The following is a 57,671-nucleotide window of genomic DNA, read 5'->3' on the forward strand; positions in this document are numbered from 1 at the left end:
ATAAGTTGACGTTGGAAGTTATTGCTTCTTTGACGGGATGGGAATTTATTTTAGATGCTCTATCTGTAGCATGACTTTAGGAAATTGGTATAAGTCACAAAAAAAAGCGATCGCGCTTCCTCACAGAAGAAGTGCGATCGCTTTTTTTAACTTACGTGGTGACGAGATTAGAAGCCGATCGGCAGGAGGGGATAGCTATCCTGGAACTATACACCTGCGTTTTTTCTCTGTTTGCGTTTATTGGTGACTCCCCAAGCAGCAAAAGCCAGGGTACCTAATATAGTGCAGGGTTCGGGAACCGGTTCAGCGGCTGATTGAAGCTCAAAATTAGCTACTAGGGAACCAGTGTTGTCATTGTAATATCCAGGTAATCCTTGAACATTGAATCCATCTGCGAAACCCAGAAAGAGCCGAGTTGCTTGCTCAGGTACTAAAAAACGCTGTATATTTCCCAAACCACTACCTGTTAAACCATCACCAATAAAGAAAGTTTGGTTGAGCAGGGGCGATAATTCCGCAAAGCTGGTATTATTTGTGAAATTAAGAGGTGATGGTCCTGAACCTGTGGGTTCAGAATCATTGAGAAATACGCCAACTAAAAAAGCAATCGCGTTGTCGTTCCGTAGCCCAGAAATTCCGCCATAAGACGAGATATTTGTACCCGACAAAAAAGCACGCCCATCTCCACTCACATTAGAAACTAGGGGAGAACCCGAATAACTAACATTTCCACTAAAGTTTGAGAAGGTAAGCACTTGACCTGCGGCAGCAGCAAAATTATACAGGGGTGGAAGTTGTCCCCCAGTACCACCGCCGGGAGCTGGTGAAGATGTCTTACCTGCGCCAAATATGTTAGAACCTCCTGAGATATTAAGCTGGGCAGCTTTGACTGGATTGACATTGGTTACTGCTAATCCTAAACCGATAGCAGCCAAAGTATTAACGATTTTTTTTGCAACGTTCGTCATCTAATGTTTTCCCTGGTACTTGAGATCCTATCTGACAGCTAGCAATAAGCTGCTAGCTGATTTTCTAAACTTGTTTGTTAGCTTTCGCTGGTACTTAAGTTATGTTTAACATAACCGTAAATGCTTTGATCTAAGTGTGATCTCGATCGTCAGGGAAGGTGATAAAGTAATCCCCAGCCAGATGTGAGAACTTAGAAAAGTGATAAATCAGGCGTCAGACCCGACCTATGCTAAATCCGTTGAATGAGTTTATCGAGTCGAATCCCGATACCCGTGAGTTGAAACCAGCGGTTGCTGTAAAGATGTTTCTGCAAGGTTATAAACACGCCTGAGATGCAAGGAGTTTTCGGTGTAAGTTGTGGATTTATTAGCAAATGGACACACTGTTATCAACAAATGGGATATCCGCGCGAAGACTGGCCTATAGAACCCATTTGAGATCTATTGCTATTGCTGTAAGCCTTATTCCAGATGGATTTCAACTTTTTTGCCACGATCGCCACATGGTTTCTCGTCTTGTGGCTATTGAGTTATGTGAGACGGCTTGTTTATCCGCCTTATTTTTTAAGAAAAGATCTCAAAAGGGTTCTATAAGGGTTCTGTGGGATATTTAAAACCTGATGAACGGGCTGTTATCATTGGTTGGCTACAAAAAAAAATTATTAGAATTTAGAAGAACTAAAAGCTTATATAGAGTCGCGGTATGAGATTGTTTTTAGTTCTCAGCAGAGTTACTATGAGATTTTTAACTCTGCTGGCTCAACAAAAGAAAAAACATCAGGAACGTAATCCCAAAACTGATCCTGAACTGTTCAAAAAAAAAAAGAAGAATTGAGCCAATGGCTAGAAGCTCATCGCAATGAAATCGAATTAGGTGAATTGGTAGCTTTGTTTCAGGATGAATGTCATATTCTTTGGGGAGATATCTTTGGCTATATTTGGAGCAAGAAAAATGAAAGACTGGAAGTCCCAATTGTGAATGAGAAAGAGCGACAGACTTATTTTGGCTAGCGTAAATATTGCGACGGGTCAATGTCTGATCCAGGCATACTCAAAGGGAAATGGAGAACATACTATTCAATATTTAAAGTATCTGATGAGCCAATATAACGACCAGCGGATAGCATTAATTTGGGATGGCGCTAAATATCATTCTTCTTTGCTAGGTTAAAGACTTTTTATCATTGTGAATAATCGTGCAAGAATAATCTGATTGGAAAATCACTTTTTTGAGATTTGCACTCCTAAGATCCGACTCATAATCCAATTGAAGATATTTGGTTACAAGCACTCACAATGGATTAGTAAGTGCTATCATATGTGTCAGACCTTGGCTGCAGTCAAATATATATTTAAGTTAGTTACTCATTATCAGATATTTGATTTCGCCAAGCTTCATACTTATGGTAAATTCTCACAAATCCTATTATAGGATTGCTATAGTATGAAACTAGCTTCTAGAGCAGTGTGAGGTTTTACGCTCAATATCAGATTGTTGCTTTTGTAAGGCAGTTTGGGTTCAACAGGAGGTAATGACGATCGCAGCGATATCAGATTGTTGTCCTTGTAAGGCAGTTTGGGATCGAGCAAAAGGTAAGGACGATCGCCCCGATCGCCCAACCAACCCAGAAATCCTGTTTCAGCTTCATCGGCATTCATCCAAATACACCACATAAATTGCTGTTAGGCCTACAACAGAGTGAACCGTCTCCTGTAGACTAAAACCGTAGTTACTCTGTCAATCTCTTTGAGGAAAACCAGTTTATGAGAGGAGTATCGGTGATGGAGTCGATTGTAGCGCAAGCACCTCCCTTGGGCAGCAATCCTGCTACAAATAGCCAAGCGGCAGGAGTTATTCCTGAATTGGTCATCATCTTGATCATTCTGCTGCTGATTGCAACTTTTGTTGCACTCGTAACCCAACGGTTGCGAATTCCTTATGTGACGGGCTTAGTGTTAGCAGGCTTGCCCATTACGGAGGTCTTGTCGCGTCGAATTGGTTTAGACCCCTCTTTAGTATTAAATCTTTTCCTACCAATTCTGATTTTTGAAGCAGCTATCAATACTGATATCAGCCGTCTCCGCAGCACCTTTAAGCCGATCGCCCTGCTGGCGGGTCCAGGCTCTATCTTTTCTTCAGCAATTATCGCTGTTCTGGTTAAATTTGGGCTGGGGCTAGACTGGATTCCAGCGTTGCTGATCGGAGTCATTCTGGCAAACACTGATACAGTCTCGATGATCGCGGTTTTTAAAGAGATCCGCGTGCCTTCTCGATTGTCCACCATTGTTGAGGGAGAAACTCTGTTCAATGATGCGGCTGCTCTAATTTCATTTAATTTGGTTTTGGTAATTTATGCGACAGGCTCTCTCACCGCTATACAAGGCGTGAAGGAACTGCTCGTGGTTGCCTTAGGTGGGGCAGTGGTCGGGGGTGTTTTAGGTTACTTGAGCGTGCCGATATTTGTTCGCTTAAACGATCCGTTGAGTAGCCTTTTGCTAACCGTCGCTCTCGCATTGGGAACCTTCCAAATCGGACAATTTTTAGGCGTATCGGGCGCAGTGGCGGTGGTCATCACCGGACTTGTTTTTGGCAACCTTGGGCTGCCTCGCAGTTCGTCTGCCTCGGATCGGATTACCTTGCTGAGTTTCTGGGAATACGCTGGTTTTGGCGTCAATACGTTTATTTTCCTGCTGATTGGAATTGAAATTAACCCGCTGACGCTGTGGAGAATTTTGCCATCCATTTTATTGGTCATTCTGGCCTATCAACTGGGACGGATTCTCTCGGTCTATTTGTTATTAGCGGGTCTGCGTTGGTTCGATCGCCCCATTCCGCTACGCTGGCAGCACATTTTGGTTTTAGGGAATATTAAAGGGTCTCTTTCAATGGCCTTAGCTGTTGCGATTCCCTTGACCCTACCAGGACGGGATAACATCATTGCCCTGGTTTTCGGTGCAGTTTTATTCTCCTTGGTCGGACAGGGATTAAGTTTACCGTGGATAGTAAAACGACTAAAAATTAGCCGTGTTTCTGATGTAATGCAGGAAGCTGGGCAGTTACAGATTCAGTTGATCGCTTCCAAAGCGGCTCAAGATGAGCTAGATAGTTTGCTGAAATCTGGCGTGTTGCCGAAGGCAGTTTACGAGGAGTTATGGGCATCGTATCAAGCACGAGTAGCACACTCTGAGCGAGTGCTGCGCGATCTCTACAATAAACATCGGGCCGGTCAAATAGAGGGCGATCGCAGCGGGCTAGATACGATTCGACGGCGATTGCTTTTAGCAGAAAAAGGAGCCGTTAGCGATGCGCTCCGCAAGCGAATTGTTCCAGAGGATCTGGTTCATCCTTACATCAAAGATTTGGATGAGAAACTTCTAACGTTGGCAGATGACTAGCGCGAATGCCGAGGTAATCAATCATGGGGTGAACTAGCTCTGGACGGGTGACGACGAGAATGGTAGAGCCTGCTTCAAGAACAGTATTGCCGTTCGGAATCTCCAGATTGGCGCAGGCATGGCATTGATAACCAATAATCAGCGAACCTGTGGGAAAGCGGGGGTCTTGAGCAATTTGAGCAACGGTGCGACCTGCCACATTGCAATCGCCTGGAACTGGCAGCTTTAGCACCTCGACTTGTCCTTGTTCAAAGTGCATCATCGACTCGATTTGAGGGTATTCAATCGCATTTGCCATTGTTGCGACTGCCAAATCAATCGTGCTGATGATGTGACTGGCTCCGGCAAGTCGATAGGCTTCCATGAATTCGCGATCGCGCATTCGCACCACAATATGAGAAATGCCATAGCTCCTAGATAGGGTAATCAGCGCTAAATTCAGTGCATCATTCCTCAGTGATGCAACGACTGCGCTTGCTTGTTTAATTCCGGCTTCCAGAAGAACCGTTGTGCTAACTGCACTGCCTTCAAATGCCATCACTCCGATTTTTTCACGAGCAAAGCGACAGGCAAGCGGGTCAACATCAATGATGGCAACCGTATGACCGACTTTTAATAACTGCTGGGCTAAATCCAGCCCCATCATTCCTGCTCCACCAATTAATACGTACATGACTATTTGTCACCCCAAAAATGAACTTTACAGATCGCTCGTAGCGATCGATCTTGTGTTGAGTTTCTATCAGTTTAATCGGCTTGTGGGGTGGCTTATACCGGGCTTACTTATTACCTGTTCCACAGTTAATTTAATCTGCTTTTGGGGTAGGCATTGCTAGCCCGCCCCTCAAGGGATGTTCCTCAGTTACGTGCGTAGCGGGAACCCTACATAATCTTAGGAACTTTAAAAAACTCCCCATCGCGATCGGGAGCTCCCTCCAAAATATTTTCTCCGTTAGCAAAAGGTTGCAAATCGTCCGATCGCATTACATTGCTAACATCGATCGCCCGCGTTGTCGGCTGCACCTTACTCGTATCCAGTTCGCTCAACTGCTCGAAATAATCCAAAATACCGTTCAGTTGACCCGTAAACTGCTCTTCTTCTTCAGGCGTTAATTCCAATCTAGCTAAATTCGCTACTTTCCGCACTTCTTCTCTGTCAATCATAAAAATTGGGAATTGGGAATTCGTTGGTTGGTTGTTATTGGTTATTGGTTATTGGTTACTTGTTGGCTATAATAACGAATAACCAATAACCCAGGAGAGCATATTGTTAATAAAAACTCGCCTTAAAAATACACATCAATCTGCGATCGGCCACTCGTCTTCAGCCAATTTTGCACCTCAATGTAATTGTTCGGGGCCAAGCGAATAGCCTCCTTCCAATAATCCGCAGCTTTATCAAACAGCCCTTCCGCAACTTCAAAATTGCCAGCTTCCTTTTCCTTTTCCCCTTGATAGTGGTAAATCACAGCAATATTATTCAGCGCTTGCGGCATTCTCGGATTGAGCTCTAGGGCCTCGTCGTAATACTCCAAAGCTTTATCGTGTTCGCCGTTGCTAGTATGGATCAGGCCCATATTGTACAAGACATAACTGCGATCGTAAGGATCTTCCTCCAACTTCAGCGCTTCATGATAATTGTCCAGCGCTTCAGCATATTCGCCATCTGCTTGAGCTGACATACCATCCCGATAATAAGCAAAAGCTTCCTTCGCCTGCTTTTTCGCCGGCATAATCTTCAGGATGATATCAGCCATTACCGTGAAACTTTTGTCAATAAAGTTATCGTTGCGTTGAGTTCTTGGCATATGCGATTCTTTGGTTAGCGGCTAATCAGAAAAATTAGCCTGTAAAGTTTTCCTATTAATAATTGCGCAACTGTTTTAGTTGGCAGTTGTGTTGAGAGCGCTAAAAAGCCTACTCGATCGCAAGTGCGAACCTTAAAACACGCCCTTGGGTTTAACTCGCACAAGCTCTATCTATTTTATAGAACTCTTGCAAGACTTGCAAAAAAACTAGATTTCTTTAACATATCTCTGGCACTCTACACAAAACTTACAAAAACCGCGCTGAAGGGAAAAGTTCTGCTGTAGCGTGCAGGGGCGATCCTCTTCGAGAGCTTTCCTTCGGCTCGCTTCGCTAACGCCAACGGGCGATCGTCGCGCACCGTACCTTACTAACTTTACCCACAATCCCCCGCCGTTAGCCCTTTTGAGAAACCAGCAAATAGCCTGCCGAGGAGAAATTAGATCGCAAAGTTTTATTAAGCTATGCGGGTTTAGCCAACACTTAAAAGTTATTCGGCAAAACACTAGCAATATTTTGCCCCAAAGTCAAGGGCATCTTCAAAAAAAATCAGAAACCAGTACACCAAAACCAGCTCGAATTCCCGCAATATATAATAAAAATAACCGGGTAATTTTCACAGAGAGAAACCTATGGCTCCGAATCCCACCATTATGCAAGCCGTCGAACAACTTGGCTACCGCGTTACGGTTGGAGACGTGGCGGCAAAAGCTGGATTAGATGTCAATTTTGCGCAGCGAGAACTGTTAACCCTCGCCTCCGAAGCAGGCGGCAACCTGCAAGTAGCAGAATCCGGCGACATTGCCTACCTATTTCCCAAAAACTTTCGAGATATTTTGCGAAACAAATTCTTGCGCTTGCAGTTGCAGGAATGGTGGCAAAAAATCTGGCGCATTCTATTTTATCTGATTCGGATATCTTTCGGTGTAGTGCTGGTAGCTTCTATCCTCTTAATTTTTGTTGCTATCACGCTTTTACTCTCCAGCAGCAGCGACAATAACGGAGGAGGAGGAGGAGATGGTGGGGGCGGCAACAGAGGCGGTGGCTTTTTCTTTTTTCCCTACTTCTGGAACGACTTACTCTGGATATTTTACTGGAACCATGACGAACCTTACTACCAGCGATCGCGCTTAACTGGCCAAAAACCCCAGATGAGTTTTCTGGAAGCAGTTTTCTCCTTTCTCTTTGGAGACGGCAATCCCAATCACAATCTAGAAGAGCGCAAATGGAGCGATATTGCCACGGCAATTCGCAACAACCGAGGCGCCGTCGCCGCCGAACAAATTGCCCCGTATCTCGACAATCTCGGACAGGGATACAGCCGAGAATACGAAGAATATATGTTACCTGCTCTCGCCCGTTTTGACGGCCGCCCCGAAGTCAGTCCCGAAGGGCAAATAGTCTACCATTTCCCGCAATTGCAAACCACAGCCGTCCAGAAAAATCCTCAACCAGTAGCAGCTTATTTGCGAGAAATGCTGTGGCGTTTCAGCAACGCCAGTTCTGGACAAATCATGCTCGCAGCAGGGTTAGGAGCCGTCAATCTTGTCGGTGCGTTAGTTTTAGGAAATTTATTAGCTAAAAGTGCGATCGCAGGCGGATTTATCGGTTTCGTCAGCGCAATTTATCCAATGCTCCTGATTTACGGCGTCGGATTTCTCGCAATTCCTTTAATTCGCTACTTCTGGATTCAGTGGAAAAATAGCCGGATAGAATCCCGCAATCAAGAGCGTCAGCAGCGAGCGAGGTTATTAAACGAACCCGATGCCAATTTGCTCCAAAAACTGGCTTACGCTCGGGAATTTGCAGGAGAAAACCTTCTGACTGAAGAAGACTTAGCTTATACAACAGAAACCGAGTTAACCCAACAAGAACTAGAACAGTCAGCAAAAATAGATGCCGAATGGCAGCGCAGAATCGAACGCTCGGAAAACTTGTAATACTAATGACAAAAAATAGTTGTTTGTTGTTAAGTTAGGTTGAACTAAAATCGGGGAGATTTTTCAATAATAGACAGGAAGCCTGTTCCACAATAAAATATATTGGTTGCGGAACGGGCTTTTATCTCGTTGCTAAGAAGAGTGGAAAATGTCAATCTTTATTGATGTCATAATTTTTTATACTCCAATTTTTTTTAAATAATCTTAGGGCGTTTAAAAATTAAACAATTTTGGTCATACTTCGAGTCGTGATACAAACTCACAAGTTCCCACCCCTCCTCCCCCAACTGGTTGACAAATAGATGCAGCGAGCCTTGTTTCCAATCTCGCTGTTCTTCACCGTTTACATATAAACTAATAAGCTTGTTTCCAAAAGGATACATATTCGCATCCACAAATAAATACTCCCACTTTTGCATAGCAATCCTTAATGTAGTTAGCCATCAGTCATTAGTCATCAGTCAGTCGATTTTAGATTTGAGATTTTAGACTTCGGTGCGATCGCTCAGTCGAAAGATTTGACATTTACTCAACAGATGAATCTGGGATGTTGAACAAGAGTCTAAAATTTTCATCTATCCAGGACAGGAGTTGGGGGCTTGTATCCGTTTTTGGGCGGGGTCATTAGTCATTAGTGATTAGTGATTCCCAATTCCCCCTTCCCAATTCCCTGTATTCACGACACGGAAGTCACGGATACAGAAATAGCTGTTTTTCCCTTCTTCCTTCCCCCTTCTTCCTTCTTCCTTCTTCCTTCTTCCTTCTTCCTTCTTCCTTGCCCCTTCCCAGCAGTTACTGCACTGCAATTCTAGCCAAAGTAGCACCCCGGTAATAGTGCAACAAAATCTGCTGGTAGCCGTATCCCTGCCTGGCCAAATTATAGGCCCCCCACTGACTCATTCCTACAGCGTGACCGAAACCTTTGCCAGCAACTTGAAAACCAGTAGGAGCTTGGTTGCTATTCCTTGGTTTCCCACCGCCGGCATACTGAGGAATCACGGTAAAGCGGGTACTCCTCAAACTTAAAACCCGGCGTAAATCTGCGCCGGTCATGACCCTAGAACCCCCATCTCCAACTACTTTCATCCTCAAAACGCTCCCGTAAGCCGTAGTCCGTTCTGGCTTTATCGAGATCACATTGCCCACGCCAGAAATCTTGCTGCTGATTTGGGCGCGAGAAAAATTTTCTTTCCACTGGTAAACCGGCGCCCCTTGGTCGAAGTCAGGAACAGCACGGAGGTAAGGCAGCGGTTCCGTCCAAACATCCTCGACATTTTCAGTATGTCCCCCAGAGGCAGAGTGGAAAACGGCTAAAATAATCTGACCGTTGTAAGCCAGAACTTGACCGGCGGTTGCATCGACTGCGGAATAAGTGCCAGAAGATTCTGTTTGCAGTCCTTTGTAAACCTGCGAAGACTGAGTATTGTCCACGTCGTAAAGCTCGGTGTCGCTTTTGAGGCGCTGGTGGATAGCGTAGGAACGGGCGGCGACAGCTTGGGCTTTCAAAGCTTCAATAGGCCAATTGCCACTCATTTCGGCGCCGAGAACGCTGTAGAGATACTGTTCGATATCGACGTAGTTAACGGCAGTCAAGCCTCCTTTTTCGGGAACTAGAAGCGTGCGTCCCCGATACCAACGATCGCCAATCCAGACATAACCGTTCCCCGTCGGCTCGATCCAAACTTGGTTGGCGGCCCAGCGACCGATCGCCACTTTTCCCGATCGAAATTGAGCCGACTGAGAACTGTTTCCCGACAGTTCGCCCAAATTGCGCCCGCTGCCGTCGCGGATTGCAGCCTTAGTAGAACTGCCGACTTTTATCTGACTTGCCCCGTCTTGTACCGCAACTCGCAAAATCAGCGCGGCCTGGGCTGGGGCTACCATTACCAGCCAAAACAACAACGAAATCCAAAAGTAGCGTTTTTTTAATGTCGAAAGAACGGAAGCAAAAAATACTCCTGACTGCATTTGAAAATTTTCCTTTTATGCTGTATATGTTTGACAAGTTTTAAGGGGAAGCTGGAGTTCGGGAAAAAGGAAGAGGAACGAAAGAAAGAAAACGTTAGAATTGGGTTTGGCACTCTGTGCCGTTGTCGAAAATGATTTTAGCAACTAGATGTTCGCAGGAACAGCGATTTATCCCGGTTCCTGGCTGCGACTATTTCCTGTATGTCGGATTTGCCGCACTCTGGATATATGTAACATATTTTTAAAGACTTAATTGAGGTGATTTGACTCTTGCAGATTACATTTCTCGGAACTAGCTCCGGCGTCCCCACGCGATCGCGCAACGTTTCCAGCATTGCCCTCCGGTTGCCCCAGCGAGCGGAACTGTGGCTGTTTGACTGCGGCGAAGGAACTCAGCACCAGTTTCTCCGCAGCGACCTAAAAGTCAGCCAACTAAGCCGCATTTTCATCACTCACCTGCACGGCGACCATATTTTCGGCTTAATGGGTTTGCTGGCTAGCTGCGGTTTGGCGGGGAATGTCAAGCGCATCGATCTTTACGGGCCTCCGGGACTTGAAGAATATTTGCAAGCTGGCGTTCGCTATTCTCAAACTCATTTTTCTTACCCGGTTAAGGTACACAAAATTCACGAGGGAGTCATCTATGAAGATGACGAATATATTGTTAGCTGCGGCCCTTTGAAGCACCGAGTTACTGCTTTTGGTTATCGAGTAACTGAGAAAGACCGTCCGGGACATTTTGATGTAGAAAAAGCCAAGGCTGTGGGTATTCCTTCGGGGCCGCTTTACGGTCAATTAAAACAAGGAAAGACCGTAAAGTTATCGGACGGGCGACAGTTTAAAGGTACGGATTTTTGCGGCCCGGATCAAATCGGGCGCAAGTTTGTGTATTGTACTGACACGGTTTTTTGTGACGGGGCGGTGGAATTGGCGAAGGATGCTGATTTGTTGGTGCATGAAGCTACTTTTGCTCATCAAGATGCTCAAATGGCCTTCGATCGCCTGCATTCAACTTCGACTATGGCGGCTCAAGTGGCTGCGATCGCTGGGGCGAAACAGTTAATTATGACGCATTTTAGCCCGCGTTACGCTCCGGGGAATGCGATCGTCCTAGATGATTTGCTCAAGGAAGCGCAGGCTATTTTTCCGAATACGAAAATGGCCTATGACTTTTTGACTTACGAAGTGCCCAGACCTGTTTAAAACTAGGGTTAATCTGGCGTGAGATGTGACAGCTTTTTCAATCAGGGCGATCGGGGCGGGCAAGATGCCCACCCCACAAAAACATTAGTCACTTGTGGAACAGGCATCTTGCCTGTTGCTTAAATTAGTGCCACAAAAACATTAATCTCTTGTGAAACACGCATCTTGCCTGTTGCTTAAATTAGTGTACCTACAACATTTAGGACTTACGCACTGTCAGGGAATTATGTCCTCCTGAGCGTAGCGAAGGATCTGTTAGAGGGTTCAGATTCCCACCACACAATAAAATTTTAAATATCAATGACATTGATAATAATACCAGTGTAAACTATATTAAACACAAATATTGATTAAATTTACCATGACTGAATTGGCATTCGCCTTAAAACTAGCATCAGGACTCGGCGCAAAACTTGCAGAAATAGGATTTAAAGAAGTTATTAAAAAATTTAATCCTAGCGATTTTGAAAAAGCTTGTATTTGGGGCATCGAAGCTGCCCAAAAAACTAATGAATTATTCTATGCTTGCGAACAGGGTGTAGTCGAAGATTTTCTTAAAAGTTTCTTGACGAACGCAGCACTTCCAGAACTCCTAAAACCTTTCAACGACCAAGAAAAGCCTCAAGTTAATTTTTTAGTTGCAGCTTTTAATGCGACAGTCCCAGAACACAAGAAAATTCAAGGCAGATTCGATCCCGAAAGACTACATGATTGGTTGGATGTTTTTGCTGAAACCTATTTCCAGAAAACAAGTAGTTATTTAAGGTTTAAAGTTGCCAAAGCAGACTATTTTAAGCAACTGGCTAACTGGTTTGACGATGTTAAGTTTGCTGGCATTGCTGTCGAAGGTCAGGAAATTGAAAAATCGGAAAAATTGGCTCAGATTTTTGTAATGCCGGATGTCTTGGAAGAGGTAAATATTCATGTTCGATTGGGTCTCCCAGAATTGGGGGAAGGCAAAAATCTGCAACAGATGCAGAGAGAAACTCGCTCTGGTAGAAAGTTTTTAGCATCACAATTATTGAATCAAAATCAATCAAATAAATTTGTGTTGTTGGGCGCTCCTGGTTCTGGAAAAACAACTTTACTGAGCTTTTTTGCGGTGATGTTGGCTCAGAATTCTCCAGAAAAACTCGGCTGGCATTCTGGGATAGATTGCTTGCCGATTTTGATTAAGGTTCGGGATTTTGCTAGGCTTTCAGATATCAATCTCCTCGACTATGCCCGCCAGTTTGCTGAGAAAACTATGTCCGTGAAACCGCTGCCCGAAGGCTTTTTTGAGTATTGGCTGGCAGACGGTAGGGCGATGATTTTGTTGGATGGATTGGATGAGGTTGTGGAAGAATCCAAGCGCTATGCGGTGGTGCAGCAGATTGAGAATTTTTTGGGGCAGTATCATCAAAATTTGGCAATTATTACTTCTCGCCCTGCTGGTTACAAACGCGATTTTTTTAATACTTCGGAGTTTGAACACTATCAGCTACAACTGTTTGATGATGCTAAAGTTGATGAGTTTATTAATCACTGGTACGACAGCCGCGTTCCAGATGCGGCGGAAGCTCAACGTCGCAAAGATAGCATTAAAAAAGCTCTGGATGAAAATGACCGAATTAAATTGTTGGCCAGAAATCCGCTATTGCTGACAATCATTGCTTTGATTCACCGCTATCAAGCTGTACTGCCGAGGGCCCGCCACAAGCTTTATGAAAAAGCTGTGGAGACACTGTTAAAGTGTTGGGATGCTAACAAAAAAATGACTGAGCAGCCAGTATTCAAATGTTTAGATGCAGACGACTTACGGCGGCTGATGGAAATTCTCGCCTATTGGATTCACACTCAGGGTAGTACGGATAATCCTGAAGGCGGGACGCTGATTGCTAAGGATGAGTTGTTAGAGCAGTTAACTCAAAATATTAAAACCAAAAAACAGGTTGAACGGTTCCAGGCAAAAGAGGAAGCTAAACGATTTGTTGATTTTATTCAACAGCGGACGGGATTGCTCAACGAACAAGGACAAGATTTGTACGCTTTTGTACACAAGACTTTTCAAGAATATTTGTGCGCTCAGCAAATCGGCTATCAGGCAGATGATGACGGTGATTTTGACATTGTTCTCAATCATATTCGAGAGCATTTGCATGACCCCCATTGGTGGGAAGTGTTGCTGTTGTTGATTGCTCAACAAAAACCGAAGAAAGCGGCGAAAGCGATGCGGGCAATTTGGGAGGCGGATAGCGAGTATGAGGAATGGTTGCACCGCGATTTGTTTTTTGCTGGCAGTTGCCTTGCTGAAAATATTAAAGACTTAAAGGTGGCAGATTCCAGTCTAACTGTGCAGATTTTGGAGAAGTTGGTTGAGTTGGAAGTAAGGGATGAGGCACTGGTTGGTGAGAGAGTTCGCTCTCAGGTTTTGCAAATTCTTTGCAGTATGAGTGAGACTGAGTTTGAGGCGCAAACTTTGCAACTTTTGAAAGCAAGGGGCGTTGATGAAAAGCGGTTGTGGAGATATCAACCAGCTTTAGGGGAAAAAGAAGCCGCCATCAGTTCCCTGTTACTACGCCTCGAAGATGGGAATGAGGATGTGCGTCGTGATGCAGCAGAAGCCTTGGGCGGGTTGAGAAATGCTTCTGAAACCGTCATTAGTGCCCTGTTGTTACGTCTTGAAGATGGGGATAACAGGGTGCGTAGGTCGGCAGCACGAGCCTTGGGCAGGTTTGGAAATGCTTCAGAAGCCATTATCGGTAACCTGCTGCCACGTCTCGAAGATAGCAATAACTCGGTGCGTAGCTCGGCAGCGGAAGCCTTGGGCGACTTGGGAAATGCTTCAGAAGCCGTGATCACTGCCTTGGTGTTACGTCTCGAAGATGGGGGTAACTTGGTGCGTAGGTCGGCAGCCCAAGCCTTGGGCAACTTGGGAAATGCTTCAGAAACTGTCACCAATGCTCTGGTGCTACGTCTGGAAGATGGAGATGACTGGGTGCGTAGCTCGGCAGCCCAAGCCTTGGGCAACTTGGGAAATGCTTCAGAAGCCGTGATCAGTGCCTTGGTGTTACGTCTCGAAGATGGGGATAACTTGGTGCGTGCCTTTACAGCATCAGCCTTGGGCTACTTGGGAAATGCTTTAGAAATTGTCATCAATGCTCTGCTGTTACGTCTGGAAGATGGGAAGGACTCGGTGCGTGGTCTGGCAGCATCAGCCTTGGCTAACTTGGGAAATGCTTCAGAAACTGTCATCAATGCTCTGCTTTTATGTCTGGAAGATGGGGAGGACTGGGTGCGTCGTGAAGCAGTAGAAGCCTTGGGTAAGTTGGGCCTGAAATCTAGTGAGGTTTTGACTGCTGTTGTGCAATGGATCGATCGCCATCAAGATGCAGAATATGTCGGCTCAGGTATTGATGTGTTGTGGGATTTGGTGGCGGGTGAGGGAAATCGATCGCCAGTGGGTTTTTAGAAGTATGTAGCTTTTGCCCCAGTAAAACCCGATCGCCCTTCCGCTTAATAACCCGGAACAGAGGTCAATCAATCGAAAATCCAAAATCGAAAATCTAAAATCGGTCGATCGATTATTCAATCTAAAATCTAAAATCTAAAATCCAAAATCGGTCGCTCGCCCCCAGCGACGGCCTAGGACAGCCAATGGTTGCTACAATCGGGGAGGGTATATGTTGTGGCTAACACTACAGCCCGTAACCCTGAAAGCTAATAGCTAAATTATTAAAAATCTGCCTCTCCTGCCATGTTTAAAAATCTGCTAGGCGATCCCAACGCGCGCAAACTGAGAAAATTTCAGCCTTGGGTAGCTGATATCAATATTTTGGAAGAAGACTTCCGCGCACTCTCAGACGACGGCCTCAGAGGAAAAACGGCCGAGTTTCAACAACGTCTGGCAAAAGCTAGATCTCTCAACGAAGAAAAAGAGATCCTAGACGAAATCTTGCCGGAAGCTTTTGCAGTGGTGCGGGAAGCGGGACAGCGGGTTTTGGGACTGCGCCACTTTGATGTCCAACTCCTCGGCGGCATCATCCTCCACAAAGGCCAAATTGCCGAAATGAAAACCGGTGAGGGCAAAACTTTGGTGGCGACGCTGCCGGCTTACCTCAACGCCCTCAACGGTAAAGGCGTACACATCATCACCGTCAACGATTATCTCGCAAGGCGGGATGCGGAATGGATGGGACAGGTGCACCGCTTCCTGGGATTGACTGTGGGACTGATTCAGCAGGGCATGGATCAGGTGGAACGAAAGAAAAATTATAACTGCGATATTACCTACGCCACTAACAGCGAAGTCGGGTTTGACTATTTGCGGGACAACATGGCTACTGTCATGGAAGATGTAGTGCAGCGTCCTTTTAATTTTTGCGTGATTGACGAAGTTGACTCGGTGCTGATCGATGAAGCACGGACGCCTCTGATTATTTCGGGCCAGGTGGAACGCCCCAGTGAGAAGTACATCCGGGCGGCTGAGGTAGCTGCTGCTCTGAGAAAAGACAATGAAGAACATTACGAGGTTGACGAAAAGGCTCGGAATGTGCTATTGACCGATGAAGGGTTTGGTGAAGCTGAGCGGTTGTTGGGTGTTACGGATTTGTACGACCCGGCTGACCCTTGGGCGCATTACATTTTTAATGCGATTAAGGCCAAGGAATTGTTTCTTAAGGATATCAACTACATCGTCACTCCCGATCGCGAAGTCGTGATTGTGGATGAGTTTACCGGCCGGGTGATGCCGGGACGCCGTTGGAGTGACGGTTTGCACCAGGCGATCGAAGCCAAGGAACACGCGGAAATTCAGCCGGAAACTCAGACCCTGGCGACGATTACCTATCAGAATTTCTTTTTGCTTTATCCGAAGCTGTCGGGGATGACTGGGACGGCAAAGACTGAGGAGACGGAGTTTGAGAAGATTTACAATCTGGAAGTGACCCTGATTCCCACTAACCGGATTACGAGCCGCACTGACCTTTCGGATATGGTTTACAAGGCAGAGGCCGGCAAGTGGAATGCGATCGCCCAAGACTGCGCGGAAATGCACGAAATCGGTCGGCCGGTGCTGGTGGGCACTACGAGCGTGGAAAAGTCGGAGTTGCTGTCGCGGCTGCTGCTGGAACGCAAAATTCCTCACAATTTGCTCAATGCTAAACCGGAAAATGTGGAGCGGGAATCGGAAATTATCGCTCAAGCCGGACGCAAGGGTGCTGTGACGATCGCCACGAACATGGCCGGGCGCGGTACAGACATCATTTTGGGCGGTAATTCTGAGTACATGGGCCGCCTGAAGTTGCGGGAATATCTGATGCCCCGAATTGTGCAACCCGAGGATGACGAAGGGTTTTCGGTGGTGCAAGTGCCTGGTATTAGCGGCCGCCCCGCACCTCAAGGTTTTGATCCGACTAAGAAAAAGGTAAAGTCTTGGAAAGCTTCGGCGCAGATTTTCCCGACGCAGCTATCGAAAAATGCCGAACAAATGCTCGTGGCGGCGGTGGAATTGGCGGTGAAGGAGTACGGCGCGCGATCGCTCACGGAATTGCAAGCCGATGATATCGTGGCTATAGCTTCGGAAAAAGCGCCGACAAAAGACCCGGTAATTCAAAAATTGCGGGAAGCTTACAATCTAACTCGCAGCGAATACGATGCTTTTACCAGCACCGAACACGATGAAGTCGTGCAGTTGGGAGGCTTGCACGTCATCGGTACTGAACGCCACGAATCGCGCCGGATCGACAATCAGTTGCGCGGCCGGGCGGGACGCCAAGGAGACCCGGGTTCAACGCGGTTTTTCTTGAGCTTGGAAGACAATTTGCTCAGGATTTTCGGCGGCGAACGGGTGGCCGGTTTGATGAAGGCTTTCGGTGTTGAGGAAGATATGCCGATCGAATCTGGAATGCTGACTCGTTCCCTCGAAGGTGCTCAGAAAAAAGTCGAAACCTACTATTACGATATCCGCAAGCAGGTATTTGAATACGACGAAGTGATGAACAATCAGCGTCGAGCAATCTATGCGGAACGCCGCCGAGTATTGGAAGGTTTGGACTCCAAAGAACAGGTAATTAAGTATGCCGAACAGACGATGGATGACATCGTGGGAGCATACATCAATCCCGATTTACCTTCCGAAGAATGGGAACTCGACAAACTTGTTAGCAAAGTGAAGGAATTTGTTTATCTGCTCGCTGACATGACACCGGATCAACTAGAAGATTTGTCAGTTGAGGAAATTAAAACATTCCTGCACGAACAAGTCCGCAATGCTTACGACATTAAAGAAGCGGAAGTTAATGCAATCCGAGCTGAATTGATGCGAGATGCGGAACGGTTCTTTATTTTGCAGCAAATTGATACTTTGTGGCGGGAACACTTGCAGCAAATGGATGCTTTGCGCGAGTCTGTAGGGCTGCGCGGTTACGGGCAGAAAGACCCGTTAATCGAGTACAAAACTGAAGGTTACGAGCTGTTTTTGGACATGATGACGGATATCCGCCGCAATGTGGTTTATTCGCTGTTCCAGTTCCAGCCGCAGCCGGCAATGCAAGTTTCGCCAGAGATGGTTTAAAAATAGTTAACAGTTGACTGTTGACTGTTGACTGTTGACTGTTGCTTCCAGGCTCTTCCTGGAAGTTGCAGATTTGAGATTAAAGCCAATCTTCTTGATCGCTTTTTTGTTTCCTGTAAACCTCACCTTTGGCATGAATTTTACGGGTTTGTTCGTAAAGAGTTTCTTCGCTATGATTCCATTTTTGCAGGACTTCTTTTAAGGCGGATTGAATATCTCTAGCACCGGGAAAGCCTCGGTAGCGAATTATTAATCTTGCTAATTCCGATAAATTGTAGTCGGTTGCTTCTCCTGCTAATAAAGTATCGACACTGGCTCGATCGCGCTTGTATTGCGGATGCTGCTGATCTTGAGTTTTTTCTACTGAATCCATACTATTTATATTTCCCAATCATCTGAAAATGTTGCTACAAGCAACCGCCACCCAAAAGCGCGGACATAAATAACCTAATGAATAGAGTCTTAAATCCGCGCTTCATAAACGGTTTGATTCGGATATCATAACTGTCAACTGTCAACTGTTTAAATTGTCGCTTCAGTCATCCCCAGAAATTTTTGTGTTTGTTCCGTAATACCAAATAGTCGATCGCCGTGACAAAAGATTTCCCAGGCGCGAATTCCCATAAAACCAATACCTGCAACCGCCAAGGGCATCGCTGCGGCACCTAAAAGCGCGGCAATGGGGGGAAATATTATGCACAGCGTTAACAGAATGCCAGTAATAACACCGCCAGCAATGCCAGCTTTGGCGGTGGCAGTGGCGACTTCTTCCACTAACTCTGACTGGGTAATTTTGCCTTCAACGCACAATAGCGAATTTTCTAAGATAGAAAATATTAACTCAATTACTGCTGCTGCGATCGCCCCTTTCATTGCAGCCCCAACGATTTCCGCAACTGCTGCTTTAAACGCTGCATCGGCTAAAACTTGCTTAGCGACTGCTAATTCTGTGGCAGTCATGTCTGCACCACCGCGAGCACGATTCACCCAAAAATATTCAAAAATCCCGTTAGCAGCTTCGCTTCCGCCTCCATTGACGTGCGCTTGAATGTGACTCCAATCTTTATCTTGACAGAAGTTGCGAATTGCTTCTGGGCCTTGGGCACGAATTTGGGCGGGTATGGATTCAAATACTTTTGCTGCTTCTTGAACATCTCGCATTCCGTCACGCACCCCAGCCCTCGCAAATTTGATTTGTAGATTTGTTGGCAGGTTCTCAAAACGGATGTTATGTGCTATTTTAAAAGCTTCTTGAGTGGCGATCGCCCCAGCACTAACCATTGAACTTGGCGCTGATTGTACCCACGCCGTTAATACAGTTGCACTTTCCTCAACTTTAGCTGCGATTTCGTTGGCTAAGTTTTGGGTATCGGCAACAGTTTCTCGTACTTTAGCCGTTAGCAATTCGAGCGGATTCTGGTTAATTTCCATTTCGATCCAGCTTGCATCGTTAATGATTGAATTATTCTGACTATAACATTCCTCTTCAGTAAGTGTTATTTTTTACTAAATTGCTTCTACCTTCTAAGTCCGGCTGTAAATTTAGAGCTTTTTTTTGATAAAATAAACCTTCATTTATTCGACCTTGATCTTCCAAACTTTTGCCTAAATTCCAATAAGCGACGGCTAAATCTGGTTGAAGAGCAATAGATTTTTGGTAGTAAGTTATGGCGTCATCGAGCCGGCCTTGTTTGTAAAACATACTGCCCAAATTAACATATGCTTCGACAAAATTAGGGTCGAATTCGATCGCCTTGGAGTATGCACGAATCGCGGCGTCTATTTTGCCTTGGGCTTGCAGGATATTGCCTATAGTTTTGTAGGCGGCGGCGAAATTCGGTTGGTGGCGAAGTGCTTGGTAACAGGAGGCGATCGCCTCTACATATTTCTGTTGCGCGTAATAAATTTCTGCTATCTTGTTGAGTGCAACAGCCTCATCCGTTTTGAGCGCTAGTATTTTTTGATATTGAGCGATCGCCTCCTCAAGTTTTCCTGATTTTTGGAGGGTCTCGCCCGCTGACAAATACTGCTCTGCTAACTCGGAATTTACGGTCATAGATTTTACTTTAACAGCCGATACTACTTTACCACAAGTGTTAGTTAGCAACCGCGATTTCGAGAGATATCCTGACTATTTGAGATTTTAAATTTGTTTTTGTACCGGAATGCGGAAAAAAATAGTATGATTATTTTGAACCAGTATCAACGCTAATTGCAGAGGAAATCTCATGGCATCACTAGCAGGAAAAGTGGCAATTGTGACTGGTGCATCGCGGGGGATTGGACGCGCGATCGCCCTCCGATTATCCGAAGAAGGCGCATCAGTGGTCGTCAACTACGCCAGAGGATCTGAGCAAGCAAAAGAAGTTGTGTCAGCGATTGAAGCAGCAGGCGGCAAAGCATTAGCCGTGCAAGCCGATGTCAGCAAAACCGCAGAAATTCGCGATTTGTTCGATCGCACTCTCGAAACTTACGCACAAGTCGATATTTTAGTCAATAATGCCGGAACAATGATTAACAAACCAGTCGCGGAAGTTACCGAAGCAGAGTTCGATAATCTTTTTGCAATTAACGTCAAAGGCACGTTTTTTGCTTGTCAAGAAGCTGCTAAACGCATGGCGGAGGGAGGAAGAATTGTTAATTTTTCCAGTTCGACAACGGTGATGCTACTGCCAACTTACGGGGCTTACGTGGCGACAAAAGGTGCGGTAGAACAGCTAACTCGATCGCTGGCGAAGGAATTGGGCGATCGCCAAATTACAGTTAATGTGATTTCTCCGGGCCCAACGGATACAGAACTTTTCACTGTCGGCAAAACCGCCGAACAAATACAAAGATTTACTCAAATGGCTGCTTTGGGAAGACTCGGAAAAGTTGAAGATATTGCCGATGTGACGGCTTTTTTGTGCAGCGAACAAGCCCGGTGGATTACCGGACAAAATATCCGCGTTAACGGCGGGACTGCCTAAATATAGACTTTAGTCAGCTTGGAGTAGATAAAAGTTTGTATACCAGCAGCGATTTCAATCGCCGATTATCAGAATCCCCAACCAGAATCTTTGATTTTGGTTGGGAATTCTGATAATTTTATAGCGGACAATCGAACAAATTAAGGAGACAGCCGCCACACCTTAATCGTGTCGTCAAAACTGCCGCTGATCAGAGTTTTGTCCTGAGGATTAAAAGCCAATTCCACCCAAGTAGAATGACCCTTCAGCGTGCCCGTCATTTCGCCGGAACCCATCCGCCACAGCTTGATAGTCCCGCTCAAATCGGCGCTGGCCAGCTTGTCTCCGTCGGGACTGAAAGCCAAGGACTTAACCTTGTCGGAATGGCCGATCAAAGTCCGCAGCAGATAACCGTTGGGCTGCCCGGACTGATTATTGGGGCTGATATCCCACAACTTCACCGTCTTGTCCCAACTGCCGCTGGCGAGAGTTTGACCGTCCGGGCTGATGGCCAGAGACCAGACCCCCTCGGAATGACCCCAAAGAGTTTCTTTCAATTCCCCAGTCTGCCAGTTCCACAGGTTGATTTTACCGTCGCTGCTGCCGATCGCCAAAGTTTGTCGATCGGGACTGAAAGCCACCGACTGCACCTCGTCAAAAACCCGCTTGAGAGTTTCCAACTCGGCCCCGCTTTCGACTTGCCACAGTTTCAAAGTTTTGTCCTTACCGACACTGGCTACGGTTTGGCTGTCGGGACTGAAAACCACCGAGAACACGCCGTCTTGGTGTCCGTCCAAAGTCTGAATTAACCTGCCAGAATAGAAATTCCACAATTTAATCGTACCGTCAACGCCGCCGCTGGCGATCGTCCTGCCGTCGGGACTGACCGCCACCGACCACACGGGGCCCAAATGTCCTGTTAAAACCTTGAGCAGCTTGCCGCGACGCTTGTGCAGCAGGTGAACTGTACCGTCGTTGTTGCCGCTGACTATCACGCGGCCGTTGGGAGCGACTGCTACCGCCCAAACCGGGTTTTTGTCTTGATCCGCTAGAGTGCGCACAGCAGGCCCTGACTGCGATGCCTCACCGCGAAAATTTTGCATCGGGGGCGGATTGAACCGAATTTCGGGAATGCTAGAAGCAGGCTCAGAAGAAGTGAAAGCCTGCGGTACTGGAGATGGCAAGCGAGAACCCAGCACTACGGACAGCAGAGCAACCGTCGCTCCTCCCCACATGGCTAAAGTCCACTTGGGTTTGCTGAGAATAACGTCTACCGGTGCCGGGCCGTATTTCATGTCTTTGAGAATTGCCTCGGTCGATCGATAGCGTTTTGATGGTTCTCGCTGCACCATTTTATCCAGAATGCGGCCGAGTCGCGCCGAGACTGGTACTTTCAAATAATGCCTCCAGGCCCAACTGTCCGCTTTGATGTCAAACAAATCAAAGGGCGACATTCCCGTTAACAAGTGAACGCAAGTGACGCCCAAACTGTAGATGTCGCTGCTCTTAATCGCTTGACCTTTAATTTGTTCCGGGGCCGCGTATTCGGCAGAACCTATCACCGTTTCTGTTTTGAGCGGCCCGCTGTTTGCTGGAATTGCCGCGCCGAAATCGACTAAAACTAGCCCTGAACCACCTTCCCCGGACAGGGAATGCAGATGCTCTTTCCCTGCCAAAGCTGGGGATGCTTGGGGAGATTTGCGGTGAATAATATTGGACGGTTTGATATCTCGGTGAATCAGTTGATTTTCGTGAACAAATTGCAGGACTGGCAACAATTCGCTCAGCAGATACCAAATGTGAATTTCTTTAAGAACACCTTTTTCTGAAAGCCGATCGGCTAAATTGCGGCCTTCGATGTATTCTTGCACTAAATACTGGCAGCCTTCGAGTTCAAAAGATGCCAGTAGTTTCGGTATTTGGGGATGTTTGCCCAACTCGTCGAGAACTGAGGCTGAGCCGAGAAATGTCCGGTTTAGCTGGTTTTGACCGTCCGCGGCTGCCGATCCGCAGAACTGTTGAATAACGCAGCGGGGTTGCGAAGGTTGGTCTTCATCGACTGCTAAGAAGGTGCGGCAAGTGAGACTTTGACCGAGGGTGTGAAAGACTCGGTAGCGGCCTTTTAGCAGCAAATTCGACTCGCAACTTTTGCAGACTGTCGCGCGATCGAGATTTTGGGGGTTCTGGCAATTGGGATTGGTGCAGTAACTCATTTGTCTTTCCGCTGGAGACCCCCCGTCCGACATTATTGCTGGTGGGGGAGGAAAGCGGGGCGGTGCGTGCCGCTTCCTGTGGACAAATTAAATAATTGGAATCTTTGCTTGATCATAATTGTTTCCCAGATTTTCGCCACAATTGCTTCGGTCGATCGCGCGTAAATAATTGCTGACTTTCCTGCGAGCGAGGTTTAATAGGTCGATCGAGCGATCGGCGGGATTCGCTGTGACCGAATTACGTTATACTGTCATTGCGAATACTTTCATTGCGATCGCCAGGCCTTGCCAAATATCATTGCTCCTTTGTTCTATCGAGTCAATCTAAAATCTAAAATCGATTGATTGACTGATTAAAACTCAGGCAAAATTTGCCAAACTAACTACTAACTTTTAACTATTACTTATGCCGTTAATTCGCGTCCCCAAATCTTGGGAAATTCTCGATCCCCAAATTACCCCAGAAACAGCCTTTCTCAACCGCCGCCGCTTCATGACCAATTTAATTGGCGCCGGCGTGACTGCTTCGCTGCTACCGCTGACAGGCTGCCAAAGCAATGCTAGCTCAAAAACTGCTTTGGAGCAAAGCTCAACCCAAGCATATTCGGGATTGAGCCGCAATCCTACCTTTGCGAAAGTCGATCGAGCGATTACCGACGAAGCCTTAGCTACAAAATACAACAATTTTTATGAATACGGCGGCACAAAATCTATTTGGCAAGCCGCTCAAGCTTTGCCAACAGAAAACTGGAAAGTAGAAGTAGGCGGTTTAGTAAAAAATCCCCGCACTTATGATATTGACGACCTCTACAAAAAATTTCCCATCGAAGAACGAGTTTATCGATTTCGCTGCGTCGAAGCCTGGGCGATGGTAGTTCCTTGGGTCGGATTTCCCATGAAATTGCTGATGGCTGATGTCGAACCTAAATCAAACGCTAAATTCGTTCGCTTTACCTCATTTTACGACCCCAAAATTACCAAAGGTGCCAGCGTATTTTCGCAATTTTATCCTTGGCCTTATACCGAGGGAATGCGAATTGATGAAATGGCCAACGATTTAGCATTTTTTGCCACAGGCTTGTACGGGAGACAATTACCTAAGCAAAATGGTGCGCCGCTGCGGCAAGTGATTCCTTGGAAGTACGGTTTTAAGGGCGCAAAGTCGATCGTCAAAATTGAATTTGTCGAAAAACAGCCCGCCACTTTTTGGAATACAATCGGCCCCAACGAATATGCTTTTGAAGCAAATGTCGAACCCGACAAACCGCACCCCAGATGGTCGCAGGCCAGTGAACGGATAGTCGGCCCAGGTAACAGTTGGTCGTGGGAAACTCGCCCGACTTTGCCCTATAACGGTTACGGCGAATATGTAGCTAGTTTGTACAGTTAATTGACGGATTTCCCCTCGTTTCTAGGCTCTGCCTAGTAACGCATATCCGGAGGCTCTGCCTCCTTATTGCCGCGAGGCAGAGCCTGCGATTCAGGCATTTCTAGGCAGAGTCTGGGAACGAGAAAAAACATCCTATTATCCTATATAATAAAAATTGATGAAGCTACCAAGGAATTGTTAAATGGTAACAACAACATCAACTCCCGTAGAGCAGCAAACTACCCCAGAAAACCGAGTTATTTTAAAAGGTGTCAGTTGGTCAACTTTTAAAGCATTGCTGGCAGATGTTGGGGAGGATAGAGCTTGGAGAATTGCTTACGATAGAGGATTATTAGAAATCAGGATGCCGCATCTAGAACATGAAGTTCCCAAAGGACTTATAGAAAGCTTTATTGAAGCTACAGCAGACGAGCTAGAAATCGAAGTGATGAAAGCTGGTTCTCTGACTCTCGAACGGGAAGATTTAACTCGTGCTGTCGAACCTGATACTTGTTTCTACATTCAAAATGAAGCCAGCGTCAGAGGCAAAAGAGATATCAACCTTCCAGAGGATTTGCCACCTGATTTAGCAATAGAGTCGGATTATACGAATTCTTCAGTTAATAAAGATTCCATATATGCTGCTCTTGGCGTTCCCGAACTTTGGAGGTATCGGCGGGAATCTCTGCAAGTTTATCAACTTGTAGAAGGGAAATATGAAGTGTGCGATCGCAGTTTAGCTTTTCCCTTTTTACCTGTTGCAGAAATTCCCGGTTTCATCGAACAAAGCAGAACCGTCGGACAGCGGGCGGCTGTGCGTTTGTTTCGGCAAAGAATTAGAGAGATTTTACCTAATCAAAGTTAACGAAAAAATTAGACTTTCTTTAGTTAAAAAACTCGCCAACCAATTTAAATTACATCAGCGTTAATCAGCATTAATCGGCGGTTAAAAAAATTTATTTCGATATAAAATTAATTGACAAACTGCTGCACTCTCTGCCAAACACTTTCTAGCAAATCTGGTCTGCTAACATCAAACCATTCAATTTCAGGATACGCTCGAAACCAGGTGCGCTGTCTCTTCGCAAATTGCCTCGTGTGCAAAATTGTTAATTCTTTAGCTTCTTCAAGCTTAATGTCGCCCGCCAAATATTGTTTTATTTCCTGATAGCCCAGCGTGTTCAACAAGGGCAAGTCGCAGCCGTATTTTTTACACAAATATTCTACTTCAGCGATCCAACCGCGTTCTAGCATTTGTTCGGTGCGCTGTTTGATACGATCGACTAAAACATCGATCGCGCAATCCAACCCAATTTGTAAAATAGGATAATGGGGAGGATTTTCACCCTGCTGCTCGGAAATAGAGCGACCAGTGACATAAAATACTTCCAGTGCTCTTAAAGTTCTGACGGAATCATTGAGGTGAATTTTCTCAGCGGCAGACCGATCGACCTGCTGCAACATCGCGTAACATTGAGATTGTCCGAGTTCTGCAAGTTGCGATCGCAATTCGGGCATCGGCGCTACCCTCGGAATTTTCAAACCGCGCACGATCGATTTAATATATAAGCCCGTCCCTCCCACCAACAACAGGGGGGGAGAAACAGGAAAATCGACATCAGCAATTAATTTTTGAGCTTGCTGTTGGTAATCTGCTAATGTCAGAGTTTCTGTCGGATCGCAGATGTCAATTAAGTGATGCGGTACACAAGTGCGATCGACCGCCGTCGGTTTTGCGGTTCCAATGTCAAATTCGCGGTACACTTGACGCGAGTCCGCACTCAGGATTGAGGATTGCAGTCGCGAAGCCAAAGCCAAAGCCACTCCCGACTTCCCAGTCGCCGTCGCCCCGCAAATCGTAATTAATCTAGGCATAAGCTGTCGCACATTTCCCTATAAAAACTCTCAAATCCTCTCCTATCAATGCTTTCCTCTCTCTCCCTCCACTGATTCACCGCGATCGGGCTGGGCAGTCCTCAAGCAATCTCAAAACTATTCCCCTCCCTCCCCCCGATAAATTTCCATTCAGAATGCCCTAGCATCGCCTTTAACGGTTTTGTGCTATAATTTTAGGAGTTTTCCTATTTTATAAGCTTTCGGGGCTTTAGGCCTCATTATTGGAGCTATTTTTGTATGACCAGCAGCTACAGCGCCGACCAGATTCAAGTTCTCGAAGGTCTCGAAGCAGTCCGTAAACGACCGGGGATGTACATCGGTACTACCGGCCCGCGAGGACTCCACCATCTAGTTTACGAGGTTGTGGACAATTCCATAGATGAGGCGCTGGCTGGCCACTGCACTCACATCGAGATTGACATCAACGCCGACGGTTCCGTTACCGTGACAGACGACGGCCGGGGTATTCCGACCGGCATCGTTGCCAAGACTGGCAAATCGGGAATAGAAACAGTAATGACTGTACTTCACGCCGGCGGTAAATTTGGCGGTGGTGGCTACAAGGTTTCTGGAGGATTGCACGGTGTAGGTATTTCTGTTGTTAACGCGCTGTCCGAGTGGGTAGAAGTGACAGTTTGGCGCGACCAAAAAGAACATTTACAGCGCTACGAAAGAGGCAATCCAGTTACTGAACTTAATGCCAAGCCCAACAAAGGCACTCGCACCGGCACTTCAGTTTCTTTCTTGCCAGATACTCAAATATTTACCACTGGCATTGAATTTGATTACACTACACTCGCCGGGCGCTTGCGAGAATTGGGTTACTTGAATGCGGGCGTGAGAATTACGTTTAGCGACCACCGTTTGGAACTGCTCAAAAGTAGCGAACCTCGCATCGAAACATACTGTTACGAGGGCGGAATCAAGGAATATATCGCCTACATGAACCGCGAAAAGCAGCCTCTGCACGAAGAAGTGATCTACGTGCAAGGAGAACGCAACAACGTGCAGATAGAAGTGGCTTTGCAGTGGTGCGTCGATGCTTTTAGCGACAACGTTCTAGGTTTTGCTAACAACATTCGGACGATCGACGGAGGCACGCACTTAGAAGGTTTGAAGGCAGTTTTGACGCGGACGATGAATTCGATCGCCCGCAAGCGCAACAAAATCAAAGAAAACGAACCCAATCTAGCCGGCGAAAACGTGCGCGAAGGTTTGACAGCAGTGATTTCTGTCAAAGTCCCAGACCCGGAATTTGAAGGCCAAACTAAAACTAAGCTAGGAAATACCGAAGTTCGGGGAATTGTTGATTCCTTGGTAGGCGAAGTATTGACAGAATATTTAGAGTTTCGCCCCCAAGTAGCTGACGCTATTTTGGAAAAAGCAATTCAGGCATTTAAGGCCGCTGAAGCCGCCCGCCGCGCCCGCGATTTAGTGCGCCGAAAATCAGTCTTAGAATCGTCTCCTTTGCCTGGAAAATTAGCGGACTGTAGTTCCAGAGACCCCGCCCTGTCTGAGATCTACCTGGTGGAGGGGGATTCTGCAGGCGGATCGGCAAAACAAGGGCGCGATCGCCAATTCCAAGCAATCCTGCCTTTGCGCGGTAAAATTCTTAACATTGAAAAAACCGACGATGCCAAAATCTACAAAAATAACGAAATTCAATCGTTAATTACAGCCCTGGGTTTGGGCATCAAAGGCGAAGAATTCGATCCGGGTCAATTGCGGTATCACCACATCGTAATTATGACTGACGCTGACGTTGATGGTGCTCACATCCGCACGCTGTTGCTGACTTTCTTCTACCGCTATCAGCGCGCACTTGTAGAACAAGGTTACATCTACATTGCTTGTCCTCCTCTCTATAAAGTGGAACGCGGACGCAATCATTACTACTGTTACAGCGATCGCGAAATGAACAATCTCATCCGCAATGAATTTCCGGCGAATGCTAACTACACCATTCAGCGGTTCAAAGGTTTGGGTGAAATGATGCCGACACAGTTGTGGGATACGACGATGAACCCAGAAACTCGGACGCTGAAACGGGTGGAAATTGAAGACGCTGCTGAGGCCGATCGCATCTTTACGATCTTAATGGGCGATCGTGTCGCCCCCCGCCGCGAATTCATCGAAACCTACGGCCCCAAACTCAACCTCCTCGACTTGGACATCTAAATTAGCCAGCAGTCAGTAGTCATTAGTCATTAGTCAGTAGTCATTCGCTAACAGCCAATGACTGAGGACTAATGACTAAACTGTTTGTGCCTTCTACCTTCGGATGCCTTCTGCTGAGTCTAGGTTTTGTTATAAAAATTAATACAATCTCTCATCAAATCGATCTAAGGTAAACACTTAGGTAAATTTTAGATTTTTGGCGCATCCATCAACTACCACAAAAATAGAAGGTTGGACAATATAGCATGAGCATCAATTTAGCGACCAAATTGCGTGAGGGAACGAAAAAGTCCCACACAATGGCAGAAAACGTCGGTTTTGTCAAGTGTTTTTTAAAAGGCGTTGTAGAAAAAACTTCTTACCGGAAGTTAGTAGGAAACCTCTACTTTGTCTACTCGGCAATGGAAGAGGAAATGGAACGCCAAAAGCAGCACCCGGTTGTTTCAAAAATTTACTTTTCTGAGTTGAATCGCAAACAAAGCTTAGAGCAAGATTTATTTTACTACTACGGTGCGAATTGGCGCGAACAAGTAGCTCCGTCAGCCGCAGCAAAAGCTTATGTGGAGCGGATTCACGAGATTTCGGCTACCGCACCGGAACTGTTAGTCGCTCACTCTTACACTCGCTACCTTGGCGATTTATCCGGCGGACAAATCCTGAAGGGAATTGCCCAGCGCGGGATGAATCTTACCGAGGGAGAAGGCACTGCTTTCTATGAATTCCAGGATATTCCTGATGAAAAAGAATTCAAGGCTAACTACCGTCAGGCAATGAATGAACTGCCGATTGACGAAGCAACAGCAGAGCGAATTGTTGACGAAGCTAATGCAGCTTTTGGCATGAACATGAAGATGTTCATGGAGTTAGAAGGCAATTTGATTAAAGCAGTCGGTCAGATGCTTTTCAATACTCTGACGCGGAAGCGCGGCGGCGGCAGTACCGAATTGGCTACTGCTGATTGAGCCAACACTCATTGGTAATAATTTGAGCCTCGTTTAAGAGGAAAAATTTAAATCCTGGGGGTTTGATGGCTGCTTTTACAGTCACCAAATCTCCGGGATTTTGCATGGCGGGCGATCGACTTTTTCTAGAAGAAGGAAGAAGGAAGAGGGAAGAAGGAAGAAGGAAGAGGGAAGAGGGAAGAAGGAAGAGGGAAGAAGGAAGAGGGAAGAAGGAATTAAGAACGTCGTAACCGTCAAGACGGTTCCCACAACTTACAACTAAGCTGGTGTGCATTTAAATTTCACAATCCTGTTTATTGAAACTTTTGTGGGGTGGGCATCCTGCCCGCCCAAAAAAATTAATTTAAATGCAGAACAACTATCACCTTCCCATGCCGCGATTAGGAGGCTCCTCGTCCCGGACAGGCAAAGAAGTTGGCCTTACTTGCCGCTCCAAATACTTGCTCAAAGCGTAAGCGATATCTCCGCGATTCATCGGCTTCAAAGGATTAATCTTATTAGTTCCGAGTTCAACATTAACAAACCCTTCATAAAGTGCAGTAGCCATAGACTTTCTAGCCCAATTAGGGATTTCCCCTGCATCTGGATACTTAGCTAAAATCTCCGAAATGCTGGCATCGGGAAACTGAAAAACCCCGTAAGCTTGAGCAAAAATCGCCAAAGCTTCAGCGCGACTCACCCTTTGATTTGGGAAAAACATTCCGTCGCGATATCCACTCATCGTTCCCGTTTTCAAAGCAGTTTGAATCGCACTGTAAGCCCAGTAACTCTTCGGTACGTCCGGCAATTCAATATCCGGTTTTTGAGCGGTTTTCCGCCGTTCCAAACCAAAAGTTTTCACTAAAATCACCGCCAAATCGGCGCGACTGACAAGGCCCTCAGCATTAAAATTGCCACTGGCATCTTTATTCATCAATCCTGCATTCACAACCCGATCGATCGGGTCAATTAATTGTTGAGATTGAACCGCCATTGGGACTCCTTGCACTAGCGCGATCGCCAAAATAATACTCACTAACTTTTTCACGATTTTAATCCTTTCTGTCGCTAAAACAATCATGAAAACAGCAGTAATATTTTTTCTGGTTCCATCGGAATTATTCTGTGGTTTAGGCGGTGCGCGAGATTTGGGGATTATATATTAAAATTAAAGATTTGCTTCCGGCAAAGCGCCCTGCATTTTACCCAGCCAATCAATCAAATTATCCAATTGCTTTTGGGCCGTCAAAACCGCCATACCTCGAATAGTAACCTTCCCTTTGCTGTAGACAAAACGAGAGCGCAAATGTTCCGGCAAATTGGCCTTGAGCAAATTCCAAGCAGGCTCCTCCATAGCCGTTTCTAAAACTATGTGCTGCTTATTCTCCGGTTTGATCCGAGAAAAACCGATTTTTTTAGCGATTTGTTTGAGTTCGACAACACGGATAAGTTGCTGGGCTGGAAGAGGAATTGGCCCATAACGATCGCACCAATCAGCCTGAATCTGCTGTAACTCTTCTGAGGTATTAGCATTCGCCACAGATCGGTAAGCGCTCATCTTTTGATCTAAATCTGCGATGTAATCAGCAGGAATAAACGCCGTCAAAGTCAGGTCGATTTGCGCGTCCTCCACTTTCGGAATTTCCTGACCCTTAATTTCCCGAATAGCCTCCTCTAACATTTCAGCATACAAATCAAAACCGATCGCCTCCATTTGACCCGACTGTTCAGTACCCAAAACATCACCCGAACCGCGAATTTCCATATCTCGGACGGCCAACTGATAGCCTGAACCCAACTGCGCGAACTCTTGAATTGCCCGCAGCCGCTGCCTTGCAGCATCAGACAGCTTGTTCTGCTTCGGATAAAACAGCCAAGCGTGAGCTTGAATCCCCGCACGTCCCACCCGTCCCCGCAACTGGTAAAGCTGACCCAAACCAAAGCGCTGCGAGTCTTCAATTAAAATCGTATTGACACGGGGAATATCCAAACCCGACTCAATAATCGTCGTGCACACCAAAATATCGAACTCCGCCGCACTAAAGGTCAGCATAATCGATTCTAATTCCGAAGCCTCCATTTGACCGTGGGCGATCGCAATTCTGGCAGACGGTACCATCTCCTGCAACTGAGCGGCCAACTCATCAATCCCCTCAATCCGCGGCACCACGTAAAAAACCTGACCGCCCCTGTCCAATTCTTGACGAATGGCCGATCGCACCACTTCCGGGTTATAGGGAGCCAAATGCGTCTGAATCGGGCGCCTGCTGGGAGGCGGAGTCGCAATCAAACTCATCTCGCGAATCCCCGAAAGCGACATATACAAAGTCCGGGGAATCGGCGTTGCTGTCAGAGTCAGAACATCTACCTCTGTTTTGAGAGCTTTAATCGCTTCCTTTTGTTTAACTCCAAACCGCTGTTCTTCATCCACCACCAACAAGCCCAAATCCCGAAATTTAATCGCTTTGCTCAAAACAGCTTGAGTACCGACAATCACATCTAATTCCCCAGTCGCCAAACGCTTGTGAATCTCCCGGCGCTCGGTTTCAGTGCGAAAGCGATTGAGCAAACCAACTTCGATCGGATAAGGGGAAAAACGCTCTGAGAGCGTGTGATAGTGCTGTTGGGTCAAAATCGTCGTCGGCGCGAGCAAAGCCACCTGCTTGCCCGCTGTAACCGCCTTAAAAATCGCTCTCAGAGCAACTTCCGTCTTGCCAAAACCGACATCGCCGCAGACCAAGCGATCCATCGGTCGATCGCCCTCCATATCGCGTTTCACATCCTGAGTTGCCTTCAACTGATCTGGGGTTGGCTGGTAAGGAAAAGAATCCTCTAATTCTTGTTGCCAAGGCATATCGGGAGGAAAAGCGTAACCTGTTTGTTTAGCTCTTTTAGCATAAAGATTCAGCAAATCCACTGCCAATTTTTTAACAGCTTTGCGAACCTTTGTTTTAGTTTTTTCCCAAGTTTGACCTGTCAGCTTGTTTAGATCGGGTACTTTCTCGCCTACAGTCCGAAACCTTGACAAAGCCCCCAACTGATCTGCCGCAACTCTCAGGGTACCGTCAGCGTATTGAATCAGCAAATATTCGCGAGTTTCGCGATCGATCGTCAAACGTTCCAACTTGAGAAATTTGCCCACTCCGTGCTGGCGGTGAACCACATAATCACCCGGGCTTAATTTATTCGGGTCTACTTGCTTAGAAGCAGCGCGGCGGCGCTTGCGGACGTAGCTAAAAGTAGCGAGAGAATGCTGACCGTAAAATTCCCGATCCGTAATTAAAACAATCCGAAAAGTCGGCAGAATAAAACCTTCCAATTCTGCCAGCCCGCTGTATTTCAAAGCAACCGGAACGTGCTGCAATTGCAACTTGTCGATCGCCAAATAATCGCGCGGATTCACCACAAACTGAGCCGGACAGTCGTGTTCCGAGAGCAAAGAAACAGAACGGCTGGGTTGAGCCGAAACCAGGAAAATAGTAAAACCCCGATCGCGCTCTTCCCTGAGCATTTGAGACAACTTAGCAAATTGGTGAGGCATCACCGGCACAGGCCGAGAAGCCAAATTAATCGCCGACGGTAGCTGGTCGCCCTCCGCAGAGCTTTGAAATTTTTTAGCAGTCGAATCTTCTGCCAATTCTGAAAGTTCTAGCCTGTCGAAACCTGCGACATCTGCCATAGATTCCGCAAAAGTGCGATGAATTTTCGGAACTTTCAAATGAGAAATTGGCAACTTTTCTGTTCCCGCATCCGCAACAACAGATTCCCGCTCGCAATTTTTCCACTGTTGCTCTGCATTCTCAAACCAGCGGTCGCTGTGAGCTTCGCAGCCTTGCGGTTCGTCAACAACAACTAAAGTATTTTCTGGCAAATAATCCAACAAAGATGCGGGTTTTTCAAACGCTAAACCCAACAGCCTGCGGACAAATTTTTCGGTTTCATTTTCGGTATCAACAGAGCCTATGTGGTTGATTTCGTCAACCTTTTTTTCAGCTAAAACTGCTTTAATAATTGCGTTAAAATTAGTAGGAGTTAACACCAAGCGCTCGACCTTATCAAGCGATCGCTGCGAAGACGGGTCAAACTCCCGAATTTGCTCCAAATCATCCCCAAACCATTCCAGCCGCACTGGCAACTCAGCCGCCACTGGAAATACATCGACAATATCTCCCCGACGGCTCCACTGGCCCTCCATTTCCACCAGAGCCACCCGATCGTAGCCCATTGAAGCCAGTTGGCGGTCTAAAATCTTCGAGTCTTGAACCATACCTCGCTTCAGCGTCAGACAGTAGGGTTCAAAAGCAGCAGGCGGCGGCAAGTGAGACTGGAGAGCTCTTTCGGTGGATACAATCGCGATCGGCTTAGAATTAGCGTTTGTTTCTCGTTTCTCGACCAAATCCGCCAGCACCTGCATTTGCCCCCAAGTCATTTCGCTTTCATCCGAGTAAGATAGCTCGTAGGGCGAAGCCTCCGAAGTCGGGTAAAAATGCACAGTCTGCCACCCCATAGCCTCCAGCCCGGCCACCCAGCGCCCCGCTTCTTCTAGAGTTGCCGTCACTACCAGTAAACTCCGTCCTTCTTGCTGTGCGAGGGCGGAAGCTACCAAACCTTTGGGCAAGCGGGCTAAGCCATTGAGTTGCACGTAGCGATGGCGCTTGAGCTTGTTGAGGAGTTCTGTTGCTAGGGGCGATCGCCCCAGGGTACGAATTATTGAAGAGAAAGTCATGCGCTTTTAATTTTAATCCCCGATCGGCGAAGGCTCTTTCCCTTTGCCTGTTAAGGAGATTGTACGACAAACATCCACGATCGTGCCGATGTGCTGTTGATGCCTTGGAACTTAACTGGCGATAGATTTTTGCTCTAATATCTCGATCCTGCGATCGCGATCGAGCCAGTTCCGTTAATATAGGGCCAGGTTTAGAAAAAATTTCGATTTTGCGATCGAGATTCGCAGCTTCCAGACCTCTCCTGTGACTGCACCCAAAGACGGATACAAGCCCCCGACTCAAGTTGTGAAGATTGAAAAATTTTAGACATTAGGGAAATCTCCCAGATACTGGCTGCGGAGTCAATCTAAAATCTAAAATCTAAAATCTAAAATCGACTAACCGGGCAGAGCGCTTCGCCGTTACTACCGAAAATTTTAGAAATGTCCCCAAGTACCGATATTCTGATTGTTCTCCTGCTAATTTTCCTCAATGGCTTGTTTGTGATGTCAGAGATGGCCATCATCTCTGTACGGAAGGTGAGACTGCAACAGATGGCCAACCAAGGTTCAGCCAATGCCCGCGTAGCCTTGGATCTGGCTAATGCTCCCAATCAGTTCTTGCCGACAGTTCAAATCGGGATTACTATGCTGGCCATTCTATCGGGCGCTTTCGGAGAAACGACGGTTGCTAGAAGAGTAGAGCCTTTGTTGCGCCTGATTCCTGGCCTCGCGCCCTACTCTCAGACGATCGCCTCAGTAGTAGCAATTTTAACCATCACTTATCTGACCTTAATTATCGGCGAACTCGTGCCGAAGCGGCTAGCGCTCAACAACCCGGAGCCGATCGCCTCAAGCGTAGCAATTCCCATGCGAATGCTCTCCAAAATTGGCGCTCCTGCGGTTTATCTGTTAAGTTATTCCACTGACTTAGTGATGCGGCTGCTGAGGATATCGCCCTCGACAGAACCGCAAGTTACAGAAGAGGAAATTAAAGTTTTAATAGAGCAAGGAACCGAAGCCGGAACCTTTGAAGAAGCCGAACAAGACATGGTAGAAAGAGTCTTTCGTTTGGGCGATCGGCGAGTCAGCGCCTTAATGACCCCGCGTCCCGATCTTACTTGGCTCGACCTCGACGACTCCGTAGAAGAAAACCGCCAAAAAATGCTCGGCAGCGGTCATTCTCGGTTTCCAGTGTGTCAGGGAGGCCTCGACAACGTGCTCGGTTTAGTACACGTTACAGATATGTTGTCGAGGACTTTAACAGGTCAACCTCTCGATTTAAGCGCTTCTTTACGGCGGCCATTATTTGTACCTGAAAGCACGCGGGGGTTAAAAGTATTAGAGCTTTTCAAGCAATCTAGCAATCAAATTGCCTTAGTGGTAGACGAATACGGTGTGATTCAAGGATTGGTTACAGTCAACGACATTTTAGTCGAACTTGTTGGCGACTTTCCCTCGATTGAAGATGCTGACGAGCCGGAAGCCGTCCAGCGCGAAGACGGTTCTTGGCTGTTAGACGGAATGCTACCAGTCGAAGATTTTTTTGAGCTGTTTGGCCTCGACGAATTATCAGCAGAAAACAAAGGAAGTTACCACACAATGGGCGGTTTTGTGATTACACATTTGGGCAAAATTCCTACAGCAGCCGAGCATTTTGAGTGGAACGGTTTGCGCGTGGAAGTAGTCGATATGGACGGCAACCGAGTTGATAAGATATTGGTAATGCCGATCGACTCAGCGGGCGATCGACCTAGAACCGAACCAAAAACCTAAAAACCATTCACCACAGTCAATTGTTCTTATCAGCCCAGATAAAAAGTACATTTCCTTTGTATGGGCGGGTTTGACCAACAATCTCGGCAATAATTCACAATATAAATAAACCCGCCCCACCCCACGGTAAATCGAAATGTACATTCAAATTTAGCATGGCGGGGCGGGTTTTTGAGACTGTTTGTTTGAGTCGTTGATGGTTAGTGGAAGCCACCCCTACTTCTTCTTTTGTATTTCATCCTTCCGCAAAGCTTCCAGAATAGAACGACCCACATAATTGCTGAAAACCACCTCTCCAGCTTGATTGTAGTGGCAACAGCTATCTACATAAACAGCCTCTTTAGTCTTGTCAAAAACATTGACAGCATTCACTATATTGATATTATTTTTTTCCAAATTCGGAAACTTTTTGAAAAGAGCCGGATATCCAATTTGCACAGCTTTAGCATAAGGAGTATCCTTGTTAAAAGCAATCTGCTTTTCCGCTTCGCTAAACACTCTTTTCGTCTGATAATATTGATTAGGCTGAAGAACATGAAAATAAGGCACATTACTAGCAGAGAGAACTTTGTGCATAAAAATTGAACTTTTTGCCCAATTCAACGCCATTTCTTGAAAAGCTACTGAATCCTGTAAAACAGACTTGTTAGTATTTATATAAATAACGCTGCCACTATCATCTTTTTGTTGTTTCGTCCGTGCTTTTTCAAACTTAATGACATCTCTTTTATAATTATTTACTAAATTTTGAACGTAAACAGAAGTCAAAGCATCGCACGCAGCTAAAGAACAGTGTTGCAAACTTTCCAAACTTTGATTAATCCTAGCTTTATTTTCTTTAATTGCGATCGTTGCTTTCATGGCTTTTGTAGAAAGGCTATTATTCGCCAAGTTAGTCAGCGGCAAAATATGCTGAATGCTTGGCATCGCCAAATCGACTTGATTTTTATTGTTTAAATTAGAAAGTGCTATTTCATTAAAACCATCTATATTTACGGCTAGATCCAGTTCTTGCCCCAAAGCCAAAAAATAGTTTAAAATTAATAATTGCTGCGGTTGTTTGTAGCCTCCGGTAGCAAATGACAAAATTACAAATTCTCGATCTTTGAAAGCCGGAATCTGCTTTATATATCGAGGTAAAATTTTATTTTGAACTTCAAATATCCCATAATTTGAAGCCACGGAGCCGCCAAATACTCCGATAATAAATTGATTTTTATTTGTCTTTTTTAAAGGGTAATCATAAGGAGAGATAAATCCGTAGTTGTTAACCTTAAAACCCGGTCGAAAATCAGCGCTGGGTTTTTGAATAAACCCAAAAAAAGGATGAAACCTTTCGACAATCGACTCGTTGAGCCGCACTCCTTCTAAATTAATTCCTAAAGCCGACTTATCTTGCGTCTTTTGTCTAGTATAGAAAAATTGCTTGTGCTTGACAAAATACCATCCCAAGGAACCGAGTTCCACGAAAAAAAGTAAAAGCGCTAAGTTAATTAAAGCAATTTTTAGGATTTCTTGGTTTTTGTTAATAAAGTTAAAATTTTTCATATATATCTATTTTGACTTTCTTACTACTTTAATAATGGAACTGGAAACATAGTTGGCTAATACGTCCTCTCCAACTGAATTATAGTGGCAGCAGGCATCTTTGTAAACAGTTTCTTTTGTATTGTCTAAAATATTCACGGCGTTAAAAATATTAACCCCAGCTTTTTGCAAATCATCGACTTTGGACAAAAGCACCGGATAACCTTTTTTCACCCCTTCAATGTAAGGACTCTTCTTGTCAATCGCGATTTCGTTTTCCTTGGCGGTAAACGCTCGCTTGGTTGGATAATACTGGTTCGGCTGGATAAAGTGAAAATAGTTAATTTTTCTACTTGATAAAATTTGATTCATCCCGATCGACGATTCGTACCACATCAATGCCATTTTGTCAAAAGCAGCGGCATCCTGCAAAACAAAGTCAGCTTTGGGAATGTATACTATACCGCTATTTGCCGTATCTGGGTTGGATTGTGTGACTTGCCGATCGTACTTGACAACTGCTTGCTGGTAATTGTTGACTAATTGTTTCACCTGTAGCGAGGTAACAGCGTGACACAAAGCAAGCTGACAAGTTTGCAATTTGTCAATACCTGCTTTCAACTGTTTTTTGTTTTCGTTAATTTGCAAGATCGAACTCATCGCTTCCGGCGATAAGTTGTTGTTGGCTAAACCCGTCAAAGGCTGTATGTGTTGAACGCTGGGCATTCCTACTTCTACTTGGGCTTTATTGTTTAAATTTGACAGTGCTACTTCGTTAAAACCGTCAATATTGATGACTAAATCTAACTCTTGACCCAAAGCCAGAAAATAATTTAAAATTAATAACTGTTGGGGCTGTTTGTAGCCACCGTTGCCAAAATTTAAAACCACAATTTCGCGACCGGCAAATTCTGGATAACTCTGCAATTTTTTAGACAATCTTTGACTGACATATTCATCTACTGCAAAGTTGTTAGCAACTGAACCGCCAAAAACTCCGATAATAAATTGATTCTTATTTGTTTTAATAAAGGGATATTCGTACAGGGAAAAAAAGCCGTGTTTGTTGACTTTTAACTTAAGTTTTTCATTAGTGAAAGCACCTTGCTTTAGCACGTAGCCAAAAAACGGGTGCAGTCTTTCTACGATAGATTCATCAAGTCTAATTCCGATCCTTTCAATATCTTCTACTATTTTTTCTTTGGTTTTAGTTCTGGTATAAAAAAACTGCTTTTGGTTAATAAAATAAAAAGCAAGCGACAAAGCTTCCAGACAGATAAAGGCGATCGCCAAATTAACCGCGATTATAATTAATATATTTTTGCCTTTTTCGAGTGGCGTTGAATCTTTCATGAAATTTGACTGATTACGGTTGTTTTTTGGGGACTTGAGACTGCTTCAAATTTTGGCACAAATTTCGGTTAATCAGGATACTAGCCAGTCGGTGTCCTAGTTCATTCCAGTGACCCCCACAGGGTACAGAATTCTCAAAACCGTGGGCGCAGACTTGATATTTTTCAGTGTAGCCTTGGATTTGTTCGGATAAATTTAGTACCCGAAAACCCTCGCGAGCGCCCAATTTTTCCAACCGCCTATCGGGATAAAACAAATCCTGAATGTTGTTCTTTCTCATAAAATTTTTTCGCCTCTCGGCCTCCGGTCTAACTTGCATCGGATCGCCGATCGTCACAACCAAGAAATCAGCATTTTTCTGCACAACTTCATTCCGCATCGTCACAATCAAACCCTCTGTCACCCTCCAAGCCTCTTCCCAAGCTGCATTCTGAGGTTCCTTGAGGTTCAGGGTACTTAAAGTGGTAAAATGCCCGGATAACTCCCGCTTTTTCCGATCTAAGTCTACCTTTTTAATGACTTGCAAAATGCGCGAATTGTTGACGATCAAACTCGGCATTCGGTCTACAAATGAAACTGCTCTTTCGTTGCGATCGATCGGCGCCAGATTGCGAAAAGACATATCCGGTACTAACTTGCCACTAGCATCATAAGCAAAAAATGGTCGGTAGCGATCGTATTCCAGTTTGGGAGAATTATTTATCACATCATTGCCAATAAAAAAAGCAAGAATTACAATATCAGGACTATAATCCCACACTTTTTTTCGCAGCATTATCAATTCTTGAGCAGTACCGTAGCCCTGCACGCCAAAATTGATTACCTCAACATTTGTGCGTCCCTTAACGGCTTGGCAGTTGCCTAACTTTCGTTCCAGTTTCGACCAGAAAGTTTGTTCGACAGGTACGTGAATTGCTTCGGTGAAAGAATCGCCCAAAACCGCCACACGCAAAGTATTTGGAGGCTTTGCTTTTGTGTGTTCGCGATCGCGCAAACCCTCGCTATTCACCTGCACAAAACTCGCACCTTCCCCATTCCATTCCCCCGACGCACCCGGTTTCAGCTTCCAGCCCACATTCGGATCGGAAGTGTGAAAACGAGTTGGCGCCGAGTCTACGAAATCTCCTATTTTTGGATAGCCTTCAATCCCCGCCGTCCGCAATCCAACTTCACCAATTATCACCCCCATCAATAAACCGCCGAGTGTCAAACCTAAATTGACACCCAAATTTTTCAACTTGCTCATTATTTCAAAACAGCGTGTAAATAAATGGAGCAATCACAGAACCCTGACTCAATACAATCAAAGCTCCCAAAAATACTAAAGTCACAATTAACGGCAAAAGCCAATACTTTTGGCGTTCTCTCATAAACGCCCACAAATCTTTGATAAAGTCTAAAGTTGCTTCAAACACTTAAAAAGGACGCTCCATACTAACTTTTGTTCTTGTTTTACTTGGGATGCGGTAAGTATCCATTTTCGGATTGAGTTTTCGCCGCATTGCATCTTCGCCGAAAATGTTTTTGATCACTCCCATCGGCCAAATTATCAGGTAAAAAACTATCCCTAGGACGATCGGCGTTTGGATTTTGTGGAGGATCAGTCCAAAGCGCATCCATCCGTGATAAACGGGATTCAGCGATTTCGGCGCCACCAATGCTAGCAGCACTAGCACTCCGCAGATTGCCCAAGGCCACCAAGGTAGAGAATGCCGCCGCAGTAAAGGTACTGCTAAACCGAAGATCACTGCAATCAAGGCGCCAATTAGCAGCCCGAAATCGCGCAAGCCTTTTTTGTCTAGTTTTTTAATTTCGTCGCTCATTAGAAATGGAGGATGGGGAATGGGGAATGGGGAATTAGTTATTAGTTATTCGTACCAACTAATAACTAATAACTAATAACTAATGACTAATCTAGTTCAAATTCATTTTTCCAAGCATCATCTTGTTTCCAAGGAATTTGTTCGGACTTGGGAAGCAAGTAATTTTCCAAAACCAGATAGTCCATTTCGGTTCGCATGAAACAGCGGTAAGCATCTTCTGGAGTGCAAACAATGGGTTCGCCTCGGACGTTGAAAGACGTATTTACCACAATAGAACAGCCCGATCGCTCTTCAAAATGGCTGATTAAGTCATAGTACCGAGGATTGGTTTCTTTGTGAACAGTTTGGATGCGAGCCGAGTAATCGACGTGGGTGACAGCCGGAATTTCCGATCGCGGAATGTTAAGCTTTTCAATGCCAAACAACTGCTCTTGTTCCGCGGTCATCGGAATGCGCAGACTGGCTTTGACAGGTGCTACCAATAGCATATAAGGGCTAGAATGGTCAATCTCGAAATAATCCGCAACTCGTTCGGCTAAGATTGACGGCGCAAAAGGTCGAAATGATTCCCGATATTTAATTTTCAGGTTCATCACGGACTGCATTTTAGCACTGCGGGGATCGCCAACGATCGATCGACCGCCCAGAGCCCGCGGCCCAAATTCCATGCGCCCCTGGAACCATCCCACCACATTTCCCTGTTCCAAAATCTCAGCCAACTGCGGCATTAATTCGGCATCGTCCAATCGGTGATAGCTGGCTTTTACAGCATCCAAATATTCGAGAATTTCTGCGTCAGTAAACCTCGGGCCCAAATAAGAGCCGCGCATTTGGTCGTGACAAGTTAAATGAGCAACAGACTTCGCCACAGTTGCCACCGCTTGGTTTGCAGTGAGAACTTCAGTCCTCTCCTCAACCGCGGCGTTTGTAGTGACAAGTTCAGTTTTGAGGGATTCTATACTATTTGCTGTCGAATTCGCGCTCACAGTGCGAGTTTGTTCGCAATACTGGTACCAAATCGCCAAAGCCGCGCCCAAAGCACCGCCAGCATCTCCCGCCGCCGGCTGAATCCAAATATCTTTGAAAATACCTTCCCGCAAGAGTCTGCCGTTAGCAACGCAGTTGAGAGCAACGCCGCCCGCAAGACAAAGATAATCGACATTCAATTCTTTTTTAACTGTTCTGCAAAGCCGCAAAACAACTTCTTCGGTAACAACTTGAATGGAAGCTGCAATGTCCATTTCCCGCTGAGTCAATTTTCCTTCAGCTTGACGCGGCGGCCCTTCAAACAGTTCGTCAAACTTCTTGTTTGTCATGGTTAAGCCAACAGTATAGTTGAAATAATCCATGTTCAAACGGAAAGTTCCGTCATCTTTGAGGTCGATTAAATAGTTGAGAATTTTGTCTACATACTTGGGTTCGCCGTAAGGAGCTAAACCCATGAGTTTGTATTCGCCAGAGTTGACTTTGAAGCCGGTGTAATAGGTGAAAGCTGAATAAAGCAAACCCAAGGAGTGGGGAAAATCGATTTCCCACTGAGGTGTAAGTTCGTTGCCGTCTCCCAACCAAACCGAGGTTGTTGCCCACTCGCCCACGCCGTCGAGGCACAAAACGGCTGCTTTTTGAAACGGGCTGGGGAAAAATGCCGATGCTGCGTGGGATTGGTGGTGTTCGGTAAATAGCAGAGATGGCAGTTTATTCGTTTTGCAGTTTGCTATTGCTGCCAGATCTCTTTTGAGCATGGTTTTGAGGTAAAGCTTTTCTTTTAGCCATATCGGCATGGCGGCTACGAAAGAGCGAAAACCTTGGGGTGCGTAGGCTAAATAAGTTTCGAGAAGGCGCTCGAATTTGACTAAAGGTTTGTCGTAAAAGACTATGCGATCGAGTTCCCGCAAATCTATGTTCGCTTCTTTCAAGCAATAAGCGATCGCATTCTTGGGAAATCTGGCGTCGTGCTTTTTGCGGGAAAATCTTTCTTCCTGCGCTGCGGCTATAATTTCTCCGTCGCGAATTAAGGCTGCGGCGCTGTCGTGATAGTACGCCGAGATTCCAAGTATGTTCATTCGTCTCCTCACAAATCGCAATGCGTTTGTATCTGACTATTTAGAATAGCTATCGATTATAGCTGCTTAAGTGCTGATTGGGAATTGAGTTTTGCGATCGCCTCTAATTTTACCTGGATCGATCCCGGTGCGCCACCCTCGGCCGATCGGCTTTTTGAGAGCATAAAGCTAGCGCCGACCAATCCTGCGCCCCCAAGCTCTGAAGTAAGTTGCCACCGGGAATTGATAAAATTCACCGATCAACCACAGCACAATGCCTAAATGGGACAAAAAAGCTAACCCTGTCCAAGCTGCGGGCAGCCATGACAACCGGCTGCCAGGAACCGGGGGAAAATAGTAAGCTGAAAGTCCCAGCAAGGTAGTGGGAAGGAAAATTAGACCGATCGCTGCTGCAAAATAGGGCCATCCGAATTCTACGCCTTCGAGGTGGGCTCCTATCCACTGTTTGCCGTTCCAGTGCCATGTTACGGGCGGTTGGCGATCGGCCATTTGGAGCGATTGTCTTTCAACGCTTGCGGTATAAATGTGCTGGCAGAAGTTGCAAGCTAGGGCGTCCATCATCGGCATGGTGGAAATTTGACCGGTGCGGCACACGGGACAGGGATATGTATCTTGAGGGTTGAAAGGTCGGGTTGATTTTTTGAAAGTCAGCATAGATCAGGCTGTTTGTCAAGATATTGAGCGATCTTAACAGAGTACAGAAATTGTGCGTTGGCTGAGGGCGGTTTTTGTATCTAGATTGTTGGTGATTTCAGAGGTTTTTTGACGCTTGCGGGCCCCACTGATTAATGCAGTTTCACGGTGGATGATGCGGATTAATTGCGGTGATTGTTGCTGTACCGAATTCTGGCTCCTGCCCAGTGAAGTTTTTCCCTCAAAGTGCCGTAATAAGAATAGTTTTCCCGCAAAATAATAAACTTGGCTTCGCAGTCTGCCCTGCGCACGTCTACGCGCTGTCCCGGCCAAATTGCAGTCCCCAAAACGCCGTCTGTCCAGAGTTTGGTACTGAGTTCGTAATCTGCTAAAGGCCAAATGCTGACGACTGAACCGGGCGGGAGTACGATCGCCCGACTCGATAAACTCAAAGGGCAAATCGGAGTAACTGCGATCGCCTCCATTCCCGAGTGCATAATCGGCCCGTTGGCAGATGCGGTGTAGCAAGTCGAACCGGTGGGAGTTGCCACAATTAAACCGTCGCCTTGATATTGATCGACTACTTCGCCGTCAACTTCCATTTCTAGAATACAGCTCGGCATTCGATCGGCTGAAGCAGGTTTGATACACATTTCATTGAGTGCCAAAAATCGCTCGCTTTCCGGTTCGAGATTAGTTCTATTTCCTTCAAAAACTGCCGCCTGCAACATCATCCGCTTCTGCACGGCATACTTGTCTTCCGAAAGTCTGTCCCAAATCTCCTCAGTATTTTGGAAATCCTCAAAAGACTCGGTTAAAAAACCCAGATGTCCCCCCACATTCGCTGCCAAAATCGGAATGCCGTCAGCAGCCAAATTCCGGGCCGCAGCTAGCGCCGTACCGTCGCCGCCCAGCACCACAGCTAAATCAATTGGGCTGTTACTAGAAGCTAAAAACACCGGATACGGGTTATCTTTCGGGCCGCTCGGGCCCATTAAAACGTCACACCCGCGACTTTCTAATTGGCGGGCACACTGTTCTGCCCACCGCTGGCTGAGGGTATCTCTGGCTTTGTGGGCAATAATTACTTGTTTTAGTTGCACAACCTATCGATTTTAGATTTTAGATTTTGGATTTTCGATTGTTAGATTTTAGAGTGAGTTCACAATCTATCGATTTTAGATTTTAGATTTTGGATTTTCGATTGTTAGATTTTAGAGTGAGTTCACAATCTATCGATTTTGGATTTTTGATTCTGAGATTTTAGGATCAGTGAAAGATCTTAAAATGTTCGATCGCACAAATTGGTTTTGGACATCAGGTTAGATTTTAAACTATTTTTGAGCATTGCGAGGCAGAGGCTGCGGATCTGCATTACCAAAATCTGCCTGGTAAGGAGAAAGCCGGGAATAAGAAATATGATTGTGACTGCATTTCCACATCTTCCTTCTTCCTTCTTTTTACCCTAACCGAAGCCGAAGGGCTATCTTCCATTTTCGTTCAACCCTCAGCGCGGCTAGATTTGGGCCGCGGCCAGATAATGCTGGAATCTGTCGCAAGTAGGCGAGAAACTGCGATCGCCCCAAAGCGGTTGAGGTGGCTGGGGTCAAAAAAATAGTCGTTGCGGCCAGGCCACCGCTGCGACAAGTCGCGGAAAGCGAAGCCTTTTTGCCGCGAAAGTTGGTCCATTCGCTGCCGGAACTGCTGTTCTGCCCACAGGCGAGTTCCATCTAAGTAGTCGTCGGTGAGGGGCAAATTGACGAAAATCAGGGGAATTTTGCGAGCTTTGGTAAATGCTACAACTGAATTAAAGGCTGTTGCTTGTTTGCCTCCGAGGTTGAAGTTTTCGTAGTCGCGATCGTACTGGCCTGAAACGTAAGCGCGTTCTCGATAATAAGTGTTGGGATTGTAACGGATAGATATAGGCATAAATCCGTTGGAGTCGATCGAATCTGCCAATTCGCTGACTTGCCTCATTGCTACTGTTGTCGGCTGCGAGACTGGAATCAATTGTGCTTTTTGAGTTGCTGCATCGGCTGCGATCGGCTTTAACTCATATCTTGCAGCATTCTCAGCAACAGGCAAGATGCCCGTCCCACGAGATATGAATTTGATTGTGGGGTGGGCATCTTGCCCGCCCCTGAAAGGTCGATCGACAGATGCCTGTGCTCTGCGGAAAGTGTTGTTAGGGCAGGGCTGCGGGAATTTGTAACACTGGGGAATCACATTCGGTTCATCCGACTGCAGTTCGGGGCGAACGCCTGCGGCTAAAAGTTGGCTGCCTTTAGAATCGACGATCGAATTAAAAGTGCGATCGTCCCGGCCGCTGTTAAACCCCCGCACACCATCCGCCCAGACAATCATTTGAGGCAAATGATCCGGCTTCAAAAGCCGCCGCAGTTGAAAGTCAACTACTTGTGCAGTTGCGCCGTTGACTGAAAAGTTAAATACTTTTAAGCCCGGACGGCCATTTTGGGCCAAAGATTGTTTTAGCTGTTTGGGATCGACGCCCTGCAATGCGCGGGAACTGCCGACGATCAAAACGTCTGGCGGACCGACGGCAGCAACGTAGGATAAGTACAGTTCTAGCTTTTCGTCGAGCAAATCGCTGCTGAAGCTGACTGTACTGGCTTGCGATCCGTTTGCGCCCGCTTGCTGTTGGGAATAAACGAGGTTTTTCATGTACTCGATTACTTTTTTCTCCGCAAAAGCCCGTTTGGGACTGCCTGGGGGAACGGCTTGCATCCAGGCGACTGCCTGCACCCACAGGGTGGCTACTTCGTCCCAGTCTTGTTTTGAATTGGCTGATTGAGCTAAATTAGAAGCTTGGGTGGCGAAGTTAACTGACTCCGTGAAGGCATCGTTTTGTGGGCATGAAGCAGCGCTGAGGGATTTTTGGGTTAGGTTGGCGTTTTTAGCTAACAGAGACGTTGGCGACTGCGCTAGGACTGGGGATTCGATCGAACCCGATGTTGCTGCGGTGTTGGGCGGCTTCGTTGACGAACATCCCAAAGTTAAGGCTAGCAAGGCGGTTGCGGCGCAGGTACGTTTGAGGATGCTAGCAATGTAGCGGCGAATCATAAAGCTTACAGCGATCGCGAAACATTACTAGATATTACCGCAAGCCGCCATTCCTAAGCAGCCGCGATCGTGACGTTAATTGCCTATTTATGTATGGGATTCGATGACTGCTTCGGCTTGCAGGGCGATCGATCTCAATTTATCCAATGTATCCTGGTTCGCACTCTGCCACAACCCCCGCTGACGAGCTTCTAGCAATCTTTCCGCCATATCTCGCAGTGCCCAAGGATTGTTTTCTTGAATAAATGTCTGCACTTTCTCATCAAAAATGTAAGCCTCTGCGATTCCTTCATACATAAAATCCTCTACACAATTTGCCGTAGCATCGTAAGCAAACAAAAAATCAACAGTTGCTGCAATTTCAAAAGCACCTTTATAACCGTGTCGCATCGCACCTTCTATCCATTTGGGATTCACAGCCCGGCTGCGATAAACCCGCGCAATTTCTTCTCGCAGTTGCCGCACTTTTGGATTTTCGGGAATTGAATTATCTCCAAAATAAGTTTCAGGATTTTTGCCTTGCAAATTGCGAATTGCGGCAGCCATTCCGCCTTGGAATTGATAATAATCATCGGAATCGAGGATGTCGTGTTCGCGGTTGTCTTGGTTTTGCAGAACTATTTGCATTTGGCCGAGGCGTTTTTCAAATGCTTCGGGTGCAGAACATCCCCATTCACCCCCCCTAACCCCTCCTTGTAAAGGGGGGGGACAAGAGTTGGAATTAGCCCCCCCTTGTAAAGGAGAGGAATTAGATTTAGCCCCACCTTGATAAGGGGGGGTTGGGGGGGTATCCCCTGGTTGTAAAGGAGAGGAATTAGATTTAGCCCCCCCTTGATAAGGGGGGGTTGGGGGGGTACTTGTATAGGCGTAACTGCTCCAATTAATGTAAGCTTTTGCTAAATCGCTGTCGTCTGTCCAGTTTTGAGCTTCAATTATGCCTTGAAGTCCTGCGCCGTAAGCACCCGGTTTTGAGCCAAACACTCGAAATTGCGATCGCCCTTGCGCCTCTTCCTGACTCAAACCTGTAGATTCCCAATACAGAATCTCTGCTTGAACTTGTGCGGCTAAAGGGTTGTTTTCTGCCGGTTCGTCTAAATCTGCCACAGCTTTTACCGCGCTGTCAAACAAATCAATTAAATTAAAAAAAGCATCACGGAAAAAGCCAGAAATTCGCAAAGTAACATCAACGCGCGGCCGCCCCAAAACAGAAACTGGCAAGATTTCAAAATCTACAACCCGGCGCGAAGGGCCATCCCAAACTGGTTGAACTCCTATCAGCGCCAAGGCTTCGGCGATGTCGTCTCCCCCCGTCCGCATGGTGGATGTTCCCCACACTGACAAACCCAAAGTTTTCGGATATTCGCCGTTTTCTTGGGTGTATCTTTCGATTAAAGTTTCAGCAGCAACTCTGCCAACTCTCCAGGCGGTTTCTGTGGGAATGGCGCGGATATCTACTGAGTAAAAATTCCGACCGGTGGGCAATACATCTGGTCGGCCGCGAGTGGGCGCGCCGGATGCGCCGCTTGGTATGTGCCGCCCATCTAGTCCGCGCAAAAGGTTGGTAATTTCTTGGTTTGTTTGAAGGAGTGAAGGTAAAAGATAGTTATTTATCCAGTCTAATTCTTGTTGGGTTGCTTTTCCTATTTCTGGATTGGCAATCGCAGATGAACGCGGATGAACGCGGATGTTTTCGATTAAGTTATCTACTAATTCAGCGGCTTTTTCTTCGAGTTCTGCTGTTAAATCGCCTGCTGTGCGCTGCTGAATTATCGACGTTGGATCGCAGGTTAAGGGGTCGAAATCGTAGCCTGAGTCTTCTGCTAGGGCGCGGGTTAAGCCCGATCGCGCGTTGGTGGGATGGCGGGCGATCGCAATTATCAAATCTCTCAACTGTCTACCTTCGGGACACTGCCCGAAAATGTGCAATCCGTCGCGGATTTGGGATTCTTTGAGTTCGCAAAGATAGCCGTCTGTACGGGTAATAAATTCGGTAAATTCCGATTTATTTAGTTGTATTCCTAAGTCTTTATCTAAGTTCTCTTTGTTGGTGAGGGCGAGAATGCGATCGCGAATCATGGGCAATCTGGACGGATCTAAACTTTGGGCTTCGCAATACTCATCGATTAAGGTCTCCAACTGCTGCAAAGGCCCGTAGAGTTCGGCGCGAGTCATCGGCGGTGTCAGGTGGTCGATAATCACAGCTTGCGATCGTCTTTTTGCTTGGGAACCTTCCCCCGGATCGTTGACAATGAAGGGATAAAAATTCGGCATCGCGCCTAATGCTACTTCTGGATAACATTTGTTAGACAATGCTATACTTTTACCTGGCAACCATTCTAAATTGCCGTGTTTTCCAGCATGAATTATAGCATCAATTCCTAACTTTTTTCGCAGCCAGTAATAGTAAGCTAGATAATTGTGAGTTGGTTCTAAGTCTGGGGCGTGATAATTTAACGCGGGGTCAAGTTCATATCCGCGCGATGGTTGAATTCCTACAAATACATTACCGAACTGAATCCCCGGAATCGGAAAGTAGGGACAGGGCATTGCCGTGTCTCTACCTTGTGTATGACCTTCCGCCGATCCCCATCTTTGACAAATTCCATTCTGTACTTCCTGTGGCAAACTAGCAAAATATTCTTCATATTCTGCCAAATCCAAAGATTGATAAACCGGCCGCAATTCGCGTCCTTCCGGGTCATTTGTCACGCCCAAAGTTAACTGTTCAATTAACTCGTTACCGCTAGCGGGGATGTTTTCAATTTGATAGCCAGCTTGCTGCATAGCTTGAAGGATTTCGACACAGCTAGCGGGCGTATCTAAGCCGACGCCGTTAGCTAAGCGGGCGTTGCGAGTGGGGTAATTTGCTAGAATTATGGCGATGCGTCTGTTAGCGGCTGGGGTTTGTTTCATTTTCACCCAATTCGCGGTTAAATCTGCTACAAATTGAATGCGATCGCCCGCTGCCACATAGCCTACTACATCTGTTTCTAATTCGCTGTTCCAAGTCTGTACCGCTTTAAAAGAAACAGCCCTAGTAATGATTTTTCCGTCTACTTCCGGCAATGCTACATTCATCGCCACATCCCGCGGCGAAAGCCCCTGAAGTTCCGTTTCCCACTGTTCCAAACCGCCACCGCTGAAGATTGCTTGCAATACGGGAACGTCTAAGGATTTTAAGCTATTTTGTTCCGGTTCTTGACTGCTGAAACCGGAGACTGCAAAACTTGTGGTGTTGAGCAATAATTGAATTGGTTCTGATTCTTTGGGCTGGAAATATTCCAGCAATTCTATTTGCAAATCTGGTTCCCGCAGAGACGACACAAAGACAGGAAGCGGTACTAAGTTTCGCTCTGCTAGAGCTTGACAAAGTGCATCAATTGGTGCTAAGTTTCCTGATAAATAATGAGCGCGATAAAATAAAATTCCGACTTTAGATTTAGAAGTAATGTCCCCGTGTCCGCAAGTTGGGGACGAGTCAATTGGCTTTTTCCAATCATAAATTCCGACGCGGGAAACTGTTTGAGGTAGCGGTGGATTATAAGCAGTTTTCAGGCAAGTATCTGCTGCAAATTTGAGTGCGTTAACAAAGTTTTGAACTCCGCCTTCTGTGAAGTAGCGCCACAGTTTATTGACGACTGATAGCGATACATTGGAATGGCTGATTAAATCCGGATCTGGGCTGTCTTCTCCGGGCATTACAATCAGTGATGCGTTAGTTTTCTGCACAGTTTCTCGCAGGATTTCTAACCCGTAAGACCAATAAGAACGCCCTCCTAGAAGTCTTAAGATTATGACCTCTGCGCGTTCTAAAACTTCCTCGGCATAGGTGTCAATTGTTAGTTGTTGCTGCAACTGAAGCAGGTTTACTGCGCGCACTTTGGGGAATGCTGCCGGCATTTTGGATGCGGCGGCTGCGAGAGTTTGAATGTCGGTGTCAGCAGCACTAATAAATACTATTGGTGCTGGGGTTTGCTGAATAAAAATTACTCCTTCTGCTTGAGGGTTCCAACCTCCCGGTGTGGCGGCTATTTTGTGCATTAATTTTTTTTATGTTAATAAATAGTGAGACAAAGTGCGATCGCCTTGAGTATAACATTACTTATACATCAATAGAGGCTAGGGCGTGTTTCCCACCCAGACATCCCCGCCCAACCGAGAGAGGGCGGACACGGGGGAACCGCCCCTACATTCGCGGGGAGAATGAGCGTCAAAGTCCCGGAAATCTCAACCTATAAACTGATAAATAAAACTCCCAAGATCATGATTGCTGCCCCTAATAATCTTTCTTGAATATCTTTTTCCTTAAAAATGAAATGACCGAACAATACACCCATTAACACGCTAGTACGCTTAAGCGCGATCACTCGCACTACGAAAGTTAATGTCAAAGCTTGCATTTGAAAAATTACTCCAGTAGCATTGATAAACCCCATAGCAGCTAGCATTGGTAATTGTTTGAGAATTTTTTGCCCTGGATTTGGGGTTTTGTGCAATAAAACTGGCAGTAGCAAAACACTCATTGTACCAAACAAACAGAATATCCAAAAAATAGGGTAGGAATTTGTAACTCCTATTTTGTCAAAATTTGAGGCAATACTCCATAGAAATGCGACGATTAACATCAATTTGGGCCCGGGTTCATCCAGCAGTGCTTTGAATGGGGCTAAATATCCTTTGGATTTCTCTTTAATATTTAATAAATAAGAGCCTGCTACGATTAGTAAAATGCCAATATAATCAAGAAATTTGGGATATTCACCGACAATTAACGGTGAAGTTACCAACATGAATAATGGTGTCAAAGCTAGCAGCGGTACTGTCAGGGATAAATCTGATAATTTGAGGGCTTTGATGTAGAGGAGGGCTGTGACAGCGTTGATACTACCTCCGATTAATAGGGCGAGCCAAAATTGAGAGTTTAATGGCGGAATTCCTGTATATAATACCCAGGGAATCAAAAAGATGACTGAAAAAAATGATAGAGACCAAGCAACGACATATTCGTCACTTTTTTTGAGGTTTTGTTTGCCAAAAACGTCTTTGACGGCTTCAAAGAAAGCGGTCAAGATTCCAAAAATTAACCAAGTCAACCTAAATATGCGCTCCTGACTCGCTCGTCGTTTAGCAAATCCGTTCCAATACCTGTGAGGGTAATATTACCAGCTTCTAGTACGTAACCCCGATCGGCAATTTGCAGTGCTAAACTGGCGTTTTGTTCGACTAAAAGGATTGTAACGCCTGTGGAGCGGAGGTGGTGAATAATTCCGAAAATTTCTTTGACGATCGCGGGTGCTAAGCCTAAACTAGGCTCGTCTAATAATAGCAGTTTCGGGCGGCTCATCAGCGCACGGGCGATCGCCAGCATTTGCTGTTCCCCGCCGCTGAGGGTTCCTGCTAGCTGGCGGCGCCTTTCTGCTAGGCGCGGAAATATCTCAAATTGGCGCTCTAAATCGGCTTTTACGGCCGCCGAGTCCGATCGAATATAGGCCCCCAATTCCAAGTTACTCAACACCGTTTGCTGCGCCAAAACGCGCCTCCCTTCTGGACTGTGGGCGATTCCCAATTTCACAACTTCGTGAGCTTGACGGCGGGTAATATCGCGCCCGGTATAAATAATTTGTCCTTGGTTTATATTAACTATTTTGGAAATAGCCCTGAGTGTGGTACTTTTTCCCGCACCATTAGCGCCGATGAGACTGACAACCTCCCCCGCATTCACGGTTAAATTAATATTTCGCAGGGCTTGAATTCCTCCGTAATTTACACAAATACTCTTTAGTTCTAAGAGGATATTTTGCGCTGTTTCTAGTGGGGTATGTTGCATTTTGTGTAACTTAATTCTTGATAAAAAACTGTCTTTTTTCCAGTAGTTCGAGACTCAGTCAGTCCGCGATTCCACCAGGGGTTGAAACCCCAGGTTCATAGCTGAAGTCCTATGAAGGCTGGCAGATACATTTAGGACTAACTATTATTCTTAGTCCGCGCACCCTCTGGACTTTGTGTGTGTAAACACGATTTCCAATTACGCGGTGACTCAAGATGACATAATTTCAATTTATCTAAGTTTCATCTCCCAAATAAGCCTCAATCACCGCCGGGTCATTTCTCACAACAGCAGGCTCGCCCAAGGCAATAAGCTGACCGAAATGCAAGACGGCAATGCGATCGCACAATCCCATAACTAGCGGTACATGATGCTCGATCAATATTACAGTTAAATTGAATTGTTGGCGCACTTCTCGGATAAATTCGCTTAATTTGTGCTTTTCATTGGGATTCATCCCCGCAGCAGGTTCATCTAACAATAGTATTTGCGGTTCTAGGGCTAAAGCGCGGGCAATTTCTAAGCGCCTCTGGTCGCCGTAGGGTAAGTTTTTGGCTTGTTCGCCCGCGCGATCGCCCAATCCGACTAGATCCAACAATTCTAAGGCTTTCCGCTGGGTTTTGCGTTCCATTGCGTTAGACGCTGGCAAGCCGAAAATCCCCGCCAGCACCGATAAAACTGGATTGCCCGATCGACTGTGGATGTGTCGGGCGATCGCCACATTTTCCACAGCAGAAAGTTCCCCAAACAACCGAATATTTTGAAAGGTTCGGGCCATACCTTTATTAGCAATTTGATAAGGTCGCAGTTTAGAAATATTTTCCTTTTGATAAATCAGAGTGCCACTAGAGGCAGGTATCAGTCCAGTCATTACATTAAATAGAGTGGTCTTGCCAGCGCCGTTAGGGCCGATCAATCCAAAAATCTCGTGTTTTTGAACTGTAAAAGATACATCGTTTACAGCAATTAAACCGCCAAAGCTACGAGTTAATCTTTGTGCTTCTAAGATAGGATTGCTTTTTGAGAGGGGATTGCTGTTTAAAATCACAATAAACTACATAATATCGGCAATCTAATTATGCCTCAGATTGGGATTTAAATAAATAGCCTCGCGCTCTCAAATCAATTACTCATTACCAATTACCGCTTATTAATTACGAGGCATCTAGCTGATTCAACGGAAAACCGCTATAATATTACAATTGCCGTACCGCTTCAATCTCCTCAAGCCGTCTAGCCCGGGTAATCTTATGACGATGTACGTACCGGATTCGCAGCATTCGCAAACAAAAGTCCTCCCTACAATGTATGATTTACCCAGTGAAGACCCGGAGGAACCCGGTTTGCCTGACGAATTTCACGAATTTCAACCCGAACTGCTGCGTCTAACCTGCCGCCCCGCCAACCATCCACCAGAACAAATATTTATAGCGACAGACCTCAATCTCTACTACGATTCTAACCATTTCAATTGGTACAAAAGACCTGATTGGTTTGTCGTATTGGGGGCTCCGAGATTTTATCTAGGTAACGAATTGCGCCTCAGCTACGTGATGTGGCAAGAAAATGTCAGTCCTCTGGTAGTAGTGGAACTGGTGTCACCTGGGACTGAAGATGAGGATTTAGGAATCACAGAAGAAACACCAAATAAACCGCCTACTAAGTGGCGAGTTTACGAAGAGATTTTGCAGATTCCTTACTACTTTGTTTTCAGTCGGTACAACAATCAACTGAGAGTATTTCGTTTGATTGGTAATCGTTACCGCGAACAAGTTTTAACCGAGCCGCGCTTCTGGATACCGGAATTAGAATTAGGTATAGGTTTGTGGGAAGGTTGTTATCAAGGTTGTTCGAGGTTGTGGCTGCGTTGGTACGATGTCAGTGGCGATTGGGTTATGACTCCAGAGGAGTTTGAAAGGCAGCGAGCAGAATTAGAAAGTCAGCGAGCAGAATTAGAAAGTCAGCGAGCAAATCGATTAGCCGATCGCCTCAGAGCAATGGGCATTAATCCAGAGGAGCTGTAAAATTAAATAGCAGCATGAAATGGTGCAAGCTGCAAGCGCTGTCCATAAAAAGTTATTAACTAAAAATAAATTATGCCAGAATCTACCTCATTGCGCGATCGCTACTTAGCCCTAATCGACAAAATTGTCGAAATCACCCTCAAAGGTCAAATTCGCTCTAAAGAACAAGTCTATCAAATGCTGGTGCAAGACATTGGCACCGGTACTGGCGAAATCTTTGAACGCTGTTTCGGCGAACGCCTTGATGCCGCAGAAAATCAACTCAGAAATGAGAAAGACGAAATCAAACAAGCAAAGGCAAATCGTACCCTCCGAGCTCTCAAAACCATCCAAGGAGAATGGGAACGCTGGCAGAAAGATAACCGCGTCGATCGCGAAATTGCATCCTCAATCCAACAAATCCTTACCGCCGAATCTAACGGCCGCCTCCTGGCATTATTGCAAGTAATCGATCCGAATAAAGAACATCCGTTAACTCTGGCTCAATTGCAGCAATTGGCAAAATCCCTGCACCAACAAATGCTGCAAACTGCCAATCCCGAAACCGAGCGAGATTTGCAGCAAATCACCGCCGGTATTGCCAAAGGTTTAGAATCTTGGCAGCGGTTGGAACCAGAACTCGTCGGCTGGATTTATCAGCCGCAGCAGCTAGGATTTGCAGGTAGTCCCGAACAAAATGGGCCTTGGGCTTTTTGGGCAAAAAAAGTTAATAGTCCCTTTCCCCAGGCTCTTTTGAATACTATTGCGCTCGGTGAATCGGTAGTTCAACTCGCTGCCAAACAATCGAATTTAGAGTTAGGCGGATTGGTGGAATTAGCGATTATCTTGCAGTGCTTGCAGCGGGCGTTAGCGACATGGTTTGACAAGCAAGTTTACGATTCCAAAGTGTCAACAAAAGCTTCAATTTCTACTTACATTACTTTTGCTGTAATTTGGAGTCAGCTAGCTAGTGGGTTTAATAATTCTACCAAGAGCGGGGAACAGTTGGCAAATGCTTGTTTTCAAGTAACTTTGCAAATTTTGCGCGCTTTTTCTCAGCGAGAATATTTTCCGCTTTACGGCGGAATTTTTGCTTCGTTTGATGGTAAAGCTCTGCGCCATACTTTGGATTATTTAGACGAACCGCTGCGGCGAGTTGAAGGCACTCAAGCGAAAGCTCGGATTCTGACGCTTCTGGGTTATTCGATGCAGGCGGCTGGGGCCTACGAGCGATCGATCTTGCTGCACAAGCAAGCGCTGGAAATTGCCCGTCTCGAAGGAGACAAAGCTTGCGAAGTTGCCAATCTCAATCACATCAGCCGCAACTATGTTGATCAAAAAAATTATCAAGAAGCGATTAATTACAGCCAGCGGGCTTTAATTATGGCACGACAAACGGGAGAACGCCAAGGCGAGGCAAATGCCCTGGCAAATTTGGGTTACAGCGAAGTTTTTCAAGCGCGCCAGTTGGAGGAGGTGGAACCGGAGGTTTATGAGAGTGCGATCGGTTATTTGGAACAAGGTTTGTTGCTATCGGAAAAATTGGGAGACAGGCAAAGTCAAGCTTTTTGTTCCAGCAGTCTCGGTATCGCTAAAATTGCCCTGGAAAATGCTGAAGGTGCGATCGAATATTTGCTAAAAGGTTGGCAAGCTGCCCAATTTTCGGGCGACTTGTATTTGCAAGGTCTGAATTTGGCTTATTTGGCTCAAGCTTATTACAGAATCAACGCACTAGAACAAGCGATATTCGCTGGCAGTTTGGCGATGTATACTTTGGAGCAAATAGGGGCGGCGGAGTGGCGCCAATCGGCGGGTTTGCTGATTATTTTGCGGGGTCAAATGGGGGCAGAATCTTTTAAAGAATCTTTGGCTAGAAGTCGAGCAAACATCATTCCGGCGATCGGTGTTGACGGCTACGATTACATCCCGGAGTTGCTGGAAAAATACCAGCAATCTATTTAATCTCAAATCCGGGTTTGTTACTGGAGCACTCGGCGGTTGAAACCGCTCCTTGTCAAGCGAAGTCCGCCGACGCGAACTAAGAAATTCATTAGTCTCGCGTTGCGCGGACTTTGTATGTATAACCGCAATTTCAATCGCCGGGAATTATCACTCTTTCTCCAGTTTAAAATCGAGGCCATTACTACCTTTAAATACCTTGACGAGAACTGGTTCTTGACCTTTGCGCTCACCGTTAACAAAATGGAGTGGATTTCCTGAAGTTTCATTTGCTGCAAGCTTAATAGATTTGAGGTTTGTCAATACAGCATCGCGGGAGGGTTTTTGAGCCACAGGCAGAGCTTTAATTAAAGCTTGAGTCGCATCATAACTGGTTGCTGTGCGCCAGCTAACATTCCCTTCCCATCTTTTCTTAGCTTCAGCAGCAAATGTTTTTGAATTTTTTTGCTCTCGAAACCAAGGTACAGCTAAAACCAAACCTTCAACAGCCTTTCCGCCTTCTAAAATCTGTGGATTGTACAAAGCATCCGCTCCGAGTAGCTGTAGCTTTTTGGTTCCAGACTGGCTTAGTTTTTCCTGGGCGCTGGCAATTTCAATTGCCACAGAAATGCTCTCTGTGTCTGGCAACAATACAGATGCATTAGCTTGATTATTAAGCATTGTTGCAACTACGCCAGAAGCATCCAGTGCAGGATATGTCAAATCAATCGGATCTCCTACAACTTCTCTATCTTCTTTTTCAAAAGAGTCTTTAAACGCCTTTGTTAGGCTCCCACTATATGTACTCTTAGGGTTATTGCAAATACCAACTTTTTTGTAGTTGTTGTTTATAGCATAACTCGCTAATTTTTTAGCAGTTTCTGTGTCGTTTGGCACGGTTCTGAAAAAAACCTGACTCTCCGGTTTAGCGCTAGTGAGCGTAGTGCTAGGGAGTGTAGTGCTAGTGCTAGTGGGGGAGATTATAGCTAGCTTACCTGTTTGATACTCAGGTAGTGCAGCTTCCGTAACTTTACTGGTATTGTGTCCAATCACTCCCATAATATCTTGGTTTTCTATTAGCTTTTTAGCAACTTTTTTTGCTTGATTGGGGTCATTCCCATCCTTAGCTATTAGAATCTTCAAGAACCGATTCTGTTTTTTGTCGTTGAACTTATATTGTGCTTGTGCAACTCCTCGCAAGATTTCCTGAGCGATTTCGTCTTTAGGATCCAGAGGTATAACTACTGCAAGAGTGACTAATTCTTTCTTTTCCTTGTTTCCTGATTTCTCCTCTTTCAAGGCTTTGGCATTATTGAAATAAATTTCTACTTTTGGATCTTTACGATCGGCTATTCTCGCTTTTTCAAAAAACCTATAAGCTTCTTCATAATTATTTTTTTTGAAAGCTTCAATACCTTTATCTCGATTGGAATTTTCAATGCCCTTAAAGAGAGTCCGCTTACCTTCGCTCAATGGCTCATTCACATCTTTAATATGCCACCAAAGCCAGTAGCCAGACCGACCTATACCCACAAGCAAAAGCAATAAAATTACCCTAAAAAT

At 45.9% G+C, this 57,671-nt stretch carries 44 protein-coding genes (1 of these 44 running past the window's edge); 15 read left to right on the top strand and 29 right to left on the bottom strand.

Features of this window, described 5'->3' with window-relative positions:
* Positions 1 to 206: 206 nt before the first annotated feature.
* Positions 207 to 968 carry a hypothetical protein gene (locus tag E5S67_RS10130; protein ID WP_172186911.1) on the bottom strand — a complete coding sequence of 254 codons (762 nt, stop codon included), beginning with the start codon at positions 966 to 968 and terminating at the stop codon, positions 207 to 209.
* 831 nt (positions 969 to 1,799) lie between these two features.
* On the opposite strand from E5S67_RS10130, the gene E5S67_RS10135 reads away from it, so the two are divergent.
* Positions 1,800 to 1,979 carry a hypothetical protein gene (locus E5S67_RS10135; protein ID WP_172186912.1) on the top strand — a complete coding sequence of 60 codons (180 nt, stop codon included), beginning with the start codon at positions 1,800 to 1,802 and terminating at the stop codon, positions 1,977 to 1,979.
* Between the two features lie 426 nt (positions 1,980 to 2,405).
* Here the strand turns inward: E5S67_RS10135 and E5S67_RS10145 are convergent, their stop codons facing one another.
* Complete coding sequence (locus tag E5S67_RS10145; RefSeq protein WP_172186914.1) at positions 2,406 to 2,642, bottom strand: hypothetical protein; 237 nt, start codon at positions 2,640 to 2,642, stop codon at positions 2,406 to 2,408.
* 90 nt (positions 2,643 to 2,732) lie between these two features.
* Here E5S67_RS10145 and E5S67_RS10150 point away from each other — a divergent pair, with 90 nt between their 5' ends.
* Entirely contained in the window at positions 2,733 to 4,364 is a 1,632-nt protein-coding gene (locus E5S67_RS10150) for a cation:proton antiporter (RefSeq protein WP_172186915.1), read from the top strand.
* On the opposite strand, the gene E5S67_RS10155 is transcribed toward E5S67_RS10150, so the two are convergent.
* The 3 genes from E5S67_RS10155 to E5S67_RS10165 form a co-directional block, all read right to left on the bottom strand.
* On the bottom strand, positions 4,321 to 5,037 hold the full coding sequence (locus tag E5S67_RS10155) for a potassium channel family protein (protein WP_172186916.1): 717 nt from the start codon (positions 5,035 to 5,037) through the stop codon (positions 4,321 to 4,323). The two genes, E5S67_RS10150 and E5S67_RS10155, sit on opposite strands and share 44 nt — an antisense overlap.
* A gap of 209 nt (positions 5,038 to 5,246) precedes the next feature.
* Positions 5,247 to 5,528 (bottom strand): Asp-tRNA(Asn)/Glu-tRNA(Gln) amidotransferase subunit GatC, encoded by a 282-nt coding sequence (gene gatC / locus E5S67_RS10160; protein WP_172186917.1) that lies wholly within the window; start codon positions 5,526 to 5,528, stop codon positions 5,247 to 5,249.
* A 122-nt stretch (positions 5,529 to 5,650) separates the two neighbouring features.
* Positions 5,651 to 6,172: a photosystem I assembly protein Ycf3 gene (locus E5S67_RS10165; RefSeq protein WP_172186918.1), complete on the bottom strand. Its 522-nt coding sequence runs from the start codon at positions 6,170 to 6,172 to the stop codon at positions 5,651 to 5,653.
* A 630-nt stretch (positions 6,173 to 6,802) separates the two neighbouring features.
* Between E5S67_RS10165 and E5S67_RS10170 the strand changes: the two genes are divergently transcribed.
* Positions 6,803 to 8,110, top strand: a complete 1,308-nt coding sequence (locus E5S67_RS10170) for a hypothetical protein (protein WP_172186919.1) — start codon at positions 6,803 to 6,805, stop codon at positions 8,108 to 8,110.
* Between the two features lie 194 nt (positions 8,111 to 8,304).
* Here E5S67_RS10170 and E5S67_RS10175 read toward each other — a convergent pair whose 3' ends face one another.
* The 3 genes from E5S67_RS10175 to E5S67_RS10185 form a co-directional block, all read right to left on the bottom strand.
* Positions 8,305 to 8,529 (bottom strand): hypothetical protein, encoded by a 225-nt coding sequence (locus E5S67_RS10175; RefSeq protein ID WP_172186920.1) that lies wholly within the window; start codon positions 8,527 to 8,529, stop codon positions 8,305 to 8,307.
* 219 nt (positions 8,530 to 8,748) lie between these two features.
* Positions 8,749 to 8,934 carry a hypothetical protein gene (locus E5S67_RS10180; protein WP_172186910.1) on the bottom strand — a complete coding sequence of 62 codons (186 nt, stop codon included), beginning with the start codon at positions 8,932 to 8,934 and terminating at the stop codon, positions 8,749 to 8,751.
* Positions 8,903 to 10,078 carry a SpoIID/LytB domain-containing protein gene (locus tag E5S67_RS10185; protein WP_172186921.1) on the bottom strand — a complete coding sequence of 392 codons (1,176 nt, stop codon included), beginning with the start codon at positions 10,076 to 10,078 and terminating at the stop codon, positions 8,903 to 8,905. Before E5S67_RS10185 ends, E5S67_RS10180 begins: the two co-directional genes overlap by 32 nt.
* A gap of 270 nt (positions 10,079 to 10,348) precedes the next feature.
* On the opposite strand from E5S67_RS10185, the gene E5S67_RS10190 reads away from it, so the two are divergent.
* The 3 genes from E5S67_RS10190 to secA all read left to right on the top strand — a co-directional run bounded on the left by E5S67_RS10190 (position 10,349) and on the right by secA (position 17,834).
* Positions 10,349 to 11,281, top strand: a complete 933-nt coding sequence (locus tag E5S67_RS10190) for a ribonuclease Z (RefSeq protein WP_172186922.1) — start codon at positions 10,349 to 10,351, stop codon at positions 11,279 to 11,281.
* Positions 11,282 to 11,642: 361 nt separating this feature from the next.
* Complete coding sequence (locus E5S67_RS10195) at positions 11,643 to 14,732, top strand: NACHT domain-containing protein (RefSeq protein ID WP_246276715.1); 3,090 nt, start codon at positions 11,643 to 11,645, stop codon at positions 14,730 to 14,732.
* 285 nt (positions 14,733 to 15,017) lie between these two features.
* A complete protein-coding gene (gene secA, locus E5S67_RS10200; RefSeq protein WP_172186923.1) occupies positions 15,018 to 17,834 on the top strand; it encodes a preprotein translocase subunit SecA in 2,817 nt (938 codons plus the stop codon).
* 79 nt (positions 17,835 to 17,913) lie between these two features.
* On the opposite strand, the gene E5S67_RS10205 is transcribed toward secA, so the two are convergent.
* The 3 genes from E5S67_RS10205 to E5S67_RS10215 form a co-directional block, all read right to left on the bottom strand.
* Positions 17,914 to 18,207 (bottom strand): DUF3288 family protein, encoded by a 294-nt coding sequence (locus E5S67_RS10205; RefSeq protein ID WP_172186924.1) that lies wholly within the window; start codon positions 18,205 to 18,207, stop codon positions 17,914 to 17,916.
* Positions 18,208 to 18,356: 149 nt separating this feature from the next.
* Positions 18,357 to 19,265: a hypothetical protein gene (locus E5S67_RS10210; RefSeq protein WP_172186925.1), complete on the bottom strand. Its 909-nt coding sequence runs from the start codon at positions 19,263 to 19,265 to the stop codon at positions 18,357 to 18,359.
* Between the two features lie 55 nt (positions 19,266 to 19,320).
* Positions 19,321 to 19,890, bottom strand: a complete 570-nt coding sequence (locus tag E5S67_RS10215) for a tetratricopeptide repeat protein (protein WP_172186926.1) — start codon at positions 19,888 to 19,890, stop codon at positions 19,321 to 19,323.
* Positions 19,891 to 20,062: 172 nt separating this feature from the next.
* On the opposite strand from E5S67_RS10215, the gene E5S67_RS10220 reads away from it, so the two are divergent.
* On the top strand, positions 20,063 to 20,803 hold the full coding sequence (locus E5S67_RS10220; RefSeq protein ID WP_172186927.1) for an SDR family oxidoreductase: 741 nt from the start codon (positions 20,063 to 20,065) through the stop codon (positions 20,801 to 20,803).
* A gap of 140 nt (positions 20,804 to 20,943) precedes the next feature.
* Here the strand turns inward: E5S67_RS10220 and E5S67_RS10225 are convergent, their stop codons facing one another.
* The gene (locus E5S67_RS10225; RefSeq protein ID WP_172186928.1) at positions 20,944 to 22,995 is read right to left on the bottom strand and encodes a serine/threonine-protein kinase; all 2,052 of its coding nucleotides are present in this window, start codon (positions 22,993 to 22,995) and stop codon (positions 20,944 to 20,946) included.
* Positions 22,996 to 23,401: 406 nt separating this feature from the next.
* Between E5S67_RS10225 and msrP the strand changes: the two genes are divergently transcribed.
* The gene (msrP, locus tag E5S67_RS10230; RefSeq protein WP_172186929.1) at positions 23,402 to 24,385 is read left to right on the top strand and encodes a protein-methionine-sulfoxide reductase catalytic subunit MsrP; all 984 of its coding nucleotides are present in this window, start codon (positions 23,402 to 23,404) and stop codon (positions 24,383 to 24,385) included.
* A 181-nt stretch (positions 24,386 to 24,566) separates the two neighbouring features.
* On the top strand, positions 24,567 to 25,229 hold the full coding sequence (locus E5S67_RS10235) for a Uma2 family endonuclease (protein ID WP_172186930.1): 663 nt from the start codon (positions 24,567 to 24,569) through the stop codon (positions 25,227 to 25,229).
* A gap of 107 nt (positions 25,230 to 25,336) precedes the next feature.
* Here E5S67_RS10235 and miaA read toward each other — a convergent pair whose 3' ends face one another.
* Positions 25,337 to 26,239 (bottom strand): tRNA (adenosine(37)-N6)-dimethylallyltransferase MiaA, encoded by a 903-nt coding sequence (miaA, locus tag E5S67_RS10240; RefSeq protein ID WP_172186931.1) that lies wholly within the window; start codon positions 26,237 to 26,239, stop codon positions 25,337 to 25,339.
* Positions 26,240 to 26,497: 258 nt separating this feature from the next.
* Here miaA and gyrB point away from each other — a divergent pair, with 258 nt between their 5' ends.
* From gyrB to E5S67_RS10255, 3 genes are all read left to right on the top strand, one after another.
* A complete protein-coding gene (gyrB, locus tag E5S67_RS10245) occupies positions 26,498 to 28,438 on the top strand; it encodes a DNA topoisomerase (ATP-hydrolyzing) subunit B (RefSeq protein WP_172186932.1) in 1,941 nt (646 codons plus the stop codon).
* 245 nt (positions 28,439 to 28,683) lie between these two features.
* Complete coding sequence (locus tag E5S67_RS10250; RefSeq protein WP_172186933.1) at positions 28,684 to 29,400, top strand: biliverdin-producing heme oxygenase; 717 nt, start codon at positions 28,684 to 28,686, stop codon at positions 29,398 to 29,400.
* A gap of 65 nt (positions 29,401 to 29,465) precedes the next feature.
* Positions 29,466 to 29,630, top strand: a complete 165-nt coding sequence (locus E5S67_RS10255; RefSeq protein WP_172186934.1) for a hypothetical protein — start codon at positions 29,466 to 29,468, stop codon at positions 29,628 to 29,630.
* Between the two features lie 131 nt (positions 29,631 to 29,761).
* Here the strand turns inward: E5S67_RS10255 and E5S67_RS10260 are convergent, their stop codons facing one another.
* Together E5S67_RS10260 and mfd are read right to left on the bottom strand one after the other, a co-directional pair.
* On the bottom strand, positions 29,762 to 30,427 hold the full coding sequence (locus E5S67_RS10260) for an S-layer homology domain-containing protein (RefSeq protein WP_339382822.1): 666 nt from the start codon (positions 30,425 to 30,427) through the stop codon (positions 29,762 to 29,764).
* A gap of 120 nt (positions 30,428 to 30,547) precedes the next feature.
* Positions 30,548 to 34,105, bottom strand: a complete 3,558-nt coding sequence (gene mfd / locus E5S67_RS10265; RefSeq protein WP_172186936.1) for a transcription-repair coupling factor — start codon at positions 34,103 to 34,105, stop codon at positions 30,548 to 30,550.
* 423 nt (positions 34,106 to 34,528) lie between these two features.
* On the opposite strand from mfd, the gene E5S67_RS10270 reads away from it, so the two are divergent.
* A complete protein-coding gene (locus tag E5S67_RS10270) occupies positions 34,529 to 35,860 on the top strand; it encodes a hemolysin family protein (RefSeq protein ID WP_172186937.1) in 1,332 nt (443 codons plus the stop codon).
* Between the two features lie 216 nt (positions 35,861 to 36,076).
* Here the strand turns inward: E5S67_RS10270 and E5S67_RS10275 are convergent, their stop codons facing one another.
* The 13 genes from E5S67_RS10275 to E5S67_RS10335 form a co-directional block, all read right to left on the bottom strand.
* The gene (locus tag E5S67_RS10275; protein ID WP_172186938.1) at positions 36,077 to 37,408 is read right to left on the bottom strand and encodes a hypothetical protein; all 1,332 of its coding nucleotides are present in this window, start codon (positions 37,406 to 37,408) and stop codon (positions 36,077 to 36,079) included.
* Between the two features lie 6 nt (positions 37,409 to 37,414).
* Entirely contained in the window at positions 37,415 to 38,740 is a 1,326-nt protein-coding gene (locus tag E5S67_RS10280) for a hypothetical protein (RefSeq protein ID WP_172186939.1), read from the bottom strand.
* Positions 38,741 to 38,753: 13 nt separating this feature from the next.
* A complete protein-coding gene (locus tag E5S67_RS10285) occupies positions 38,754 to 39,986 on the bottom strand; it encodes an SGNH/GDSL hydrolase family protein (protein ID WP_172186940.1) in 1,233 nt (410 codons plus the stop codon).
* 4 nt (positions 39,987 to 39,990) lie between these two features.
* Positions 39,991 to 40,155, bottom strand: coding sequence for a DUF5989 family protein (locus E5S67_RS10290; RefSeq protein ID WP_172186941.1), 165 nt, complete (start codon positions 40,153 to 40,155; stop codon positions 39,991 to 39,993).
* Positions 40,156 to 40,563, bottom strand: coding sequence for an SxtJ family membrane protein (locus E5S67_RS10295; RefSeq protein WP_172186942.1), 408 nt, complete (start codon positions 40,561 to 40,563; stop codon positions 40,156 to 40,158).
* 86 nt (positions 40,564 to 40,649) lie between these two features.
* On the bottom strand, positions 40,650 to 42,626 hold the full coding sequence (locus E5S67_RS10300; RefSeq protein WP_172186943.1) for a carbamoyltransferase family protein: 1,977 nt from the start codon (positions 42,624 to 42,626) through the stop codon (positions 40,650 to 40,652).
* Between the two features lie 168 nt (positions 42,627 to 42,794).
* On the bottom strand, positions 42,795 to 43,280 hold the full coding sequence (locus E5S67_RS10305; RefSeq protein WP_172186944.1) for a hypothetical protein: 486 nt from the start codon (positions 43,278 to 43,280) through the stop codon (positions 42,795 to 42,797).
* 161 nt (positions 43,281 to 43,441) lie between these two features.
* A complete protein-coding gene (locus E5S67_RS10310) occupies positions 43,442 to 44,362 on the bottom strand; it encodes an NAD(+) kinase (RefSeq protein ID WP_172186945.1) in 921 nt (306 codons plus the stop codon).
* Between the two features lie 397 nt (positions 44,363 to 44,759).
* Positions 44,760 to 46,340, bottom strand: coding sequence for a hypothetical protein (locus tag E5S67_RS10315; protein WP_172186946.1), 1,581 nt, complete (start codon positions 46,338 to 46,340; stop codon positions 44,760 to 44,762).
* A gap of 87 nt (positions 46,341 to 46,427) precedes the next feature.
* A complete protein-coding gene (cobN, locus tag E5S67_RS10320; protein ID WP_172186947.1) occupies positions 46,428 to 50,381 on the bottom strand; it encodes a cobaltochelatase subunit CobN in 3,954 nt (1,317 codons plus the stop codon).
* A 191-nt stretch (positions 50,382 to 50,572) separates the two neighbouring features.
* A complete protein-coding gene (locus E5S67_RS10325; RefSeq protein ID WP_172186948.1) occupies positions 50,573 to 51,433 on the bottom strand; it encodes an EamA family transporter in 861 nt (286 codons plus the stop codon).
* Positions 51,430 to 52,167 carry an ABC transporter ATP-binding protein gene (locus E5S67_RS10330; RefSeq protein WP_172186949.1) on the bottom strand — a complete coding sequence of 246 codons (738 nt, stop codon included), beginning with the start codon at positions 52,165 to 52,167 and terminating at the stop codon, positions 51,430 to 51,432. Before E5S67_RS10330 ends, E5S67_RS10325 begins: the two co-directional genes overlap by 4 nt.
* Positions 52,168 to 52,402: 235 nt before the next feature.
* Positions 52,403 to 53,215 carry an ABC transporter ATP-binding protein gene (locus E5S67_RS10335; RefSeq protein ID WP_422614738.1) on the bottom strand — a complete coding sequence of 271 codons (813 nt, stop codon included), beginning with the start codon at positions 53,213 to 53,215 and terminating at the stop codon, positions 52,403 to 52,405.
* A 202-nt stretch (positions 53,216 to 53,417) separates the two neighbouring features.
* On the opposite strand from E5S67_RS10335, the gene E5S67_RS10340 reads away from it, so the two are divergent.
* A complete protein-coding gene (locus tag E5S67_RS10340; RefSeq protein WP_246276717.1) occupies positions 53,418 to 54,191 on the top strand; it encodes a Uma2 family endonuclease in 774 nt (257 codons plus the stop codon).
* 72 nt (positions 54,192 to 54,263) lie between these two features.
* Positions 54,264 to 56,132, top strand: coding sequence for a tetratricopeptide repeat protein (locus E5S67_RS10345; protein ID WP_172186950.1), 1,869 nt, complete (start codon positions 54,264 to 54,266; stop codon positions 56,130 to 56,132).
* 147 nt (positions 56,133 to 56,279) lie between these two features.
* Here the strand turns inward: E5S67_RS10345 and E5S67_RS10350 are convergent, their stop codons facing one another.
* Positions 56,280 to 57,671 carry the 3' portion of an ABC transporter substrate-binding protein gene (locus tag E5S67_RS10350; RefSeq protein WP_172186951.1) on the bottom strand. 1,350 nt of this gene lie beyond the right edge of the window, so 1,392 of the gene's 2,742 nt are visible here — the last part of the coding sequence; its start codon lies beyond the right edge, outside the window; the stop codon is at positions 56,280 to 56,282.

The organism is Microcoleus asticus IPMA8 (assembly GCF_013179805.1).
Taxonomy (GTDB): Bacteria; Cyanobacteriota; Cyanobacteriia; order Cyanobacteriales; family Microcoleaceae; genus Microcoleus; species Microcoleus asticus.

What these genes read in the sequence shown, in the direction of transcription:
- E5S67_RS10130 (WP_172186911.1), bottom strand. Translation starts at nt 968, where the DNA reads ATGACGAACGTTGCAAAAAAAATCGTTAATACTTTGGCTGCTATCGGT.
- E5S67_RS10145 (WP_172186914.1), bottom strand. Translation starts at nt 2,642, where the DNA reads ATGTGGTGTATTTGGATGAATGCCGATGAAGCTGAAACAGGATTTCTG.
- E5S67_RS10150 (WP_172186915.1), top strand. Translation starts at nt 2,733, where the DNA reads ATGAGAGGAGTATCGGTGATGGAGTCGATTGTAGCGCAAGCACCTCCC.
- E5S67_RS10155 (WP_172186916.1), bottom strand. Translation starts at nt 5,037, where the DNA reads ATGTACGTATTAATTGGTGGAGCAGGAATGATGGGGCTGGATTTAGCC.
- gatC (WP_172186917.1), bottom strand. Translation starts at nt 5,528, where the DNA reads ATGATTGACAGAGAAGAAGTGCGGAAAGTAGCGAATTTAGCTAGATTG.
- E5S67_RS10165 (WP_172186918.1), bottom strand. Translation starts at nt 6,172, where the DNA reads ATGCCAAGAACTCAACGCAACGATAACTTTATTGACAAAAGTTTCACG.
- E5S67_RS10170 (WP_172186919.1), top strand. Translation starts at nt 6,803, where the DNA reads ATGGCTCCGAATCCCACCATTATGCAAGCCGTCGAACAACTTGGCTAC.
- E5S67_RS10175 (WP_172186920.1), bottom strand. Translation starts at nt 8,529, where the DNA reads ATGCAAAAGTGGGAGTATTTATTTGTGGATGCGAATATGTATCCTTTT.
- E5S67_RS10185 (WP_172186921.1), bottom strand. Translation starts at nt 10,078, where the DNA reads ATGCAGTCAGGAGTATTTTTTGCTTCCGTTCTTTCGACATTAAAAAAA.
- E5S67_RS10195 (WP_246276715.1), top strand. Translation starts at nt 11,643, where the DNA reads ATGACTGAATTGGCATTCGCCTTAAAACTAGCATCAGGACTCGGCGCA.
- secA (WP_172186923.1), top strand. Translation starts at nt 15,018, where the DNA reads ATGTTTAAAAATCTGCTAGGCGATCCCAACGCGCGCAAACTGAGAAAA.
- E5S67_RS10205 (WP_172186924.1), bottom strand. Translation starts at nt 18,207, where the DNA reads ATGGATTCAGTAGAAAAAACTCAAGATCAGCAGCATCCGCAATACAAG.
- E5S67_RS10210 (WP_172186925.1), bottom strand. Translation starts at nt 19,265, where the DNA reads ATGGAAATTAACCAGAATCCGCTCGAATTGCTAACGGCTAAAGTACGA.
- E5S67_RS10215 (WP_172186926.1), bottom strand. Translation starts at nt 19,890, where the DNA reads ATGACCGTAAATTCCGAGTTAGCAGAGCAGTATTTGTCAGCGGGCGAG.
- E5S67_RS10220 (WP_172186927.1), top strand. Translation starts at nt 20,063, where the DNA reads ATGGCATCACTAGCAGGAAAAGTGGCAATTGTGACTGGTGCATCGCGG.
- E5S67_RS10225 (WP_172186928.1), bottom strand. Translation starts at nt 22,995, where the DNA reads ATGAGTTACTGCACCAATCCCAATTGCCAGAACCCCCAAAATCTCGAT.
- msrP (WP_172186929.1), top strand. Translation starts at nt 23,402, where the DNA reads ATGCCGTTAATTCGCGTCCCCAAATCTTGGGAAATTCTCGATCCCCAA.
- E5S67_RS10235 (WP_172186930.1), top strand. Translation starts at nt 24,567, where the DNA reads ATGGTAACAACAACATCAACTCCCGTAGAGCAGCAAACTACCCCAGAA.
- miaA (WP_172186931.1), bottom strand. Translation starts at nt 26,239, where the DNA reads ATGCCTAGATTAATTACGATTTGCGGGGCGACGGCGACTGGGAAGTCG.
- gyrB (WP_172186932.1), top strand. Translation starts at nt 26,498, where the DNA reads ATGACCAGCAGCTACAGCGCCGACCAGATTCAAGTTCTCGAAGGTCTC.
- E5S67_RS10250 (WP_172186933.1), top strand. Translation starts at nt 28,684, where the DNA reads ATGAGCATCAATTTAGCGACCAAATTGCGTGAGGGAACGAAAAAGTCC.
- E5S67_RS10255 (WP_172186934.1), top strand. Translation starts at nt 29,466, where the DNA reads ATGGCTGCTTTTACAGTCACCAAATCTCCGGGATTTTGCATGGCGGGC.
- mfd (WP_172186936.1), bottom strand. Translation starts at nt 34,105, where the DNA reads ATGACTTTCTCTTCAATAATTCGTACCCTGGGGCGATCGCCCCTAGCA.
- E5S67_RS10270 (WP_172186937.1), top strand. Translation starts at nt 34,529, where the DNA reads ATGTCCCCAAGTACCGATATTCTGATTGTTCTCCTGCTAATTTTCCTC.
- E5S67_RS10275 (WP_172186938.1), bottom strand. Translation starts at nt 37,408, where the DNA reads ATGAAAAATTTTAACTTTATTAACAAAAACCAAGAAATCCTAAAAATT.
- E5S67_RS10280 (WP_172186939.1), bottom strand. Translation starts at nt 38,740, where the DNA reads ATGAAAGATTCAACGCCACTCGAAAAAGGCAAAAATATATTAATTATA.
- E5S67_RS10285 (WP_172186940.1), bottom strand. Translation starts at nt 39,986, where the DNA reads ATGAGCAAGTTGAAAAATTTGGGTGTCAATTTAGGTTTGACACTCGGC.
- E5S67_RS10295 (WP_172186942.1), bottom strand. Translation starts at nt 40,563, where the DNA reads ATGAGCGACGAAATTAAAAAACTAGACAAAAAAGGCTTGCGCGATTTC.
- E5S67_RS10300 (WP_172186943.1), bottom strand. Translation starts at nt 42,626, where the DNA reads ATGAACATACTTGGAATCTCGGCGTACTATCACGACAGCGCCGCAGCC.
- E5S67_RS10305 (WP_172186944.1), bottom strand. Translation starts at nt 43,280, where the DNA reads ATGCTGACTTTCAAAAAATCAACCCGACCTTTCAACCCTCAAGATACA.
- E5S67_RS10315 (WP_172186946.1), bottom strand. Translation starts at nt 46,340, where the DNA reads ATGATTCGCCGCTACATTGCTAGCATCCTCAAACGTACCTGCGCCGCA.
- cobN (WP_172186947.1), bottom strand. Translation starts at nt 50,381, where the DNA reads ATGCACAAAATAGCCGCCACACCGGGAGGTTGGAACCCTCAAGCAGAA.
- E5S67_RS10330 (WP_172186949.1), bottom strand. Translation starts at nt 52,167, where the DNA reads ATGCAACATACCCCACTAGAAACAGCGCAAAATATCCTCTTAGAACTA.
- E5S67_RS10340 (WP_246276717.1), top strand. Translation starts at nt 53,418, where the DNA reads ATGACGATGTACGTACCGGATTCGCAGCATTCGCAAACAAAAGTCCTC.
- E5S67_RS10345 (WP_172186950.1), top strand. Translation starts at nt 54,264, where the DNA reads ATGCCAGAATCTACCTCATTGCGCGATCGCTACTTAGCCCTAATCGAC.